Annotated in this window: 55 protein-coding genes (2 of these 55 running past the window's edge); 33 read left to right on the forward strand and 22 right to left on the reverse strand. The window is 70.3% G+C overall.

Annotated features, from left to right (window positions below):
• The 5 genes from FJM51_RS01800 to FJM51_RS01820 all read left to right on the forward strand — a co-directional run.
• On the forward strand, window positions 1–507 hold the 3' portion of the coding sequence (locus tag FJM51_RS01800) for a LysR family transcriptional regulator (RefSeq protein ID WP_140452383.1). The gene continues 396 nt to the left of window position 1, outside the view; 507 of the gene's 903 nt are visible here — the last part of the coding sequence; the start codon falls outside the window, past its left edge; the stop codon is at window positions 505–507.
• Between the two features lie 63 nt (window positions 508–570).
• Window positions 571–1,008 carry a CBS domain-containing protein gene (locus FJM51_RS01805; RefSeq protein WP_140452384.1) on the forward strand — a complete coding sequence of 146 codons (438 nt, stop codon included), beginning with the start codon at window positions 571–573 and terminating at the stop codon, window positions 1,006–1,008.
• 76 nt (window positions 1,009–1,084) lie between these two features.
• Window positions 1,085–1,615, forward strand: coding sequence for a pantetheine-phosphate adenylyltransferase (gene coaD / locus FJM51_RS01810; RefSeq protein WP_140452385.1), 531 nt, complete (start codon window positions 1,085–1,087; stop codon window positions 1,613–1,615).
• 120 nt (window positions 1,616–1,735) lie between these two features.
• On the forward strand, window positions 1,736–2,242 hold the full coding sequence (locus tag FJM51_RS01815) for a peptidylprolyl isomerase (protein ID WP_140452386.1): 507 nt from the start codon (window positions 1,736–1,738) through the stop codon (window positions 2,240–2,242).
• Entirely contained in the window at window positions 2,239–2,805 is a 567-nt protein-coding gene (locus FJM51_RS01820) for a peptidylprolyl isomerase (protein WP_140452387.1), read from the forward strand. The genes FJM51_RS01815 and FJM51_RS01820 overlap by 4 nt, the downstream gene beginning before the upstream one ends.
• 105 nt (window positions 2,806–2,910) lie before the next feature.
• Here FJM51_RS01820 and tyrS read toward each other — a convergent pair whose 3' ends face one another.
• Window positions 2,911–4,167, reverse strand: a complete 1,257-nt coding sequence (tyrS, locus tag FJM51_RS01825) for a tyrosine--tRNA ligase (RefSeq protein WP_140452388.1) — start codon at window positions 4,165–4,167, stop codon at window positions 2,911–2,913.
• Between the two features lie 74 nt (window positions 4,168–4,241).
• Between tyrS and FJM51_RS01830 the strand changes: the two genes are divergently transcribed.
• Window positions 4,242–5,318 carry an anhydro-N-acetylmuramic acid kinase gene (locus tag FJM51_RS01830; RefSeq protein WP_140452389.1) on the forward strand — a complete coding sequence of 359 codons (1,077 nt, stop codon included), beginning with the start codon at window positions 4,242–4,244 and terminating at the stop codon, window positions 5,316–5,318.
• Window positions 5,319–5,381: 63 nt separating this feature from the next.
• Here FJM51_RS01830 and FJM51_RS01835 read toward each other — a convergent pair whose 3' ends face one another.
• The gene (locus FJM51_RS01835; RefSeq protein WP_140452390.1) at window positions 5,382–6,014 is read right to left on the reverse strand and encodes a LysE family translocator; all 633 of its coding nucleotides are present in this window, start codon (window positions 6,012–6,014) and stop codon (window positions 5,382–5,384) included.
• Window positions 6,015–6,064: 50 nt separating this feature from the next.
• On the reverse strand, window positions 6,065–6,715 hold the full coding sequence (locus tag FJM51_RS01840; RefSeq protein ID WP_140452391.1) for an alpha/beta hydrolase: 651 nt from the start codon (window positions 6,713–6,715) through the stop codon (window positions 6,065–6,067).
• A 183-nt stretch (window positions 6,716–6,898) separates the two neighbouring features.
• Between FJM51_RS01840 and FJM51_RS01845 the strand changes: the two genes are divergently transcribed.
• The 10 genes from FJM51_RS01845 to FJM51_RS01890 are packed head-to-tail and all read left to right on the forward strand — an operon-like array spanning window position 6,899 to window position 15,079.
• Window positions 6,899–7,429 (forward strand): Rrf2 family transcriptional regulator, encoded by a 531-nt coding sequence (locus FJM51_RS01845; RefSeq protein ID WP_140452392.1) that lies wholly within the window; start codon window positions 6,899–6,901, stop codon window positions 7,427–7,429.
• Window positions 7,426–8,508, forward strand: coding sequence for a cysteine desulfurase family protein (locus FJM51_RS01850; RefSeq protein ID WP_140452393.1), 1,083 nt, complete (start codon window positions 7,426–7,428; stop codon window positions 8,506–8,508). Before FJM51_RS01845 ends, FJM51_RS01850 begins: the two co-directional genes overlap by 4 nt.
• Before the next feature lie 3 nt (window positions 8,509–8,511).
• Window positions 8,512–10,035 (forward strand): Fe-S cluster assembly protein SufB, encoded by a 1,524-nt coding sequence (gene sufB / locus FJM51_RS01855; protein WP_140452394.1) that lies wholly within the window; start codon window positions 8,512–8,514, stop codon window positions 10,033–10,035.
• A 22-nt stretch (window positions 10,036–10,057) separates the two neighbouring features.
• On the forward strand, window positions 10,058–10,279 hold the full coding sequence (locus FJM51_RS01860; protein ID WP_140452395.1) for a hypothetical protein: 222 nt from the start codon (window positions 10,058–10,060) through the stop codon (window positions 10,277–10,279).
• Window positions 10,280–10,281: 2 nt separating this feature from the next.
• Window positions 10,282–10,521: a hypothetical protein gene (locus FJM51_RS01865; RefSeq protein WP_140452396.1), complete on the forward strand. Its 240-nt coding sequence runs from the start codon at window positions 10,282–10,284 to the stop codon at window positions 10,519–10,521.
• A gap of 48 nt (window positions 10,522–10,569) precedes the next feature.
• Window positions 10,570–11,325: a Fe-S cluster assembly ATPase SufC gene (gene sufC / locus FJM51_RS01870; protein WP_140452397.1), complete on the forward strand. Its 756-nt coding sequence runs from the start codon at window positions 10,570–10,572 to the stop codon at window positions 11,323–11,325.
• A complete protein-coding gene (locus tag FJM51_RS01875; RefSeq protein ID WP_140452398.1) occupies window positions 11,326–12,618 on the forward strand; it encodes a SufB/SufD family protein in 1,293 nt (430 codons plus the stop codon).
• A 4-nt stretch (window positions 12,619–12,622) separates the two neighbouring features.
• The gene (locus tag FJM51_RS01880) at window positions 12,623–13,237 is read left to right on the forward strand and encodes a YIP1 family protein (protein WP_140452399.1); all 615 of its coding nucleotides are present in this window, start codon (window positions 12,623–12,625) and stop codon (window positions 13,235–13,237) included.
• 16 nt (window positions 13,238–13,253) lie between these two features.
• Entirely contained in the window at window positions 13,254–13,859 is a 606-nt protein-coding gene (locus FJM51_RS01885) for a Yip1 family protein (protein ID WP_140452400.1), read from the forward strand.
• Window positions 13,859–15,079 (forward strand): cysteine desulfurase, encoded by a 1,221-nt coding sequence (locus tag FJM51_RS01890; protein ID WP_140452401.1) that lies wholly within the window; start codon window positions 13,859–13,861, stop codon window positions 15,077–15,079. The genes FJM51_RS01885 and FJM51_RS01890 overlap by 1 nt, the downstream gene beginning before the upstream one ends.
• Before the next feature lie 299 nt (window positions 15,080–15,378).
• On the opposite strand, the gene rpe is transcribed toward FJM51_RS01890, so the two are convergent.
• Window positions 15,379–16,059, reverse strand: a complete 681-nt coding sequence (gene rpe, locus FJM51_RS01895; RefSeq protein ID WP_140452530.1) for a ribulose-phosphate 3-epimerase — start codon at window positions 16,057–16,059, stop codon at window positions 15,379–15,381.
• Window positions 16,060–16,061: 2 nt separating this feature from the next.
• Window positions 16,062–16,928 carry an NAD(P)-dependent oxidoreductase gene (locus tag FJM51_RS01900; protein WP_140452402.1) on the reverse strand — a complete coding sequence of 289 codons (867 nt, stop codon included), beginning with the start codon at window positions 16,926–16,928 and terminating at the stop codon, window positions 16,062–16,064.
• Between the two features lie 85 nt (window positions 16,929–17,013).
• Between FJM51_RS01900 and FJM51_RS01905 the strand changes: the two genes are divergently transcribed.
• A complete protein-coding gene (locus tag FJM51_RS01905; RefSeq protein ID WP_140452403.1) occupies window positions 17,014–19,470 on the forward strand; it encodes a penicillin acylase family protein in 2,457 nt (818 codons plus the stop codon).
• Here the strand turns inward: FJM51_RS01905 and mfd are convergent.
• The 7 genes from mfd to FJM51_RS01940 form a co-directional block, all read right to left on the reverse strand.
• Window positions 19,467–22,970, reverse strand: coding sequence for a transcription-repair coupling factor (mfd, locus tag FJM51_RS01910; protein WP_140452404.1), 3,504 nt, complete (start codon window positions 22,968–22,970; stop codon window positions 19,467–19,469). The two genes, FJM51_RS01905 and mfd, sit on opposite strands and share 4 nt — an antisense overlap.
• 49 nt (window positions 22,971–23,019) lie before the next feature.
• A complete protein-coding gene (locus FJM51_RS01915; protein ID WP_140452405.1) occupies window positions 23,020–23,520 on the reverse strand; it encodes a hypothetical protein in 501 nt (166 codons plus the stop codon).
• Between the two features lie 67 nt (window positions 23,521–23,587).
• On the reverse strand, window positions 23,588–25,729 hold the full coding sequence (locus FJM51_RS01920; protein WP_140452406.1) for an amino acid adenylation domain-containing protein: 2,142 nt from the start codon (window positions 25,727–25,729) through the stop codon (window positions 23,588–23,590).
• Window positions 25,729–26,592: a flagellar motor stator protein MotA gene (gene motA, locus FJM51_RS01925; RefSeq protein WP_140452407.1), complete on the reverse strand. Its 864-nt coding sequence runs from the start codon at window positions 26,590–26,592 to the stop codon at window positions 25,729–25,731. Before motA ends, FJM51_RS01920 begins: the two co-directional genes overlap by 1 nt.
• 89 nt (window positions 26,593–26,681) lie before the next feature.
• Complete coding sequence (locus tag FJM51_RS01930) at window positions 26,682–27,233, reverse strand: MotE family protein (protein WP_140452408.1); 552 nt, start codon at window positions 27,231–27,233, stop codon at window positions 26,682–26,684.
• A gap of 3 nt (window positions 27,234–27,236) precedes the next feature.
• Window positions 27,237–27,752 carry a hypothetical protein gene (locus FJM51_RS01935; RefSeq protein ID WP_140452409.1) on the reverse strand — a complete coding sequence of 172 codons (516 nt, stop codon included), beginning with the start codon at window positions 27,750–27,752 and terminating at the stop codon, window positions 27,237–27,239.
• Between the two features lie 10 nt (window positions 27,753–27,762).
• Window positions 27,763–28,275, reverse strand: a complete 513-nt coding sequence (locus tag FJM51_RS01940) for a flagellar basal body-associated FliL family protein (protein WP_140452410.1) — start codon at window positions 28,273–28,275, stop codon at window positions 27,763–27,765.
• Window positions 28,276–28,423: 148 nt separating this feature from the next.
• On the opposite strand from FJM51_RS01940, the gene fliF reads away from it, so the two are divergent.
• The 8 genes from fliF to FJM51_RS01980 all read left to right on the forward strand — a co-directional run bounded on the left by fliF (window position 28,424) and on the right by FJM51_RS01980 (window position 35,766).
• The gene (fliF, locus tag FJM51_RS01945) at window positions 28,424–29,977 is read left to right on the forward strand and encodes a flagellar basal-body MS-ring/collar protein FliF (RefSeq protein ID WP_233712929.1); all 1,554 of its coding nucleotides are present in this window, start codon (window positions 28,424–28,426) and stop codon (window positions 29,975–29,977) included.
• Window positions 29,974–30,573 carry a hypothetical protein gene (locus tag FJM51_RS01950; RefSeq protein ID WP_140452412.1) on the forward strand — a complete coding sequence of 200 codons (600 nt, stop codon included), beginning with the start codon at window positions 29,974–29,976 and terminating at the stop codon, window positions 30,571–30,573. The genes fliF and FJM51_RS01950 overlap by 4 nt, the downstream gene beginning before the upstream one ends.
• Window positions 30,566–30,877, forward strand: a complete 312-nt coding sequence (locus tag FJM51_RS01955) for a FliM/FliN family flagellar motor switch protein (protein WP_140452413.1) — start codon at window positions 30,566–30,568, stop codon at window positions 30,875–30,877. Before FJM51_RS01950 ends, FJM51_RS01955 begins: the two co-directional genes overlap by 8 nt.
• A complete protein-coding gene (gene fliP / locus FJM51_RS01960; RefSeq protein ID WP_140452414.1) occupies window positions 30,877–31,641 on the forward strand; it encodes a flagellar type III secretion system pore protein FliP in 765 nt (254 codons plus the stop codon). The genes FJM51_RS01955 and fliP overlap by 1 nt, the downstream gene beginning before the upstream one ends.
• Window positions 31,638–32,711, forward strand: coding sequence for a FliG C-terminal domain-containing protein (locus FJM51_RS01965; protein WP_140452415.1), 1,074 nt, complete (start codon window positions 31,638–31,640; stop codon window positions 32,709–32,711). The genes fliP and FJM51_RS01965 overlap by 4 nt, the downstream gene beginning before the upstream one ends.
• Before the next feature lie 83 nt (window positions 32,712–32,794).
• Window positions 32,795–33,844 carry an AI-2E family transporter gene (locus tag FJM51_RS01970; RefSeq protein ID WP_140452416.1) on the forward strand — a complete coding sequence of 350 codons (1,050 nt, stop codon included), beginning with the start codon at window positions 32,795–32,797 and terminating at the stop codon, window positions 33,842–33,844.
• A gap of 68 nt (window positions 33,845–33,912) precedes the next feature.
• The gene (gene ftsY, locus FJM51_RS01975) at window positions 33,913–35,037 is read left to right on the forward strand and encodes a signal recognition particle-docking protein FtsY (protein WP_140452417.1); all 1,125 of its coding nucleotides are present in this window, start codon (window positions 33,913–33,915) and stop codon (window positions 35,035–35,037) included.
• 57 nt (window positions 35,038–35,094) lie between these two features.
• Entirely contained in the window at window positions 35,095–35,766 is a 672-nt protein-coding gene (locus FJM51_RS01980; protein WP_233712931.1) for a septation protein A, read from the forward strand.
• A 13-nt stretch (window positions 35,767–35,779) separates the two neighbouring features.
• On the opposite strand, the gene FJM51_RS01985 is transcribed toward FJM51_RS01980, so the two are convergent.
• From FJM51_RS01985 to ccmA, 6 genes are all read right to left on the reverse strand, one after another.
• Window positions 35,780–36,313 carry a DsbE family thiol:disulfide interchange protein gene (locus FJM51_RS01985; RefSeq protein ID WP_233712933.1) on the reverse strand — a complete coding sequence of 178 codons (534 nt, stop codon included), beginning with the start codon at window positions 36,311–36,313 and terminating at the stop codon, window positions 35,780–35,782.
• Window positions 36,303–36,476, reverse strand: a complete 174-nt coding sequence (gene ccmD / locus FJM51_RS01990; RefSeq protein ID WP_140452419.1) for a heme exporter protein CcmD — start codon at window positions 36,474–36,476, stop codon at window positions 36,303–36,305. Before ccmD ends, FJM51_RS01985 begins: the two co-directional genes overlap by 11 nt.
• Window positions 36,473–37,201: a heme ABC transporter permease gene (locus FJM51_RS01995; protein WP_140452420.1), complete on the reverse strand. Its 729-nt coding sequence runs from the start codon at window positions 37,199–37,201 to the stop codon at window positions 36,473–36,475. The genes ccmD and FJM51_RS01995 overlap by 4 nt, the downstream gene beginning before the upstream one ends.
• A 42-nt stretch (window positions 37,202–37,243) precedes the next feature.
• Window positions 37,244–38,623, reverse strand: a complete 1,380-nt coding sequence (locus tag FJM51_RS02000) for an Nramp family divalent metal transporter (RefSeq protein WP_140452421.1) — start codon at window positions 38,621–38,623, stop codon at window positions 37,244–37,246.
• Window positions 38,624–38,719: 96 nt separating this feature from the next.
• Entirely contained in the window at window positions 38,720–39,385 is a 666-nt protein-coding gene (gene ccmB, locus FJM51_RS02005; RefSeq protein WP_140452422.1) for a heme exporter protein CcmB, read from the reverse strand.
• The gene (gene ccmA / locus FJM51_RS02010; RefSeq protein WP_140452423.1) at window positions 39,382–40,065 is read right to left on the reverse strand and encodes a heme ABC exporter ATP-binding protein CcmA; all 684 of its coding nucleotides are present in this window, start codon (window positions 40,063–40,065) and stop codon (window positions 39,382–39,384) included. Before ccmA ends, ccmB begins: the two co-directional genes overlap by 4 nt.
• Before the next feature lie 184 nt (window positions 40,066–40,249).
• On the opposite strand from ccmA, the gene acnA reads away from it, so the two are divergent.
• On the forward strand, window positions 40,250–43,006 hold the full coding sequence (acnA, locus tag FJM51_RS02015; protein WP_140452424.1) for an aconitate hydratase AcnA: 2,757 nt from the start codon (window positions 40,250–40,252) through the stop codon (window positions 43,004–43,006).
• 84 nt (window positions 43,007–43,090) lie between these two features.
• Window positions 43,091–43,531, forward strand: a complete 441-nt coding sequence (gene dtd, locus FJM51_RS02020) for a D-aminoacyl-tRNA deacylase (protein WP_140452425.1) — start codon at window positions 43,091–43,093, stop codon at window positions 43,529–43,531.
• A 27-nt stretch (window positions 43,532–43,558) separates the two neighbouring features.
• On the opposite strand, the gene FJM51_RS02025 is transcribed toward dtd, so the two are convergent.
• Window positions 43,559–44,260 (reverse strand): molecular chaperone DjiA, encoded by a 702-nt coding sequence (locus FJM51_RS02025; RefSeq protein ID WP_140452426.1) that lies wholly within the window; start codon window positions 44,258–44,260, stop codon window positions 43,559–43,561.
• A 66-nt stretch (window positions 44,261–44,326) separates the two neighbouring features.
• Window positions 44,327–44,809, reverse strand: coding sequence for a GNAT family N-acetyltransferase (locus FJM51_RS02030; protein WP_140452427.1), 483 nt, complete (start codon window positions 44,807–44,809; stop codon window positions 44,327–44,329).
• A 67-nt stretch (window positions 44,810–44,876) separates the two neighbouring features.
• Between FJM51_RS02030 and FJM51_RS02035 the strand changes: the two genes are divergently transcribed.
• The 3 genes from FJM51_RS02035 (at window position 44,877) to FJM51_RS02045 (ending at window position 49,526) form a co-directional block, all read left to right on the forward strand.
• The gene (locus FJM51_RS02035) at window positions 44,877–48,494 is read left to right on the forward strand and encodes a hydantoinase B/oxoprolinase family protein (protein ID WP_181164409.1); all 3,618 of its coding nucleotides are present in this window, start codon (window positions 44,877–44,879) and stop codon (window positions 48,492–48,494) included.
• A gap of 14 nt (window positions 48,495–48,508) precedes the next feature.
• The gene (locus FJM51_RS23630; RefSeq protein ID WP_181164416.1) at window positions 48,509–48,802 is read left to right on the forward strand and encodes an Rdx family protein; all 294 of its coding nucleotides are present in this window, start codon (window positions 48,509–48,511) and stop codon (window positions 48,800–48,802) included.
• A gap of 121 nt (window positions 48,803–48,923) precedes the next feature.
• The gene (locus FJM51_RS02045; protein WP_140452430.1) at window positions 48,924–49,526 is read left to right on the forward strand and encodes a nitroreductase family protein; all 603 of its coding nucleotides are present in this window, start codon (window positions 48,924–48,926) and stop codon (window positions 49,524–49,526) included.
• Between the two features lie 150 nt (window positions 49,527–49,676).
• On the opposite strand, the gene ilvN is transcribed toward FJM51_RS02045, so the two are convergent.
• Both ilvN and FJM51_RS02055 read right to left on the reverse strand, forming a co-directional pair.
• A complete protein-coding gene (gene ilvN / locus FJM51_RS02050) occupies window positions 49,677–50,249 on the reverse strand; it encodes an acetolactate synthase small subunit (protein ID WP_140452431.1) in 573 nt (190 codons plus the stop codon).
• 16 nt (window positions 50,250–50,265) lie between these two features.
• Window positions 50,266–52,020 carry an acetolactate synthase 3 large subunit gene (locus FJM51_RS02055; RefSeq protein ID WP_140452432.1) on the reverse strand — a complete coding sequence of 585 codons (1,755 nt, stop codon included), beginning with the start codon at window positions 52,018–52,020 and terminating at the stop codon, window positions 50,266–50,268.
• A 512-nt stretch (window positions 52,021–52,532) separates the two neighbouring features.
• Here FJM51_RS02055 and FJM51_RS02060 point away from each other — a divergent pair.
• The 3 genes in view from FJM51_RS02060 to FJM51_RS02070 are tightly spaced (at most 37 nt apart) and all read left to right on the forward strand, a layout consistent with a single transcriptional unit that may run on beyond the window.
• Window positions 52,533–53,072 (forward strand): TRAP transporter small permease subunit, encoded by a 540-nt coding sequence (locus FJM51_RS02060; RefSeq protein ID WP_140452433.1) that lies wholly within the window; start codon window positions 52,533–52,535, stop codon window positions 53,070–53,072.
• Between the two features lie 31 nt (window positions 53,073–53,103).
• Window positions 53,104–54,570 (forward strand): TRAP transporter large permease, encoded by a 1,467-nt coding sequence (locus tag FJM51_RS02065; protein WP_140452434.1) that lies wholly within the window; start codon window positions 53,104–53,106, stop codon window positions 54,568–54,570.
• A 37-nt stretch (window positions 54,571–54,607) separates the two neighbouring features.
• On the forward strand, window positions 54,608–55,346 hold the 5' portion of the coding sequence (locus FJM51_RS02070; RefSeq protein ID WP_140452435.1) for a TRAP transporter substrate-binding protein. Its footprint extends 362 nt past the window's final position; 739 of the gene's 1,101 nt are visible here — the first part of the coding sequence; it begins with the start codon at window positions 54,608–54,610; its stop codon lies off the right edge, out of view.

Below are 55,346 nucleotides of genomic sequence, written 5' to 3' on the forward strand. Positions count from 1 at the left end.
CCGCGCAGCTCGGTCCTGTCCCGGCGCGAGGCCGATCTCGCGATCAGCGTGTCGCCGCCGACGGCCGGACGGCTGACGGTGCGCAAGATCGCGGATTTCGACCTGCGCCTCTATGTCCGGGGCGAGATCCTCGCCGCGCGCCCGCCGGTGGAACGGCTCGAGGATCTCTCGGACCTGCGCGGCATCGGCTATATCTCGGACATGGTGTTCGAGCGCGAGCTCGACTACTACGCGCTGCTCGGCCGCAACGCGGAGCCGGCGCTGACCTCCAACAGCCTGATCACGCAGCGGCGCTGGTGCCAGGCCGGCGCGGGGCTCTGCATCCTGCCCGATTTCATCGCGCGCGAGCATCCGGAACTGACCGCCGTGCTGCCCGGCGAGATCCACCTGAGGCGCTCCTTCTACATGATCCTCCACCAGGACGACGCGCGCGTCGCGCGGATCAATCGCGTCGCGGATGTGATCGCGCGGCGGATGCGGCTGGCACTCTCCGATGGTCTGCCTTGACAGAAAGTTGCGCGCGCGAGACACTTGACTTCGAGAACAGAATTAAAAACGCGGGAGAAACATATGATCGTTCGGAACATTGTCGGCGGCAAACCGAGCCATGACATCGTGACCGTGAAGCGCGACGACACTGTCAGGACGGCGGTCGAGATCCTGGCGAGGCACCGGATCGGCGCCGTGATCGTGAGCGACGACGGCGCGATCGTCGATGGCATCCTGTCGGAACGCGACATCGTGCGCGCGCTCGGCACCGTCGGCGCCGCCTGTCTCGAGGCGAAGGTGAAGGATCTGATGACCTCCTCCGTCGTGGGCTGCCATTACGACGACACCGCGCACGCGGTGCTCGGCAAGATGACCGAGGGCCGGTTCCGCCACATGCCGGTGATCGAGGACAACCGGATGGTGGGCGTGATCTCGATCGGCGACGTGGTCAAGGCGCGGCTCGAGGAGATCGAGATGGAGAACAGCGCGCTGACGGGCATGATCGCCAACAGCTGGTAAGGCGCGCGCGGGAGCATCTTGACCGGCCCGGGCGGATGCTGTTGCTTGCGCCGACAAACCGCAGGGGGGGCTCGCTATGCGGATCGGACTCTATCCCGGGACCTTCGACCCGATCACGCTCGGCCATCTCGACATCATCCGCCGGGCCTGCAGCCTCGTGGACCGGCTGGTGATCGGCATCGCGATCAACCGCGACAAGGGTCCGCTCTTTCCGCTCGAGGACCGGGTGGCGATGGTCGAGGCGGAATGCGCCGGGATCGCCGAGGCGACGGGGACGGAGATCGTCGCCTATCCGTTCGAGAACCTGCTGATCCATTGCGCCGAGGACGTGGGCGCGACGATGATCGTGCGCGGGCTGCGCGCGGTCTCCGATTTCGAATACGAATACCAGATGGTCGGCATGAACCGGGCGATGAACGACGAGGTCGAGACCGTGTTCCTGATGGCCGACGCGCATTATCAGGCGATCGCCTCGCGGCTGGTGAAGGAGATCGCCCGCCTCGGCGGCGATGTCGCGGGTTTCGTGCCGGCGCGCGTGGGCGAGGCGCTGTCCCGTCGGCTCGCGCCTCCCGAGGGCCAGCGGGTGGCGCGGCTGACGCGGTCCTGACCGCGCCGGCCCCGATCCGTCCCCGGGCCCGAAAATCGCCCGCGAGACCTGGCTTCGCCCCTTTCCCCCGGCCCGGAGACCCCCTAGGGTCCGCCCCCGAAGACGAGCCAGGAGGAGACGATGGCTGAAATCAAGGATCCGGAAAACACGCTCATCATCACGCTGAAGGGTGGAGACGTGGTGGTCGAGATGCTGCCCGACGTGGCGCCGAAACACGTCGAGCAGATCAAGGCGCTGGCCCGCGGCGGCGAATACGACAACGTCGCCTTTCACCGCGTGATCGAGGGCTTCATGGCCCAGACCGGCGATGTCGAGAACGGCGACATGGAGCAGGATTTCAACATCCGCCGCGCCGGCACCGGCGGGTCGAGCCGGCCGAACCTGCCGGCGGAATTCTCGAAACTGCCCTTCGACCGCGGCGTGGTCGGCATGGCGCGCAGCCAGAACCCGAACAGCGGCAATTCGCAGTTCTTCATCATGTTCAAGGACGGCCATTTCCTGAACGGCCAGTACACGGTCTGGGGGCGGGTGATCTCGGGCATGGAGCATGTCGACGCGATCACGCGCGGCGAGCCGCCGGCGGAGCCCGACCGGATGATCGCGGTCAAGGTCGCGGCCGACGCATGATCCGGCGGAGCTTCCTGGCGCTGGTGGCGGCGCTGGGGCTCGGGGGGGCGGCGCTCGCCGCCGACCCGGGCGACACGCTGGTGATCGAGGTGGCGGGGCAGGCGAACGGCACGATCGAGATCGCGCTTCGCCCGGATCTGGCGCCGAAGCACGTGGCGCAGATCAAGCAGCTCGCCGAGAGCGGCGCCTATGACAACGTGGCCTTCCACCGCGTCATCGACGGGTTCATGGCCCAGACCGGCGACGTGCAGTTCGGCAAGAAGGACGTCTATGGCGGGGGCCAGGCCGGGATGGGCGGGTCGAACCTGCCGGACCTGCCGGCGGAGTTTTCCCAGACGCCCTTCGTGCGCGGCACGGTCGGCATGGCCCGCGCGCAGGATCCGGACAGCGCCAATTCGCAGTTCTTCATCATGTTCGCGCCCGGACCCTTCCTCGACGGCCAGTACACGGTCGTCGGAGAGGTGACCTCGGGCATGGAGGTGGTCGACAAGATCGCGCGCGGCGAAGGCCATGCCGGGATGGTGCCGAGCCCCGATTACATGACGAAGGTCACGGTGAAATGAGAAAAGGCGCGGCGCCCCCGGGCCCGCGCCTTCGCCGATGGCGGACAAATGTCCGCCCTACGGCCCCGCAGGGCGGACTTCAGTCCGCCGCCCCCCGCGCGCCGCTCATCCCTCGACCCTGACCAGCGCGTGCCGCTTCTTTCCCGCCGAGAGCTTCAGCCCCGTGCCGAGCGCCGCCGCGTCGAGATGCAGCCCCGCGTCGGTCAGTGCCACGTCGTCCATCCGCGCGCCACCCTCGGCGATCAGCCGCTTCGCATCCTTGCCCGATCCGGCGAGCCCGGCGCGGACAAGGAGCTGCACGACCGAGATCCCGCCCTCCGGAATGTCGGAGGCCGGGAGCGCCACGGTCGGAAGTTCCGCCCCGACGCCGCCTTTCTCGAACACTTCCCGCGCGGTCGCCTCGGCGGCGGCGGCCGCCTCCGGCCCGTGGCAGAGCGCGGTGACCGCGTTGGCGAGGACCACCTTCGCGGCGTTGATCTCCGCGCCGCCGAGCGCGCCGAGCCGGTCGCATTCCTCGACCGGAAGCTCGGTATAGAGCTTCAGGAACCGGCCCACGTCCGCGTCGGTCGTGTTGCGCCAGAACTGCCAGAATTCGTAGGGCGAGAGCATGTCGCCGTTGAGCCAGACCGCGCCCCCCGCCGACTTGCCCATCTTGCGGCCGTCGGACGTGGTGAGAAGCGGCGAGGTCAGGCCGAAGATCTCCGTCCCGGCGACACGGCGCGTCAGGTCGATGCCGTTGACGATGTTGCCCCACTGGTCCGAGCCGCCCATCTGCAGCAGGCAGCCGTAGCGGCGGTTCAACTCCAGGAAGTCGTAGGCCTGGAGGATCATGTAGTTGAATTCGAGGAAGCTCAGCGACTGGTCGCGGTCGAGGCGGCTCTTCACGCTCTCGAAGGAGAGCATCCGGTTCACCGAGAAGTGCCGCCCGATGTCGCGCAGGAAGGCGAGGTAGTTCAGCTCGTCGAGCCATTCGGCGTTGTTGAGCATGATCGCGTCCGACGCGCCCTCGCCATAGGCGAGGTATTTCGCGAAGACGGATTTCATCCCGTCGATGTTGGACTGGATCGCCGCGTCGTCGAGCAGCGGCCGCTCCTCGGAGCGGAAGGACGGATCGCCCACCTTGGTCGTGCCGCCGCCCATCAGCGTGATCGGCTTGCCACCGGTCTTCTGCAGCCAGCGCAGCATCATGATGTTCAGCAGATGCCCGACATGCAGCGACTTCGCCGTCGCGTCGTAGCCGATGTAGGTCGGCACGACGCCCGCGAGCAGCGCGTCGTCGAGCCCCTGGAGGTCGGTGCAGTCGGCGAGATAGCCGCGCGCGACCATGACGTTCAGAAAGTCGCTCCTCGGCCGGTAGGTCATCGCACGGGTCCTTTCGTTCGGAAGATCGCGCTTCTATAGCCAATGGACGCGCGTTGAAAAGAGCGGAGACAGGCATGCGGGTTCTGGGGCTGATGTCGGGCACCTCGATGGACGGGGTCGACGCCGCCGTGCTCGAGACCGATGGCGAGGCGATCCTCGGATTCGGCCCCTCCGCCTTCCTGCCCTTCACCGAGGCCGAGCGGGACATCCTGCGCGCAGGCCTCGGCCTCTGGCCCGAGGCGCCGGAGGTCGCGGCGATCGAGGCGCTGAGCCGCGCCGCCCATGCGCGCGCGGTCGCGGGTTTCGCGGATGTCGATCTCGTGGGCTATCACGGCCAGACGCTCGCGCATGATCCGAAGGGGCGCGGCACGCATCAGGCCGGGCGCGGCGATCTGCTGGCGCGGGAGACGGGCCTGCCGGTGGTCTGGGATTTCCGCGCCGCCGACGTGGCGAGCGGCGGCGAGGGCGCGCCGCTGGTGCCCTTCTTCCATTTCGCCTGTGCCCGGTTCATCGGCGCCGAGACGCCGCTCGCCTTCCTCAATCTCGGCGGCGTCGGCAACGTCACCTGGGTCGATCCGAGGCAGCCGGCACCGGAGGCCGAGGGGGCGCTCCTAGCCTTCGACACCGGGCCGGGCAACGCGCTGATCGACGATTTCCTGAAGGCGCGGACCGGCGCGAGCTTCGACGCGGACGGGGCGACGGCGGGCCGGGGCCGGGTGGCGGCGGAGGTGCTCGCGGACCTCGGAACCCATCCGTATATCCTCCGGACGCCGCCCAAATCGCTGGACCGGCAGGATTTCCACGGCTATCTCGACCGCGTCTCCCACCTCTCCGCGGAGGACGGCGCCGCGACGCTCGCCGCGCTCACCGCCGCCTGCGTGGCCGAGGCGGCGCGGCATTTCCCCGAGCCGCCGTCGCGCTGGCTCGTCCATGGCGGCGGGCGGCGGAACCTGACGCTTACGCGGATGATCGCGGCGCGCACCAACGCGCCGGTCGATCCGGTCGAGGTGGTCGGGCTCGATGGCGACATGCTCGAGGCGCAGGCCTTCGCCTTTCTCGCCGCGCGGGTTGTGCGGGGCCTGCCCACCTCTTCGCCCGCGACGACCGGCGCGCGGCTTCCGGTGAGCGGCGGGCGGATCAGCCGGCCGTGAGGGTAAGGCGGACAGATGTCCGCCCTACGGATCGCGCGTAGGGCGGACATCTGTCCGCCTCCCTCAATGCGCCCGGGCGAAGAGCAGCCGCGCGGCGAAGGCGGCGAAGATCGAGGCGAAGAGCCAGTCGAGCGCGCGGGCCACGCGGGGATTGGCGCGCATCCCCGTCGCGAACCGGTCGGCCGCGAGGACGATCGCGAGATTGATCGCGCTCCCGAGCAGGATGAAGATCGAGCCGAGCAGGAAGAGCTTCGCCGCCGCGTGGGGGTCGGTGGCGGAGACGAACTGCGGCAGGAAGGTCAGGAAGAAGAGCGCGACCTTGGGGTTCAGCACATTGATCGCGACGCCCGAGGCCCAGGTGCCGAGGAGTCCCGATCGCGGCGCGGCGTGCGACGGCAGACGCAGGGCGGAGCCGTGGCGGATGGCCTGGAAGGCGAGCCAGAGCAGGTAGAGCGCCCCGGCGATCTTGAGCGCCGCGAAGGCCGCCGGCGCCGCGACGATCAGCGCCGAGACGCCGAGCGCGACGAGGAGCGTGTGCACGAGCAGCCCGGTTCCCGCCCCTGCGACCGCCGCCAGCCCCGCGGCCCGGCCCGAGGAAAGCGCGCGGCCAAGGAAGAAGGTCATGTCCGGGCCGGGCGTCAGCGCGATGACGACCACGGCGGCGACGAAGGGCAGCAGGACCGAGGCGTCGAGCATGGCGTGTCTCGCGGGGCGCGGGCGCTACGGGCGGCGGACAGATGTCCGCCCTACCGGGTGGTTTCGGTCAGGCGGCGGCGGACATAGGTCTCCACCGTCCGGATCATCTCGTCCATGCCGGGATCGAAGAAATGGCTCGCGCCCTCGATCGTCTCATGGGTGATGGTGATGCCCTTCTGCTGCTTGAGCTTGTCGGCGAGATTGGCGACGTCGCCCGGCGGCACCACCCGGTCGGCCGAGCCGCCGATGATGAGGCCGGAGGAGGGGCAGGGAGCGAGGAAGGAGAAGTCGTACTGGTTCGCCGGCGGCGCCACCGAGACGAAGCCCGCGATCTCCGGCCGCCGCATCAGGAGCTGCATCCCGATCCAGGCGCCGAAGGAGAAGCCCGCGACCCAGCAGGAGCGCGCGTTCGGATTGAGCGCCTGCAGGTAGTCGAGCGCGGCCGCGGCGTCGGAGAGCTCGCCGATGCCCTGATCGTATTCGCCCTGGCTGCGGCCCACGCCCCGGAAGTTGAAGCGCAGGCAGGTGAAGCCGATCCGGTGGAACGTGTAGTGGAGGTTGTAGACGACCTTGTTGTTCATCGTGCCCCCGTAAAGCGGATGGGGATGCAGGATGATCGCGATCGGCGCGTCCTTGGATTTCTGCGGGTGATACCGCCCCTCGAGTCGCCCGTCGGGGCCGGGGAAAATCACCTCGGGCATCTGGTCGCTCTCCCGTCGTAACAAACGCGAACTTGACGGAATCACTCGACCAATCTAGAAACGTTCTAAGATTGGATGCGCGGGCGATCCAAAGTCAGGACGCTAGTTAGGGTTTCGCCGGCTGGGCGTCAACACCGGGCGGCGCCTTCTGTTTGGCGCGCGGCGGCGGGGAGAGGATCGGCGATGAAACTGAGCACCAAGGGCCGCTACGCGATGATCGCGCTGACCGATCTGGCCGCCCGGGCGGGCGGGCAGGCGCGGCTGGTCTCGCTGAGCGAGATCGCGGAGCGGCAGGACATCAGCCTCGCCTATCTCGAACAGCTCTTCGTGAAGCTGCGGCGGGCGGAGATCGTGGAATCGGTCCGCGGCCCGGGCGGCGGCTACCGGCTCGCGCGGCCCGCGGAGCAGGTCCGCGTCTCCGAGATCCTCGCCGCGGTCGACGAGACGATGGACGCGCTGACGCGCGGCGCCGGCGCCTCCGGCGCGACGCAGGGCACGGCGGAGCAGCGGCTGACCGACAAGCTTTGGGAGCAGCTCTCGGCCAACGTCTATGTGCTGCTGCACCAGACCCGGCTCTCGGACATCGTCGCGAACCAGCTGGCCCCCTGTCCGGCGGTGCCGAGCTTCGTGGCCGTGGTCGACGAGGCGGACGCGCCGATGGTCGCGCCGGTTGCCTCCGGAGCGGAGGGCGTCGCCGCCGCGGGGGGCGCATGAGCGGCCGCGTCTATCTCGACTGGAACGCCACGACGCCGCTCCGGCCCGAGGCGCGGGCGGCGATGATCGAGGCGATGGATCTCGTCGGCAATCCCTCCTCGGTCCATGCCGAGGGACGTGCGGCGAAGGGGCTGCTCGAACGCGCGCGGGCCGGTATCGCCGAGGCCTTCGGCGCGGAGCCCGACGAGGTGGTCCTGACCTCAGGCGCGACCGAGGCCGCCGCGCTGGCGCTGCGCGGCCGGAACCGCGTCGGCGCGCCGGTCGAGCATGACTGCGTGCTCGGCTGGATCGATGCCTGCCTGCCCGTTACCGCGGAGGGCCGGGTCGAGGTCGCGGAACCGGGGCGGACCGCGCTTCAGGCCGCGAATTCGGAGACCGGCATCGTCCAGGAGCTTCCGCCGGGCCTCGCGCTCGTCGACGCGGCGCAGGTGGCGGGGAAGCTGCCTTTCGCCTTCGGCTGGACCGGGGCGCGCGCGGCGCTGATCGCGCCGCACAAGTTCGGCGGGCCGAAGGGGATCGGCGCGCTGCTGCTGCGCCGGGGCGAGGAGGTGGAGCCGCTCCAGCGGGGCGGCGGGCAGGAGCTCGGCCGCCGCGCGGGCACCGAGAACCTGATCGGCGCCGCCGGATTCGCCGCCGCCGCGAGGGCGGCGGTCGCCGATCTCGCCCGCGGGATCTGGGAGGAAGTGGCCGAGACCCGGAATATTCTGGAGCGGGCTCTGGAAGACGGGAATTCGGAGACTATTTTTGTCGGGAAAGGGTCGGCGCGGCTGCCGAACACCCTGGCCCTGGTCACGCCCGGCTGGAAGGGCGAGACCCAGGTGATGGCGATGGACCTCGCCGGTTTCGCGGTCTCGGCGGGTTCCGCCTGTTCGAGCGGCAAGGTGAAGGCGAGCCGTACCCTGACCGCGATGGGATACGAGCCGGAGGTCGCGGCTGCGATGCTCCGGGTCTCGATCGGGCCGGGCGTCGAGCGGGAGGCGGTGCTCGCCTTCGCCGATGCCTGGAAGAAGAGTCACAGCCGCGCGCGGCGCCGGAGGATGTCGGAGACGTCGCCGGAAAGAGTTGTTGGAGAGGTTTGACCCATGACGGCACTGGACGAAGCCGGGATCCGCGAGGGTGTCGATCAGGAGACGGTGGACACCGTCCGTTCGGTTGGCGAGCGGTACAAATACGGCTTTGCGACCGATATCGAGACGGAATACGCGCCGAAGGGGCTGAACGAGGATATCGTCCGGCTGATTTCGGAGAAGAACGGCGAGCCGGAATGGCTGACCGACTGGCGGCTCCGCGCCTTCGAGCGCTGGAAGACGCTGGAGGAGCCGACCTGGGCGATGGTCCACTATCCGAAGATCGACTTCCAGGACCAGTACTACTACGCCCGGCCGAAGAGCATGGCGGTGAAGCCGAAGTCGCTCGACGAGGTCGATCCGGAACTGCTCGCGACCTACGAGAAGCTGGGCATCCCGCTTCGCGAGCAGATGATCCTCGCGGGCGTCGAGGGCGCGGAGGCGGCGCCGGCGGAGGGCCGCAAGGTCGCGGTCGACGCGGTCTTCGACTCGGTCTCGGTCGGCACGACCTTCAAGGAGGAACTGGCCAGGGCGGGCGTCATCTTCTGCTCGATCTCCGAGGCGGTGCGTGAGCATCCCGAACTGGTGCGGAAATATCTCGGTTCCGTCGTGCCTTACAGCGACAACTTCTATGCGACGCTGAATTCGGCGGTCTTCTCCGACGGCTCCTTCGTCTACGTGCCGCCCGGCGTGCGCTGCCCGATGGAGCTCTCGACCTATTTCCGGATCAACGCCGAGAACACCGGCCAGTTCGAGCGCACGCTGATCATCGCGGACAAGGGCTCCTATGTGAGTTACCTCGAGGGCTGCACCGCGCCGAAGCGCGACATCGCGCAGCTTCACGCCGCGGTCGTGGAGATCGTCGTGCTCGAGGACGCGGAGGTGAAGTACTCGACCGTCCAGAACTGGTATCCGGGCGACGAGGAAGGCCGGGGCGGCGTCTACAACTTCGTCACCAAGCGCGCGGACTGCCGCGAGGCGCGGGCCAAGGTGATGTGGACGCAGGTCGAGACCGGTTCCGCGATCACCTGGAAGTACCCGTCGTGCCTCCTGAAGGGCGAGGGCGCGCAGGGCGAGTTCTACTCGATCGCGATCGCCAACAACGCGCAGCAGGCCGATACCGGAACCAAGATGGTCCACCTCGGCAAGAACACGAAGAGCCGGATCGTCTCCAAGGGCATCTCGGCGGGCCGCGCGCAGAACACCTACCGCGGCCTCGTCTCGATGCATCCGAAGGCGACGAAGAGCCGCAACTACACCCAGTGCGACAGCCTGCTGATCGGGGACAAGTGCGGCGCGCACACGGTCCCCTATATCGAGGTGAAGAACAACTCGAGCCGCGTGGAGCACGAGGCGACCACCTCGAAGGTGGACGAGGACCAGCTCTTCTACTGCCGCGCCCGCGGCATGGACGAGGAGGAGGCGGTGGCGCTCGTCGTCAACGGCTTCTGCCGCGAGGTGCTGCAGGCGCTCCCGATGGAATTCGCGATGGAGGCGCAGAAGCTCGTCGCGATCAGTCTGGAAGGCTCGGTGGGGTGACGGCTTCGAAGGGAAAATCAGGATGACCGAGGTCGAGAACCTGATGCTCGAACACCTCAAGCGGTTTCAGGGTCAGCTTTCCCGGGTGGAGGAGAAGATAGAAGAAACGGCGTCGGAAATGCGGAGCATGAAGCAGCATATGGGCGCCTTTCTCACATCCGAAGCAAACCGCGACATCGGTAGGGCGCAGTTCAGGCTCCGCCTGGAGCGCATCGAGCGACGGCTCGATCTCTACGAGGGGTAACCATGGACCTGAAGGACATCCGCGCCCACGCGAAAGAGGATCTGCGCCGGGGGCTCTCCGTCCCGCTGGAGGACCGGGTGATCGGCGCGCTCGTCGCCATGCCCTTCGCGGGCTTCCTCGGCATCTGGTGGAACGCCCTGACCTGGTGGCCCAACATGCTGACCTTCGCGCTCACCGTGCTGGTCTGGCTGCCGATGGCGGCCTGGGTCGCCGGCCATCTCGACCGCGCCAACGCGGCCTGAACGAAACACGAGGCGGCCGCGACGCGCTGGCCGAAACCGAGAGAAATCATGCTGAAAATCGAAAATCTTCACGTAAAGCTCGAGGAAGAGGGCAAGCAGATCCTGAAGGGCGTGAGCCTTGAGGTGCCCGCCGGTCAGGTCCATGCGATCATGGGGCCGAACGGTTCGGGCAAGTCGACGCTCTCCTACGTGCTCGCCGGCCGCGACGGCTACGAGGTGACCGAGGGCGCCGCGAGCCTCGGGGATTTCGACCTGCTCGACCATGAGCCGGAGGAACGCGCGGCGGCGGGGCTGTTCCTCGCTTTCCAGTATCCGGTCGAGATCCCGGGCGTCGGCAACATGACCTTCCTGAGGACGGCCGTGAACGCGCAGCGCAAGTCGCGCGGCGAGCCGGAGATGAACGCCGCCGAATTCCTGAAGCTGGTGCGCGAGACCGCGAAGACGCTCAACATCGACGCCGAGATGCTGAAGCGCCCGGTCAATGTCGGCTTCTCGGGCGGCGAGAAGAAGCGCAACGAGATCCTGCAGATGGCGATGCTGCAGCCCCGGATGTGCATCCTCGACGAGACCGACTCGGGCCTCGACGTCGATGCGATGAAGCTCGTCGCCGATGGCGTGAACGGGCTGCGCGCGCCGGACCGGTCCTTCCTCGTGATCACGCACTACCAGCGGCTGCTCGATCACATCAGACCGGACGTGGTGCATATCATGGCCGATGGCCGGATCGTGCAGAGCGGCGGGCCGGAACTCGCGCTCGAGGTCGAGCACAACGGCTATGCCGACATTCTGAAGTCGGTGGCGTAAATGGCAGTAACGGCACGCAAACTCGAAGGCGCCGAGGCGCTGCTCGCCGTCTGGCCCGCGCCGGTCGGCGAGGCGTCCTGGGCGCGGAGCGCGCGCGAGAAGGCCGCCGCCCGGCTCATGGCCATGGGCGCGCCGGTCCGGCGCGACGAATACTGGCGCTTCACCGATCCGACGAGCCTGCTCGTCCAGCCGCCGAAGCCCGCGCCGGTCTACGACGCGATCGAGAAGCCGCCCTTCGGCGATGTCGACCGGCTCCGGATCGTCTTCGTCGATGGCGTCTACGATCCGGACCAGTCCGATCCGCTGGAACTCGCCGGGGTCGAGATCCAGACGCTCGCGCAGGTAGTCGGGACGGATATCCACTGGGCGCGCGATCTCTTCGGCGTGCTCGAGACCCGCGGGCAGGATCCGGTGGACCGGCCCCTCGCCGCGCTCAACACCGCGCGCGCGACGGAAGGGATCGTGATCAACGTGACCGGACAGGCGGCGCGGCCGGTGAGCTTCATCTACCGCCACGCCTCGGAGACCGGGGAGGCGATGGTGCGCCACCTGATCCGGATGGCGCCCGGCTCCGATCTGACGCTGCTCGAGAACGGCGCGGCGGCGGCGCGGTTCAACAGCGTGCTGGAGATCGAGGTGGCGGACAACGCTTCCTTCCATCACGTGCGCACGCAAGGCCGCGCGCATGACCGGCGCGCCGCGACGGCGATCTTCGCGCGGCTCGGGAAGGAATCAAGCTTCAAGTCCTTCACGATGACGGCGAACGGGCGGCTGACGCGCAACGAATGCGTGATCGAGTTCACCGGCGACGACGCGCATGCGCGGGTCGCGGGGGCCTCGATCGGCGAGGCGGATTTCCTGCACGACGACACGGTCTTCATTACGCATGACGCGGTGAACTGCGAGAGCCGGCAGGTGTTCAAGAAGGTGCTCCGGAGCGGGGCGACCGGCGTCTTCCAGGGCAAGATCCTCGTGAAGCCCGGCGCGCAGAAGACCGACGGCTACCAGATCAGCCAGGGGCTGCTGCTCGACGACGATTCGAACTTCCTCGCGAAGCCCGAGCTCGAGATCTACGCCGACGACGTCGCCTGTTCGCACGGCTCGACCTGCGGCGCGGTGGACGAGACCTCGCTCTTCTATCTCACCTCGCGCGGCCTGCCGCGGGCGGAGGCGGAGGGCCTGCTGGTGCTGGCCTTCCTCGACGAGGCGATCCAGGAGATCGAGGATCCCGTCCTCGCCGACGACATGCGGGAGCGTCTCGGGGCCTGGCTCGCCCGCCGGGGCCGTCTCTGATCCGATGACGGCGCCGGCGTCCCGCGGGCTCGTCGCGGCCATGGCCGAGGCTTATCGGCGCCCCCGGGCGGCGATGGCGGGGCTGATCGCGCGGGGGATCACCGAGGGCGGCGCGCTCGCGCTGCTCTTCATCGCCTGCGCGCTCGGCTTCGTCGCGAGCGTGCCGGAGGCGGCGCGGCGCGCGCGGGCGCTCGATATCGAGGATCCGGTGGCGGGCGCGGTGGCGGCGCATCTCTTCGCCTATCTCTTCCTCGCGCCGCTGCTCGCCTACGCGCTCGCCGCGCTCGCGCATCTCGTCGCGCGCGGCTTCGGCGCGCGGGGCGGGTTCTTCCGGGCGCGGGTGGCGGTGTTCTGGTCCGTGCTGCTCGGCGCGCCGCTGGCGCTCGCGATGGCGGCGCTGCGCTCGGTCGCGGAGATGGCGGGGGGGCTGTCGCCCGCGCTGCTGCCGCTCGCGGGGCTCGCGGCGTTCCTCTTCTGGCTCCGGCTCCTCGCGGCGAGTTTCGCGGAGGCGGAGGGTTTCTCGGCGACCTGGCGGGTGGGCGCGGTGCTCGGCCTTGCCTTCGGTCTGGTCGCTGTCTCACTGTCGATGCTGACGCGCGGCATGACACCGCCGGGCTGAGCAAGGGAAGCGCCGGATGGCCAAGGACAATCTCTCCGAGCCGGGTTTCTGGGGCGGGATCGCCCGGGACAGCCTGAACCGCCCGCGGGAGGCGGCGCGGCGGCTGATCGCGCTCGACCCGCCGACCCGCGACCTGCTGGCCGCGGCGCTGGCCATCTCCTGTCTCGGCGTCATGCTCGCCTACGCGGCGATGCGGATCGGCGGCGAGACGATCGACCCGGTCTCGACCGAGCTTCTGTCGATGCCGCTTCTCGCGGCGGGGGTGGAACTCGTCGTGATGCTGGCGATGGGCTGGCTGACGTGGAAAGTCGGCGCGCTCTTCGGCGGCCGCGGCCGGCCGAAAGCCGCGATGACGCTGGTCGTCTGGCTCAATGCGATGCTGCTCGGCATCCAGGCGCTGCAGTTCCTCGCGCTCGCGATCCTGCCCGCGCTGGCCGCGGCGATCGCGCTCGTCGGCATGGTCTGGGCGCTCTGGGTCTTCGCCAATTACGTGACCGAGCTACATGGTTTCGAAAATCCCCTGATGGTCATGGGCGGCGTGGTCCTGACCGGGATCGTCCTGATGATCGGACTGGGTCTCCTGGTCGCGATCCTCGGGCTCACGCCGCATGAGGTGGGCTGATGTATGATATCGACGCGGTACGCCGCGATTTCCCGATCCTGTCGCGCGAGGTCTACGGGCGTCCGCTCGTCTATCTCGACAACGGCGCCTCGGCGCAGAAGCCGAAGGTCGTGATCGACGCGATCGCGGATCTCTACGGCCAGGGCTACGCGAACGTGCATCGCGGGCTGCACTATCTCTCGAACCAGGCGACGGACCGCTACGAGGCGGTGCGCGGCACGATCCAGCGCTTCCTCGGCGCGGCGCACGAGGACGAGATCCTGTTCACCACCGGCTCGACCATGGGGATCAACATGGTCTCCTACGGCTGGGCCGAGCCCCGGATCGAGCCGGGCGACGAGATCGTGCTCTCGGTGATGGAGCATCACGCCAACATCATCCCGTGGCACTTCCTGCGCGAGCGGCATGGCGCTGTGCTGAAATGGGTCGAGACCGCGCCCGACGGCTCGCTCGATCCGAACGCCGTGATCGAGGCGATCGGTCCGCGCACGAAGCTCGTCGCGGTCACGCACATGTCGAACGTGCTCGGCACGGTGGTGGACGTGAAGGCGATCTGCGCCGGCGCGCGCGAGCGGGGCGTGCCGGTCCTCGTCGACGGCAGCCAGGCGGCGGTGCACATGCCGGTCGATGTCCGGGAGATCGGCTGCGACTTCTACGCGATCACCGGGCACAAGCTCTACGGCCCGACGGGCTCGGGCGCGATCTACATCCGGCGCGAGCGGACGGAGGAGATGCGGCCCTTCCTCGGGGGCGGCGACATGATCCGCGAAGTGACGCGGGAGGTGGTGAGCTACAACGATCCGCCGCACAAGTTCGAGGCCGGCACCCCCGGGATCGCCGCGATGGTCGGGCTCGGGGTCGCGATCGACTACATGACCGGGCTCGGGCTCGACAACATCGCGGCGCATGAGCACAGCCTGCGCGACTACGCGGCGGAGCGGCTGACCGGGCTGAACTGGCTCTCGGTGCAGGGGAACGCGCCGGAGAAGGGCGCGATCTTTTCCTTCACCATGTCGGGCGGCGCGCATCCGCACGACATCTCGACCGTGGTGGACCGCAAGGGCGTGGCCGTGCGCGCCGGGCATCACTGCGCCCAGCCGCTGATGAAGCATCTCGGCGTCACGGCGACCTGCCGGGCCTCGTTCGGCCTCTACAACACGAAGGCCGAGGTCGACGTGCTGGTGGACGCGCTGGAGACCTGCCACGAGCTCTTCGCCTGAATCGTTGACTGATAAGTCAATCAATCGCTTCGGTTCGCGGGAGTTCGCAAATGTTGAACCATGCGCGTCGCCTTTGACGCGCATGTGCGAATCAGCTAAAATCCGCTCATAGAGAGCAAGAAAGTTTCACGGCTTCTTTTAATGGCCCCGGAAGGGGCGGACTGCCGGAATTGCCCGGTCCGCGACCTGAAGCGACGACGGAAATTTCTCCGTCATGCCAGATTACCCGGAGCCCCGGGTTTGGCGCGTCCCACGAGGATATCACCTCGCGGGGCGCGCTTCCGTTTCCGGGGGCGCGTTCAGACTCCCGCCGCGCAGGCATCCCGAATTGCCCGCATGTCGCGGCCGTACGAGTCGGGCGTGCCGCCCCTGAACACCGCCGAGCCGGCGACAAGCGCGTCGGCGCCGGCCGCGTGGCAGAGCGGCGCGGTCTCGGGCGTCACGCCGCCGTCCACCTCGATCCAGATCGGCCGGTCCGCGACCATCTCGCGGATGCGCCGGATCTTGGGAAGCTGGGAATGGAGGAAGGACTGGCCGCCGAATCCGGGATTGACCGTCATCACCAGGACGAGGTCGCATTTGTCGAGCACGTATTCGATCGCCGCCGGCGGGGTCGAGGGCGTGAGCGAGACGCCCGCCTTCTTGCCGAGCCCGCGGATCGTCGCGAGCGAGCGGTCGAGATGCGGCCCCGCCTCGGCATGGATGGTGATGATGTCCGCGCCCGCCTTCGCGAAGGCCTCGAGATAGGGATCGGCCGGCTGGATCATCAGATGCACGTCCATCACCGTGCGGACATGCGGCCGGATCGCGGCGACGACGTTCGGGCCGATGGTGATGTTCGGGACGAAATGCCCGTCCATCACGTCGACATGGACCCAGTCGCAGCCCTGGTCCTCGATCGCGCGCACCTCCTCGCCGAGGCGCGCGAAATCGGCCGAGAGGATCGAGGGGGCGATCTTCAGATCGCGGGAGAAATCCAGGCTCATTTCGTCAGCCTCCGGATCAGGGAGGACGTGTCCCAGCGGCCGCCGCCCATGCCCTGCACCTCCTTGTAGAACTGGTCGACGAGCGCGGTCACCGGCAGCGCCGCGCCGTTGCGGTCCGCCTCGCCGAGGCAGATGGCGAGATCCTTGCGCATCCAGTCGACCGCGAAGCCGAAGTCGAACGCGTCGGCGAGCATCGTCTTGCCGCGGTTCTCCATCTGCCAGGAACCGGCCGCGCCCTTGGAGATGACCTCGAGCACCGCCTCGCCGTCGAGCCCGGCCTTCCGCGCGAAGGAAAGCGCCTCGGAAAGGCCCTGCAGCAGGCCCGCGATCGTGATCTGGTTCACCATCTTGGTAAGCTGGCCGCTGCCCGCGGGGCCCATCAGCCGGCAGGCGCGGGCGAAGGCGAGGATGACCGGCTCGGCCCGCGCATAGGCCTCCTCCTCGCCGCCGCACATCACGGTAAGCACGCCGTTCTCCGCCCCCGCCTGGCCGCCGGAGACCGGCGCGTCGATGAAACGGGCGCCGCGGGCGCGGGCGGCCTCGCTCAACTCCCGCGCGACCGCGGCCGAGGCGGTGGTGTTGTCGACGAGGATGGCCCCGGGCGCGAGCGTCTCGAAGACGCCGCCGGCGCCGGTCGTCACCCCGCGCAGGTCGTCGTCGTTGCCGACGCAGCTGAAGACGATTTCGGCCCCCCGCGCGGCCTCGGCCGGCGTCGGGGCGGAGGCGCCGCCATGCTCCGCCACCCAGGCCTCGGCCTTGGCGGCGGTGCGGTTGTAAACCGTGACGGAATGGCCCTTTGCCGCGAGATGCCCGGCCATCGGATAGCCCATGACCCCCAGTCCGACGAATGCCACCTTGGCCATGCGTGAGCCCCTTCCTCCGTTGCGCGGCCCCCTGATGGACTGCTATTCCATTCGGGGTCAAGTCCGCGCGAGGGCCGGTTTCCGCATGGCGTTTCTGTTCCGTTGGTTGACGCGGGCCTTCCTCGCGCTCGCGCTGCTCGCCTGCGCCGCCGCCGCGCTGGTCTATTATCTCGCCACCCAATCGCTCCCCGATTATGACCGGACCTACCGGCTGGACGGGCCGAGGGCGGAGATCCGGATTCCGCGCGACAGCCACGCGGTGCCCCATATCCTCGCGACGAACGACGCGGACGCCTTCTTCGGGCTCGGCTTCGTCCACGCGCAGGACCGGCTCTGGCAGATGACGCTGCTGCGCCGGACAGCGCAGGGGCGGCTGTCGGAGCTCTTCGGGGCCGAGACGCTGCCGATCGACCGGCTGATGCGCGCGCTCGACCTCTACGGGCTCGCGCGCCAGGCGGCCGACCGGCAGGACCCGGCGACGCGGGCGGCGCTGGAGGCCTATTCCGTGGGGGTGAACGCCTGGCTCCGCGTCGTGCGCGACGAGGCGCTGGGGCGGGGGGCGCCGGAGTTCTTCCTCTTCGACGCCCGGCTCGCGCCCTGGACGCCCGCGGATTCGGTCGCGATCCTGAAGCTGATGGCGCTCAGGCTAACCGACAAGGCCGAGCGTGAGACGCTGCGCGCCAGCCTGTCGCTCAGCCTGCCGCCGGAGCGGCTGCGCGACATCCTGCCGGAATCGCCGAACGCGGCGGTGATGGCGCTGCCGAAATATTCGGAGCTTCTCCCGGGCGCGCCGGGGAACTGGTCGCTCGCCTCGGCCGGCCCGCTCGATCCCGCGCCGCCGCTCGACCTCGCGGGCGCCTCGAACGCCTTCGCGGCGACGGGCGCGCGGGCGGCGCGGGGCGCGCCGCTCATCGCGAGCGATCCGCATCTCGCGCTCTCGGCGCCCTCGATCTGGATGCTGGCGCGGATGAACCTCGAGGCCGGGCCGGTGATCGGCGGGACGATCCCGGGGATTCCCGCCGTGCTGATCGGGCGCAATCCCGATCTCGCCTGGGGGCTGACCTCGAGCTATCTCGACGATCAGGACGTCTATGTCGAGAAGCTCGATCCCGCCGATCCCGGCCGCTATCTGACGCCGGAGGGCTACAGGCCCTTCGTCGCGCGGAAGGTGAAGATCGCCGTGAAGGGCGCGGAGCCGGTCGAGGAGGAGCTGCGCTGGACCCGGCACGGGCCGGTGGTCCCGCCCGACCGGTTCGGCGTCGCCGCGGTGACGCCGCCCGGCCATGTCGCGAGCCTCGCCTGGACCGCGCTCACGCCCGAGGACGGCTCGATCGCGGCGGCGATCGAACTCATGCGCGCGCATTCGATCCGCGAGGCGCGCGAGGCGGCGCGCGACGTCATCGCCCCCTCGATGAACCTGACGCTGGCGGACAGGAGTTCGGTCGGGCTGCAGATGACCGGGGCGGCCCCGGCGCGGCGGCCCGAGAGCACGAGCCAGGGGCGGATCCCGAGCCCCGGCTGGCTCGCGGTCAACGACTGGCAGGGGCGGCGCCCGTTCGAGGAGAACCCCTGGGTGGTCGATCCGCCGAGCGGGATCGTCGTCAACACCAACAACCGGATCACCGAGGCGGCCTTCCCGGACCACCTGAGTTTCGACTGGGGCGACGACTACCGGATCCGGCGCGCGGCGAAGCTGCTCGGGGAACGGGAATATCATTCGCTCGACAGTTTCATCGAGATCCAGACCGACACGGTCTCGCAGGCCGCGCGCGACCTCCTGCCGCTGATCGCGCGCGACCTCTGGTATTCCGGCGAGCCGACCGCCGCCGATCCGGTCGCGCGACAGCGGCAGCTCGCGCTCGAACGGCTCGCGAACTGGACCGGCGAGATGAACGAGAACGATCCGGAGCCGCTGATCTACGCCGCCTGGATCCGCGCGCTGAAGCGGCGGCTCGCGGTGGACGAGCTCGGGCCGATGGTGGACGAGGTGCCGCTCGACGCGATGTTCATCGAGCGGGTCTACCGCGACGCGGAGGGCGCCTCGGCCTGGTGCGACGTGAGGCAGACGACGGCGAAGGAGGATTGCGTCGAGATGGCGCGGCGCGCGCTCGACGACGCGCTGGCGGAGCTTCAGGAGAGCTACGGGCCGCGGCTCGAGAGCTGGCGCTGGGGCGACGCGCATGTGGCGATCCACCGGCACACGCCGCTCGGCGACATTCCCGGGCTGCGCCAGCTCGTCAACATCCGGCAGGGCACGGCCGGGGGCGACGACACGCTGATGCGCGGGCTGACGCCCGGGGGCGGACCCTATCCCTATCGCAACGTCCACGCGGCGGGGCTGCGCGTCGTCCAGGATTTCGCCGATCCCGATTCGAGCGTCTTCATCGTCGCGACGGGCGAGAGCGGCCATCCGCTGTCGCGGCATTACGACGATCTGGCGGATCCCTGGCGGCGGGGCGAATACATCCCGATGGCCCTCGACCTCGACCGGGTGCGGGCGGGCTCGGCCGGGACGACGACGCTCCTTCCCGCGGCGCCCTAGCGGGCGTCCGCGGTCCTTCTCTCCGGCGCCTTCTTCTCCGGCGTCATGAGCCGGGCGAGTTCGCGGGCGATCTGGAAGGCGCCGACGAGGCGCGCCTTCTGCTCGGGCCAGGCCTTCGCGACGACGATCCTGTTGTCCTTGACCTTCGCCGCGCCGTTCTGGTCCTGGATGAACTGGACGAGCCCCTCCGGCCGCGCCACGCGGTCGTTGTGGAACTGCACCGTCGCGCCCTTCGGCCCGCCATCGAGCTTCGAGACGCCGGCGCGCTTGCAGAGCGCCTTGATCCGGACGATCAGCATCAGCGTCTCCACCTCGGGCGGGATCGGGCCGAAACGGTCGATGAGCTCCGCGGCGAAGCCCTCCATCTCGACCTTCCGCTCGAGGGAGGAGAGGCGGCGGTAGAGGCCGAGCCGCACGTCGAGGTCGGGCACATAGGCCTCGGGGATCAGCACCGGGACGCCGAGGTTGATCTGCGGCGACCATTCGCCCGCGTCGTCGGTCATGTCGATGTCGCCGGAGCGGAGCTTGGCGATCGCCTCCTGGAGCATCTCCTGGTAGAGTTCGAACCCGACCTCGCGCACCTGTCCCGACTGTTCCTCGCCGAGCAGGTTGCCCGCGCCCCTTATGTCGAGATCCTGGCTCGCCAGCGTGAAACCCGCTCCGAGGCTGTCGATGCTCCCGAGCACCCTGAGCCGCTTCTCCGCCTGCGGCGTCAGTTTCTTGCGCGGCTCGGTGGTCATGAAGGCGTAGGCGCGCAGCTTCGAGCGGCCGACGCGGCCCCGGATCTGGTAGAGCTGGGCGAGACCGAACATGTCGGCGCGGTCCACGATCAACGTGTTCGCGGTCGGGATGTCGAGGCCCGACTCGATGATCGTGGTCGCGAGCAGCACGTCGTACTGCCCGTCGTAGAAGGCGTTCATCCGGTCGTCGAGCTCGGTCGCGGCCATCTGGCCATGCGCGACCACGACCTTCACCTCCGGCACCTGTTCCTTCAGGAAATCCTCGATCCCGCCGATGTCGGAGATGCGGGGGACGACGTAGAACGACTGGCCGCCGCGATAATGCTCGCGCAGCAACGCCTCGCGGATCGTGACGGGATCGAATTCGGAGACATAGGTGCGGATCGCGAGCCGGTCGACCGGCGGCGTCGCGATCAGGCTCAGTTCGCGCACGCCCGAGAGCGCCATCTGCAGCGTGCGCGGGATCGGCGTCGCGGTCAGCGTCAGCACGTGGACGTCGGAGCGCAGTTCCTTCAGCCGCTCCTTGTGCTGCACGCCGAAATGCTGCTCCTCGTCGATGATCAGCAGGCCGAGGTTCCTGAAGCGCACCCCCTTCGCGAGCAGCGCGTGGGTGCCGACGACGATCTCGACCTTGCCATGGGCGAGGTCGTCGCGGGTCTGGGCCGCTTCCTTCGCGGAGACGAAACGGGAGAGCGGGCGCACGTGGATCGGCAGGCCCCGGAAGCGTTCGGCGAAATTCTTGTAGTGCTGGCGGGCGAGCAGCGTCGTGGGCGCCACCACCGCGACCTGCGTGCCGGACATCGCCGCGACGAAGGCGGCGCGGAGCGCGACCTCGGTCTTGCCGAAGCCGACGTCGCCGCAGACCAGCCGGTCCATCGGCTGGCCCGATTCCATGTCGCCGAGCACGTCCTGGATCGCGTTCAGCTGGTCCTCGGTCTCGGTATAGGGGAAGCGGGCGCAGAACTCCTCCCAGAGATGATGCTCGGGTGGGGCCAGCACCTGCCCCTTGCGGAGCGCGCGTTCGGCGGCGAGGCGGATGAGCCGGTCCGCCATCTCGCGGATCCGCTCCTTGAGCCGCGCCTTCTTCGCCTGCCAGGCGCCGCCGCCGAGCCGGTCGAGCAGCCCTTCCTCGTGGCCGTAGCGGCTCAGGAGCTCGATGTTCTCGACGGGGAGGTAGAGTTTGTCGCCGCCCGCGTATTCGAGGAAGATGCACTCATGCGGCGCCCCGGCCGCGGTGATCGTCTCGAGCCCCTTGTAGCGGCCGATGCCGTGATCGACATGGACGACGAGATCGCCCGGCGTGAGGCCCGCGGCCTCGGTCAGGAAGTTGTCCGCCCGCTTGCGCCGGCGCGCGCCCCGGATCAGCCGGTCGCCGAGCACGTCCTGTTCGGAGATGACGGTCAGGCCCGGCGCCTCGAACCCGTGTTCCAGCGGCCAGACGGCGAGGAAGAGCCCGCCCTTGCCCTCGGGGATGTCCCGGGCGGAGGCGATCTCCCTCGCATCCGTCACCTCGCTGTCGGCGAGCAGCCCGCCGAGGCGTTCGCGCGCGCCCTTCGAATAGCTCGCGACGACGACCTGCCCCTCGCGGCGGCGGGCGCGGATGTGATCGGCGAGCGCGCCGAAGAGCGAGATCTGCTCGCGCTGGCGCTCGGGGGCGAAGTCGCGGCCGATCCGCCCGCCCGCGTCGATCACGCCCGGGCCCGAGGGGCGCGGCAGCGGCGAGAGGTGGAGCGCCGGACGCGCGCCGAGCGCGGCCGTCCAGGCCGCCTCGTCGAGATAGAGCTCCTCGGGCGGGATCGGCTTGTAGACCGTGCCGAGCTTCGATTTCGCGCGGAGCGCCTCGGCGCGGGTCTGGTAGGCGTCGGCGAGCGCGTCCCAGCGCGCGGTCCGCGTCGCGTCCATCTGGTCGTCGAGCAGCACCGGCGCCCCGGGCAGGTAGTCGAAGAGCGTCTCCAGCCGGTCGTGGAAGAGCGGCAGCCAGTGCTCGTAGCCCTGATGCTTGCGCCCCGCGCTCACCGCCTCGTAGAGCGGATCGTCGTTTCCCGCCGCGCCGAAGAGCGCGCGGTAGCGGGTGCGGAAGCGCTGGATCGACTCGTCGTCGAGGATCACCTCGGAAACCGGCGCCAGCTCGACGCGGGCGACCTTCTCCGTGGTGCGCTGGGTCTCGGGATCGAAGCGGCGCGCGGAATCGAGCACGTCGCCGAAGAGGTCGAGCCGGATCGGGCCGCCGCCCTTCGCCCGGCCGGGCGGGAAGATGTCGATGATCCCGCCCCTGACCGCGTAATCGCCCGGCTCGGTCACGGTCGCGGACTGGCTGAAGCCCATCCGCGCGAGATAGCCCCGGAGCGCGGTCAGATCGAGCCGGTGGCCGACCTCCGCCGTGAAGCTCGCGCTCCGGAGCCGCTCGCGGGGCGGCACCTTCTGCGTCGCGGCGTTGACGGTGGTCAGGATCACCACCTCGCGCGAGAGCCCGTCCGCGAGCGCGGCGAGCGTCGCCATGCGCTGGGCGGCGATCTCGGAATTGGGCGAGATCCGGTCGTAGGGCAGGCAGTCCCAGGCCGGGAAGGTCAGGACCGGCGTCCGGGGCGCGAAGAAGGCGAGCGCGGCGCGCAGCGCCGCGAGCCGCGCGTCGTCGCGCGCGACATGGATCACCGGCCCCTTCGCGCGGGCCAGCGTCTCGGCGAGATAGCGTGCGTCGAATCCCTCGGGGCAGCCGCCGACGATCAGGCGGCCGGGAGGGAGCGGATCTTTCCGGGCCATGCGCGCGGAGGTAGCGCAAGCCCGCGGCCGGGGCAAGCGCGGCGGGAGGTCAGCGCGGGAAGTGGACCGGCTGCTGGAGCGCGGCGAGCAGCGCCGCCGCGAACATCGCCAGCACCGCCACGGTCTGGTTCCAGGCCCGGTGGCGCGAGAGCAGCCGGCGCAGCGGCTCGCCCCGGAGGTCCGCCGCCCGGACACGGATCGCGAGCCGCGCGGTCGTCGCGCCGATCAGGCAGAGCGGGAGGGCGAGCGGCGTGAGCGCGCGGGCAAGCTCGACCTGGAACAGGAAACCCAGCACGGCGAGCACCGCGAGGCAGAAGCCCGCGAGCGTCGCGAGCGCGATGCCGGCCGCCCCGGCGACGCCCTCGATCCGTTCCGCCGCGATATGGGCGAGCGTGTCGACGCGGGCGGAAACCTCGGGCAGGCGCGCGGCGCGCAGCAGCATGTCATGCGGCACGCCGAGCACGCGCCAGGTGACGAGGGTCCAGACCAGCACCGTCAGCGCCCAGTACCAGACGCTGAGAAAGCTCGCCGTGTCGAAGGGGTGAGGCACTCTCGGATCTCCCGCCAGGTCTGGCCGCCCCGTTCTTCGCCGCTCCGGCGGGCGGGTGCAAGGCGGGTCACGGCGCCGCGGGTGTTTCGCTCCGGGCGATCAGCGCGCGGATGAAGCCGGTCACGTCGGCGCCCTTGTCGAGCAGGTCGCGCGGGGCCGCGAGGCTCGGCCGGGCGGGCGCGGGCGGGCGGGCGGCGAAGGCGGCCTCGGCCGGCGTCGCCTCCGGGGCGGGCGCCGCCCGGCCCATGTAGGCGGCCATCGCGCGCTCGGCGGGGTCGGCGGAGGCGCGCGCGCGGCTCCAGTCGCCGCCGGTGAAGGCATAGGGCGCGGCCTCGGCTTCGAGCCCGGCGGCGGCGAGCGTCCGGACCGCCTCGGACCAGGCGCCGGAGCCGGCCTCGGCGCGGGCGCGGATCGTGGCGGCGTCGGAGCCTGCGAGCCCCCGGGTCAGCGCCCGGGCGGATTCGGGATGGCCGAGGCGGAGCTCGGCCTCGGCCGCGATCAGCCGCGCTTCCCTTTCGCCCATCTCTCCGGGACCGCCGGTCAGGAGGGGCGCGGCGAGGTCGCGCGCGGCCGCGGGCAGGCCGATCTCGAGCAGGCGCCGGGCGATGGCTTCGCGCGCCGGAACCTCGGCGCGGGTCCGGGCGATCAGGCCGGGATGGGCGAGCACCAGCGCCGCCCAGTCGGCCGGGGCGGGGCGGTCGGGCGGCGCCTTGGCGAGAAGCGACGTGGCGGCGGCGGCGAAGCGCGGCGCGGCGGCGGGAAATTCGGCCCGCGCCGCCTCGAGCGCGGCGAGCGCGCCCGCGAGCGCGCCGCTCTGGCCGAGCGCCTCGGCCGAGAGCGCGAGCAGCTCCGGGCGGATCGCGCGGCCGCGGGAGAGATGCGCGGCGATGGCAAGGTCGGTGGCGAGGTCGCGCGTCGGCGCGCCGATCAGCAGCGTCAGCCGCGCGTGGCGCATGAGCGCCTCCGCCGGATCGGGCACCGGCGCGCCGGCGAGTTCGCGGAAGAGGGCCGCCGCCTCGCTCGGCCGTCCGTCGGCGGCGAGAAGCTCGGCCTCGGCCCGACGGAGCGCGAGGCTTTCCGGCAGGCCCGCGCGCAGGATCAGGTCGCGGATCCCGCGCGCCTCGGCGACCCGCCCCGCGCCGAGCAGCCGCGAGACGAGGTCCGGGCCGAAGAGAAGCCGCGCGTCGGGGGGGAGGGCCGCGAAGGCGTCGTCCAGATCCGTCTCCGCGCCGGGCGCGGGCAGGCGGCCGGCGAGGGCCTGCCAGAGGCCGTGCGCGCCGGGGCAGGGGCCGGGCCTGAGCAGCGGCCCGTCCGGATCGGGCGCGGACCCGGAGGCGAGGCGCGCGAGGTCCCCGAGCAGCGCGCGATCCGCGAGCGGCGTGGGGAAAGCCCCGAGAAGGCCCAGCGCCTCCGGTCCGAGGCCGAGGCGGATGTCGAGCCGGACCAGCGCCGAGAGCGCGTCCGGATCGGGCGCGTCGAATTCGGAGAGCAGCCCGCCCAGCGCCGCGGCGCGCGCCGACGGATAATCGGCGGGAGGCGTCGACGGGCCGAGATCGAACCGGCCGGCGGGCAGGCATCCGGGCGGGGGCGGCTTCGGCGCCTGGTCGGGGCGGTCGCGGTCGAGCACGCTCACCGCCTCGACCTGGCGGTGCCGGGGCGCCGCCTCCGGTCCGGCGGCCTCGGGCAGGGCCGTGTCGAGATCGACGACGCCCTGTTCCGCCGCGCGTTCGAGCTGGCGCAGCAGCGCGGCCTCGGCGCCCGCGACCGCGCCGCTCTCGCGCGCGTTTCGCGCGGCGCGGGCGGCGGCGCGGGATTTGGGGGGCGGAACGACGGGGGCCTCCGCCGGGGCGATGTCGAGCGCGAGCAGCCGGGGACCGGCCCAGGCCGCGCCGGCGGCGCAGTCGCAGCCGAGCGTCAGCCGCACCCGGGTTCCGGCGGGCGTCGTCCCGGCCTCGATCGCGGCGACGCGGCCGCGCGCGAGCCGGGAGAGCGCCTCCGACGCGTCGAAGTCGAGCGCGCGGCCCGGAAAGAGCAGGATCGCCTCCCGCCCCTCGACACGGAGCGAGAAGGGCACGCCGGGCGGCACCGGCAGGATCAGGCGGGAGAAATCGGCATGCTCGCCGCCCCGGATCGCGGCGGCCCCGGCCGCGGCCGCGCCGGGCGGGAGCAGGGCGGCGGCCAGGAGGAGGGCGCGGAGGCGTCGCGGCATCAGGCGGCCTGTTTCGTCGCGCGGAGCGCGCCTTCGAGCGCGTTGTAGCTCGGGCGGACCGGCGCGGGGGTGTTCTGCCGGCCGACCTCGACGCAGACATTGGCGGCGTGGTTGTGCAGCGCGGCGACCATCACCTCCCGGATCAGGTTGTAGAAGGTCTGGTCCGCGTCGATCACCGCCTTCACGCGGGCGGCGAACGGACCGACGATGCCATAGGCGAGGAACACGCCCATGAAGGTGCCGACCAGCGCGCCGCCGATCATCCTGCCGAGCACCTCGGGCGGCTGGTCGATCGAGGCCATGGTCTTGATCACGCCGAGCACCGCGGCGACGATGCCGAGCGCGGGCAGGCCGTCGGCCATGTTGCGCAGCGCGTGCGAGGAATGCTGCGCGTTCTCGTAGGTCTTCTCGATCCGCTTCGTGAGCACTTCCTCGACCTGGTGCGGATCGTCGTAGTTCATCGAGGCCGAGCGCAGCGTGTCGCAGATGAGCGAGACCGCCTCCGCGTCGGCCAGGATGCGCGGATAGGCGCCGAAGATCGGCGAGGCGCCGGGATCCTCGATATGTCCGTCGAGTTCGACCGGGTTGGCGCGCGCCCGGATGAGCTGGAACATCAGGCAGAGCAGGTCCTGGTAGTCCCGCGTCTTCCAGCGCGGCCCCCTGAAGACCTTGGCGATGTCCGAGAGCGTGTGCCGGATCGTGGCCATGTCGCTCGAGATCACGAAGGCGCCCAGCGCGGCGCCGAGGATGATGATCATCTCGTGCGGGAGCGCATGCAGGATGATCCCGAGCTGGCCGCCGGCGAAGAGATAGCCGCCGAAGACCATGGCGAAGACGATGCAGATCCCGGCGATTCCGACCATGTTCCCCGATCCTCGCGATATGGCGCGCCCGCGTCTTTCGGCGCGCCCAATCCATGGCGGCGGCGGGTTAAGAAAGGCTCAATTCCCCGTCACTCGGTCGGGACGCGGGCATTGCGGCTCGCCACGGTGACGGTCACGGCATAGGCCGCCTCGGGGCTCATCCCGGCCATCACCTGAGCCGCGAGCTCGGGGCGCATCCGCGACAGCAGCCCGGCGGCGAAGGACACGTCCATCCTGTCGAGGATGCGCGCGGCGTCGGCCGGCTTCATCTTCTCGTAGACCGTCGTCATCCGGCCGATGTCCTTCTCCGCCGCCTTGTCGGCGGTGGCGAGCGTCTCGCGGAGCCCTTCCTGCGCCGTCTCGAAGGCGGCGAGCTGTTCGGCGAGCTTGGCCTCGGCGACATGGAGCGCCTGGGCGCGGTCGGCCAGCGTCTTCTCGCGCGCGTCGAGCTGTCCCTCCCGGGCGCGGAGCGCCGCCAGCAGCGCGTCGTCGCCGCCCGCCGCCGGCTCCGCCTCCCGCGCGGCCCGCTCCCCGGCGAGGGCGAAGCCGCCTTCGCCGAGGCGGAGCGCGGCGGAGCCGAGGAAGCAGAGCACGATCAGCGACGCGCCGCCGAAGGCGGCCCGGTCGCGGCCCCGCGCCACCGCTCAGCCCTCGCCGCCGGCGAGCGCGCCGAGCGCGGCGAGGATTTCCGCCTCGCCCTTCTCCTCGGCCGGCGTCCTCGGGCGGAGCGTGGCGGGCAGGCCGCGCGGCTTCGGCACCGGGGCGGTGGAAAGATCGGCGGCGGGCGGGCAGTCCCGCGTCGCGCGAAGCGGGGCTGGTCGGGGCGGGGCCGGGGGCGCGGAGTCCGGAGGCGGCGTGGCCCCGGCGGAGTCCGGCGCGTCGGGCTCGTTCACCGCCGCGAGCAGGAGGCGGAGCTTGCCCGCGGCCGCCTCGGCGCGGGCGGAGAGCTGGGCGAGGTCCTGGCGGCTGGCGCGCGTGCCGGCGCGCGCCTCGTCGAGCGTCGCGCGCGCCAGTTCGATCTGGCGCGTCAGGCGCGTGATCGCGCCCCCGAGTCCCCTGTCGAGATCCCTGAGCGCGTCGACCCGGCGGGCCAGTACCCAGCAATAGGTTCCCGCGAACAGCGTCGCGGCGAGAAGCAGCCCATCGGTCAGCACGCCCAAGTCGAGCCTCCTAGTTCAGGATGAATTCGGTGATCAGGATGTCGCGCACCGCCTCGCCGCCGCCGACGAGCCGGACCCGGCGCAGCATCTGGGCGCGGAGCCGGGGCATCGCCGCCGGATCCTCGAGTTCGGCCGCGTCGACCGCGCGCAGATAGCCGTTCAGCGCGTCGAGGATGCGCGGCCTGAGGCTCGCGACGGTGTCGAGCGCGCCCGGCGCGGTCTCGATCGTCGCGGTGAGGCGCAGGTGGATCGAGCGCCGGCCGGGGGCGAGCGAGACGGTGATCGGGTCGAGGGGGAGGAAGAGACCGGCGCCGCCTTCGGTGGCCGACCCCTCGCCCGCGGTTTCCGGCCCCGCCGCCCCGTGCCCGCCCTCACCGCCGAGAAGGGCGGCGGGATCGAAACGGCCGGTATAGACGGCGCCGAATCCCGCCCCGCCGAGCAGGAGCGCGAGGCCCGCGCCGATCAGCAGACCCTTCCCGCCGCCTTTCGCGGGGGCCGTTTCGGGGGCGGCGGTTTCGGTCATCGCGGATACCCGGGTGTCGCTTCGGTTCACGGGGCCGGAATAGCCGGGGGACCACTAACCGAATGTTAAGCCTGAGCGACTGGAAATGCGGCGGACCGGCGGCGCGACCCGCGCGCCCCGGCATGGTGTGAGAACGGGGGAGGCGGCGTTGCAACGGATCCGATCGCTCTGGCAGGGGCTCGACGCGCGCGGGCGGATCATCGCCGCGCTCAGCCTCCTCGCCATCGCCGCGGCCATCTTCGGCATCACGCGCGTGGCGGGCCGGACCGAGACGGCGCTGCTCTATTCCGGGCTCGATCCGGCCGCGGCCGGCGAGGTGGTCGCCGCGCTCGAGGCCGGGAACGTCCCCTACGAGGTGCGCGGCACCGCGATCTACGTGGCGGCGGAGACGCGCGACCGGCTGCGTCTCGATCTCGCCGCGCGCGGCCTGCCGGCCAATGGCGAGAAGGGCTACGAGATCCTCGACACGCTCTCCGGCTTCGGCACGACGAGCCAGATGTTCGACGCCGCCTACTGGCGCGCGAAGGAGGGCGAACTCGCGCGGACGATCACGGCGGGCGCCGATGTGCGCGCGGCGCGGGTGCATCTCGCCAATCCGGTCAATCAGCCCTTCGCCCGCGCGGCGAGGGGCGGCGCCTCCGTCACCGTGACCATGGCGCGCGGCGCGCTCGATCCCGGGCGCGCGCGGGCGATCCGCTATCTCGTCTCCTCGGCCGTCACCGGATTGTCGCCCGACGAGGTGGCCGTGCTCGATTCCGACCGGGGCGTCGTGCTCGCGGGCAAGGAGGAGGGGGCGGATCCCGGCGCCGGTCCGAAGCCCGCCGACCGCGCGGAGGCGCTGCGGAAGAGCGTCCAGCGGCTGCTGGAGGCGCGGGTGGGGCCGGGCCGGGCGATCGTCGAGGTCAATGTCGAGGCCGAGATGGAGCGCCAGACCATCACCGAGCGCGTGATCGACCCCGAGAGCCGCGCGGCGGTGAGTTCGGAGACCGAACAGAATTCCGAAAGCTCGAAGGGTTCCAATCCCGGCGTGACGGTGGCGAGCAACCTGCCCGACGGCGACGCGAAGGGCGGGAACGAGAGCACGCGCTCCACGAGCCAGAGCCGCGAGCGGCATAATTTCGACATGTCCGAGACCCGGCGCGAACGGGTGATCGAGCCGGGCCGGACGCGGCGGATCTCGGTCGCGGTGATGGTCGACGGGATCACCGAGCCGGGGCCGGAGGGCGCGCCGGTCTGGTCGCCACGCCCGCCGGAGGAGCTCGAGACGCTGCGCCTGCTGGTGCGCTCGGCGATCGGTTTCGACGCCGCGCGCGGCGACACGGTGACGCTCGAGACGCTGCGCTTCCCGGCCGTCGCGGAGGAGGGCAGCCTCGCGGAGCGCGCGCCCGGGCTTCTCGACGGCCAGGCGGCGCTTCTCGCGCAGATCGGCGCGCTCGCGGTGATCGTGCTCGCGCTCATCCTCTTCGTGCTGCGCCCGATGCTGAGCCGACGGCCGGAACCGGCCTTCCCGGCGCTCAGCGGGCCGGAGGGCGCGCTTTCCGCGGCCGAGGGGGCGAGCGACCTGCTCGACCTGCCGGCCCGGAGCCAGACCAGGATCGAACGGTTGCGCGAGGTGATCGCGAGCCGGGGCGAGGACAGCGCCGCGGTGTTGCGGAGCTGGATCGAATCCCCCGAGAAAGACACGGAGCCCGCCCAGTCATGACGCCCTACCGCCTGCAGACCTTCGCCCCCGGCGCGGACGAGGCCCGCGCCCGCGCGCTCGAGACCGAGCGCCGCGTCGCCGCGGCCCGGGAGGAGGCGCGCGCCGAGGGCTATCGCGACGGCCGGGCGGCCGCGGCCGAGGCGCGGCGCGCCGACGAGGCCCGGCTCGGCGCCGGGCTGATCGAGGCGCTGTCGGATGCGCGCCTGACGAACGAGGCGGCGCGGCGGCATGTGCTGGCCTCGCTCGCGCCGGTGATCGAGCAATTCTGCGCCGCGATCGCGCCCGCGCTGGCCGACACGGCGCTTTTCGCCGAGATCGCCCGGCTCGTGACCCGCGCGGCGGAGGCGGCGCCGGCCGCGCGGCCCCGGCTCCATTGCGCGCCCGGGCTCGCGCCGGTGGTCGAGAAGATCCTCGGCGCGCGCGGCCTCGACGCCGAGGTGCGCGCCGACGGCGCGCTCGGCCCCCGCGAGGCGCGGCTGGCCTGGGAGCAGGGTTACGATCATCTCGACCTGGACGCCTGCGTCGCGCGCGTCCGGTCGATCCTCGCGGCGCTGCCGCGGTCGGCGGAGGAAGAGGAGCACCGGCGCCATGCATGACGAGAACGAGGCGGAGGCTCGGAAGCCGGGCGGAGAGCCCGCGCCGAAGCCGCGCGGCGGAGCCTTTCTGGGCGTGCCGATCGAGGTGACGATCTCGGTTGGCAAGGCGCGGCCGCTGGTGAGCGAGCTCGTCGAGCTGCGCCGCGATTCGGTTCTGACGCTCGACAGTTCGATCGACGACCCGGTGGAGCTCTACATCGGCGACCGGCTGATCGCGCGGGGCGAGTTGCAGGAGATCGGCGAGGGAGGCGGCAGGCTCGGCGTGCGGCTGACCGAGGTCGCGGATCTGTCGAACGAATTCTGATGCGCCGGATCGGGCCGGAACGGCCGGCGAAGGCGCTGCTCCTCCTCGCGCTCGCGGGCGGGCTCGCGCTCCTCGCGACGGCGGCGGCGGCGCAAGAGGTGCGGATCGACCTCGGCGCCGGGCAGTCGCTGACGCTGCGCACCGTCGAGATCTTCCTGCTCCTGACGGTGCTGAGCCTCGCGCCGGGGCTCGCGATCATGGTGACCTGCTTTCCCTTCATGGTCACCGTGCTCTCGATCCTGCGCTCCGCGCTCGGCACGCAGCAGGCGCCGCCGAACATGATGATCGTGGCGCTGGCGATCTTTCTCACCTGGTTCGTGATGGAGCCGGTGTTCACCAGGGCCTGGGATGACGGGGTCGAACCGATGATCGCGGGAACGCTCACGCCGGAGGAGGCCTTCGCGCCGGCGATCGCGCCGTTCCGCGCCTTCATGGAGACCCGCGCCGATCCCGACACGATCGCGACGCTGCGCGACGCGATGCCTTCGCGCGACGCCGAGGCGGCGCCCGGGGCCGAACCGCCGCTCTCGCTGCTGATCCCGGCCTTCCTGCTCGGCGAGATCAAGCGCGGCTTCGAGGTCGGCTTCCTGGTCTTCCTGCCTTTCCTGGTGATCGATCTGGTGATCGCCGCGATCCTGATGTCGATGGGGATGATGATGGTGCCGCCCGCGATGGTCTCGCTGCCCTTCAAGCTCGCCTTCTTCGTGATCGCCGACGGCTGGACGCTGCTCGGCGGCGCGCTGGTCCGGAGCTACGGCCAGTGAGCGGGGAGGGCGTTCCCGCGGCGGCGCGGCGCGCCCCGGTCCCGGCGAGGGCCGGGCGCGTCCTCGCGCCGATCGAGAAGGCGGCGGTCATCCTCGCCGCGATCGGGCCGGAGCAGGCGGCGGACTTCCTGCGCCAGCTGGCCCCGTCGGACATGGAGCGTTTCGCGCGCGGGCTCTCGGGTCTCGGCGCGATCGCGCAGGAGGTGCTCGACGCGGTGATCGTCGAATTCCTCGAGGCGCTGACCGAGGGCCCGGAGGTCGCGGGCGGCGAGCGGGCGGCGCGCAGGCTGCTCGCGGGCGTCGTCGGCGAGGGCGAGGCCGCGCGCCTGCTCGGCGCCCGCCCGCCGGAGGAGCCGCGCGCGGATCCGCGCTCGACCTGGGACCGGCTGAACGAATCGCCGGTCGCGGCGATCGCGGGCTTTCTCGCCGCCGAGCATCCGCAGACCGCCGCCGTGCTCCTGAGCGAACTCCGGCCGGAGGTGGCGGCGAGCGTGCTCGAAAAGCTCGACCGCGGCTTCGCCCAGACCGTCGTGCTGCGCCTCTCGCGCGTGCCGACGCTCGACGCGCCGGTGTCGCGCTGCCTGGAGGAGGCGATCGAGCGCGACTTCCTCTCGGCGCTCAGGCTGAACCTCTCGAAGCGCCGGCCCGCGGACCTGATCGCGGGGCTGATGAACAACATCTCGGCCGAGGCGCGGTCGGGCTTCCTCGGCCATCTCGAGCAGCGGGAGCCCGCGCTCGCGCAGGACGTGCAGCGCACGATGTTCACCTTCGACGACATCCCCGCCCGCGTCGGCGGCCGCGACGTCGCCGGCGCGCTGCGCGAGGTGCCCGAGGAGACGCTGCTGCGCGCGCTCCGCCACGGGCGCGCGGCCGGCAGCCCGGCGGTCGAATTCGTGCTCGGGAACCTGCCACGCAGGCTCGCGGAACGCTACGCCGAGGAGATGGACGCGATGGGCGAGGTGAGCCGCAAGCAGGGCGAGGCGGCGCAGATCGAGCTCGCGAAGGCCATCCTCGCCCAGACCGGATCCGGCGCGCTGCGCTTCATAGAGAAGGAGGCCGCGGCCGGCTGACGCGGCGCGCTTGCCCGGCATTGCCCGCCGCCTGTAGCGTGCCATCTTCACCCGCTCCGGAGAGCGGCGATCAAGGGCGAGCGATGCGCGACACGACCGAGCAAAAGGGCTTCACGCTTCTCCTCATCCTCGTGACGGTCGCCTTCTGCTGGCTGCTGCTCCCGTTCTACGGCGCGATCATGTGGGCGGCGATTCTCGCGATCATCTTCTCGCCGATGCAGAACTGGCTGCTGCTCCGGCTCGGCCCGCGGCGCAATCTCGCGGCGGTGCTGAGCGTGCTCATCTGCATCGTCATCGCGATCATCCCGATGACGCTCATCGCGATGGCGCTCGTCGATCAGGGCAAGCAGGTGTTCGAACGCGCGCAGAGCCACAATTTCGACGTCTCGCGGATCCTCGACGATGTCCGCGCCGCGCTGCCGCCCATGGCGCGGCAATGGCTGGACCAGGTGGGGGGCGAGGAGATCGCGCAGCTGCGCCAGAAGCTGACCGACGGGCTGATGCAGGGCAGCCAGCTCGTCGCCGGCAAGGCCTTCACGATCGGCCAGGACACGCTGAGCTTCCTGATCAGCTCGGGCATCATGCTCTACCTGCTGTTCTTCTTCTTCCGCGACGGGCGGTTCATCGCGCGCAACATCCGCGCCTCGATGCCGCTTTCGGAGGAATACAGCCGCCAGCTCATCGGCAAGACGGCGGCGGTGGTGCGCGCGACGGTGAAGGGCAACGTGATCATCGCGCTGATCCAGGGCACGATCGGCGGCGTCGCCTTCTGGTTCATCGGCATCGAGGGCGCGCTGCTCTGGGGGGCGGTGATGTCCTTCCTGTCGCTCCTGCCCGCGATCGGCGCCGCGCTGGTCTGGGCGCCGGTCGCCGCCTATCTCATGCTCGTCCAGGGCGACTACTTCTCGGGCCTGCTGCTGGTGGGCGTCGGGGTCGGGGTGATCGGGCTCGTGGACAACCTGCTCCGCCCGCCGCTCGTCGGCAAGGACACGCGGCTGCCCGATTACGTGGTGCTGACCTCCACCGTCGGCGGCATGTCGATCCTCGGCATCAACGGTTTCGTCATCGGCCCGCTGGTCGCCGCGCTCTTCATGGCGGCCTGGGGCCTCTTCCGCGAGGAACGCGAGCGGTAGCGGCGCATTGCATCGCGGCGCCGGGCGGCTTAGGTCAGGGCCCTGAGGCACCGCGCCGCGGGGGACGCATGGCATTTTTCCAGAAGCTGAAGGACCGGCTCTTCAAATCCTCCTCGAAGATCGAGGAGGGGCTCGACGCGATTCTCGACGAGGCGCCGGCCCCGGCCGAGCCCGAGCCGGCCGCCGCGCAACCCGCGCCGCCGTCCGAGCCCGCCCCGGCGGAGGCGCCGGCACCCACGACGGCCGTGCCCGAACCCGCGCGGCCCGAGCCGCCCCGGCCCGATCCGGCGCGGCCCGAGCCCGCGGCGGAGCGTCCGGCGGAGCCGCGCGGGGGGCTCGTCGGGCGGTTCTTCGGCCAGGAGAAGGGCCGGGTGCTCGACGACGACATGCTCGAGAGCCTCGAGGAGCTGCTGATTTCCGCCGACATGGGCGTCGAGACCGCGCTCAAGGTCACCGCGAACATGGCCGAGGGCCGGTTCGGCCGCCGCCTCGGCGCGCGCGAGATCAAGGAGCTGCTGGCGCGCGAGATCGCCGCGATCCTCGAGCCGGTCGCCCGCCCGATGCCGGTCTACCGCAAGCGGCCGCAGGTCGTGCTCGTCGTGGGCGTCAACGGCTCGGGCAAGACGACGACCATCGGCAAGCTCGCGAGCCAGTTCCGCGCGGCGGGCAAGTCGGTCGTGATCGCCGCCGGCGACACCTTCCGCGCGGCCGCGGTCGAGCAGCTCCAGGTCTGGGGCCAGCGCGCGGGCGTGCCGGTGATGACGGCGGCCCAGGGCTCCGATCCCGCGAGCCTCGCCTTCGACGCGATGGCGAAGGCCGAGGCCGAGGGCGCGGACCTGCTGCTGATCGACACCGCCGGCCGGCTGCAGAACCGCGAGGACCTGATGCAGGAGCTCGCGAAGATCGTCCGCGTGATCCGCAAGCGCGACCCGGAGGCGCCGCACAACACGCTGCTCGTGCTCGACGCCACGACCGGGCAGAACGCGCTCAACCAGGTCGACATCTTCCGCAAGATCGCCGATGTCTCGGGCCTCGTGATGACGAAGCTCGACGGCACGGCCAAGGGCGGCGTCCTCGTCGCGCTCGCCGACCGTTTCGGCCTGCCGATCCACGCGATCGGCCTCGGCGAGAGCATCGACGACCTCGCCCCCTTCGACCCGGAGGAATTCGCCCGCGCGCTGACCGGGCTCTGACGGCGCGGACGGCGGTTTCCCGATCGCGTGAGAGGCGCCGGGGCGCGGCGTTCCGGCGTGGCATTTTCCGCCGCGCCGGGCTATGGCTCGCGCATGGCAAAGCGTCACATCCACCCGCTCCTGAAGATCGCGCTCGAAATCGGGCCGATCGGCGTCTTCTTCCTCGCCTATCGCTGGGCGCCGGTCGAGGCCGGGCTGAGCGTGGAGGCGCGCCAGCTCCAGCAGATCCTGTTCTCGACCGAGATCTTCATTCCGACGATCCTCGCGGCGCTCGGGCTGAGCTGGGTCCTGACCCGGCACCTGCCGCGCATGGCGGTGATCACCGCGGTGGTGGTGACCGTGTTCGGCGGGCTCACGCTGATCCTGCGCGACGACACCTTCGTCAAGATGAAGCCGACGATCCTCTATGGCATCTTCGCCGGGATCCTCGGCTTCGGCCTGCTGCGCGGGCAGAGCTACCTGCGCTACCTGATGGACGAGATCCTGCCGATGCGCCGCGAGGGCTGGATGAAGTTCACCCGCCGCTTCGTGGTCTTCTACATCCTGCTCGGCGTGCTGAACGAGGTGGTCTGGCGCGTCTACGGCACGGATACCTGGGTCGACTTCCGCACCTTCGCGCTGCCGGTCGCCAACATCCTCTTCGTGATGGCGCAGATCCCGCTCTTCCAGCGCTATTCGCTCACGGGTTCCGAGGAGGACGGGACGGGCGACGAGGCGCAGCCGGAATAGGCCGGAGGCGCCCTCACTTTTCGAGCAGCGGCCTGATCTCCGACCGGAAGCTCTCCTCGGTGAGCGGCCCGGGATAGCGCAGCAGGATCCTGCCCGACCCGTCCACGACGAAGGTCTCCGGCACGCCGTAGATGCCCCAGTCGAGCGCCACGCGCCCCGAGGGATCGGCGCCGATATGGGCGAAGGGATCGCCGAGTTCGGCGAGAAAGCCCCGCGCGTTGGCCGGCTGGTCCTTGTAGTTGACGCCGATCACCGGCGTGCCGGAGGCGCCGATCTCCTTCAGGATCGGGTGCTCGGCGCGGCAGGGGGCGCACCAGCTCGCCCAGAAGTTCACGAGCTTCACGCCCGGCGCGCGGAGTTCGGCGTCCGTCGGCGCCGGATCGTCGCGCAGGGCCACCGTCCCGGCGAGCGAGGGCGCCTCCTTGCCGATGAGCGCGCTCGGCAGTTCCGAGGCGTTCTCGCGCTTCAGCCCCATGTAGGCGACCCCGGCGAAGGCGAGGAAGATCACCGGCGGCAGCAGCATCAGCGGACGGAACCTAGACGCCATTCGCGGCCCTCCCGGCCTTCGCGCGTTCCTCCTGCCGCGTGAGCGCGCGCGCGACCCGCCGGGCGCGCCAGAGGCTGAGCCCCACCAGCGCGGCGAGGAGCGCGAGCGTCACGCCATAGGCGGCGAGCACGGTGAATTCGTAGCGGCCGAGATCGGGGATCATGCGCGCGCTTCCAGATCCTGCAGCGCGCGCAGGCGCCGGAGCCGCACCTCCGTCCGGGTGCGCAGCAGGACGAGGCTCACGAAGAGCAGGATGAAGCCGGCGATCGAGAAGAGCAGCGGCAGGTAGAAGGCGTTGTCCACATGGCTCTCCCGGTCCATCGAGAGCGACGCGCCCTGATGCAGCCCCTGGCTCCAGAAATAGACCGCGTAGCGCGAGAGGAGCGCGAAGACCGAGCCGACGAGGCAGAGGACCGAGGTGAGGTCCGCGGCCTTGTCCGGCTCGTCCATCGCGGCCCAGAGCGCGATATAGCCGAGGTAGAACAGGAACAGGATGAAGAAGGAGGTGAGCCGCGGATCCCAGGCCCACCAGGTGCCCCACATCGGCTGACCCCAGATCGCCCCGGTCAGGAGCGCGATCACCGTCATCACCGCGCCGACCGGCGCCGCCGCCCGCGCCGCCAGGGCCGAGACATGATGGCGGCGGATGAACCAGATCAGGCTCGCGACCAGCATCATGAGCCAGGCGTTGATCGCGATCAGCGCCGCGGGGACATGGATGAACAGGATCTTGACCGTCGCGCCCTGCTGGTAGTCGTCGGGCGTCAGGAAGAAGCCCCAGATGAGTCCGATGCCGAGCGCGATCACCGCCAGCGCCCAGCACCACGGCTGGATCGCGCCGGAGAGACGCATGAATTCGGACGGGTTGGCGTATCTCCAGAGCGACATGGGGGCCTTTTACGGCCCCCGCGGGGCGCTGGCAATGCGACCCTAGAACGGGTGCGCCCCGGTCACGAAGTCGTAAATGAGCTTGAGGTTCAGGAGCGCGATCAGGACCGCGATCGCCCAGGCCGTGGCCCCGAGCCAGAGCGGCGCGACGAGCGCGCCCATCTTGGCCCGGTCGCGGGTGAACATCACGAGCGGGAAGACCGCGAAGGAGAGCTGGAGGCTCAGCACCACCTGGGTCAGGATCAGGAGCTGGCCCGTCCCGTGTTCCCCGTACCAGACGGTGACGCCCGCCGCCGGAATGATCGCGATCGCGCGGGTGAAGACGCGCCGGATCCAGGGGGCGACGCGCAGGTTCAAGAAGCCCTCCATCACGATCTGCCCGGCGAGCGTCGCCGTCACCGTCGAGTTCAGCCCGCAGCAGAGCAGCGCCACGCCGAAGAGCGCCGGCGCCACCGTCGAGCCAAGGATCGGCGAGAGCAGCGAATGGGCGTCGCCGAGCTCGGCGACGTCGTGCCGTCCGGTGGCGTGGAAGGTCGCCGCCGCGAGGATCAGGATCGAGGCGTTGACGGTCAGCGCGAACATGAGCGCGACGGTCGAGTCGATCGTGGCGAAGCGCAGCGCCTCGCGCTTCTCGGGCAGCGTGTCCCCGAAGTCGCGTGTCTGCACGATGCCCGAATGCAGGTAGAGGTTGTGCGGCATCACCGTCGCGCCGAGGATGCCGAGCGCGAGATAGAGCATCTCGGGGTTGGTCACGATCTCGGTCGTCGGCGCGAAGCCCCGGATCACCGCGCCCCAGTCGGGATCCGCGAGCGCGATCTGGATGCCGAAGCAGACCGTGATGACGCCGAGCAGCACGATGATGAAGGCCTCGATCCAGCGGAAGCCCACGCGCTGCAGCCAGAGGATCAGGAAGGTGTCGAGCGCGGTGATCAGCACGCCGATCTCGAGCGGGATGCCGAAGAGCAGGTTGAGGCCGATCGCGGTGCCGATCACCTCGGCGATGTCGGTGGCGATGATGGCGATCTCGGCGAGCGCCCAGAGCATGACGCCGACCGGTCGCGGATAGGCGTCGCGGCAGGCCTGCGCGAGGTCGCGGCCCGAGGCGATGGCGAGCCGCGCGCAGAGCGATTGCAGCACGATCGCCATGATGTTCGAGAGAAGCGCGATGGTCAGCAGCGCGTAGCCGAATTTCGAACCGCCCGCGAGCGCGGTGGCCCAGTTGCCCGGATCCATGTAGCCGACCGCGACCAGATAGCCCGGGCCGATGAAGGCGAGCAGGCGCCGCCAGAATCCGGCGTTCCGGACCGGGATCGAGCGGTAGACGTCCGAGAGCGATCCTTCGCCCCGCGGCTCGATCCAGCCCTCGGCCCGAGGTGTCGGAGTGGAATTCGCCGCGAGAGAAGGGGCGCCTGTACCGTCCATGCCTGTCCCAATTCTGCTTTTGCAAATCATTCGCAATAGTGCGAGAGATAGTGCGCGCCGGCCCTCTTGGCAAGGGGCGTCGTCGCCGCCCGCGGGTCAGCGCAGCTGGACGCGCAGCGCCTGGGCGGCGGCGAAGGGGGCGAGGGCGAGGATGAAGAGGCTGAGGCCGGAGAGGAGCAGGAAGGCGGGCAGCGGATCCTGCCCCCCGGCCGCGGCGACCACGGCGCGCGCGCCGAAGATCAGCGTCGGCACGTAGAGCGGCAGCACCAGAAGCGAGAGCAGCAGCCCGCCCCGGCGGATCCCGACGGTGAGCGCGGCGCCGATCGCGCCGAGGAAGCTCAGCGCCGGCGTGCCGGCGGCGAGACTCGCGACGAGCCAGGGGTAGGCGGGACCGGGAAGGCTCAGCGTCAGCCCGAGCGCGGGGGCCACGGCGACGAGCGGCAGGCCCGTCGTCATCCAGTGCGCCAGCGCCTTCAGCGCCACCAGCCCTTCGAGTGGCAGCGGCGACAGCGCGAGGATGTCGAGCGTGCCGTCCTCGCTGTCGGCCTGGAAGAGCCGGTCGAGCGAAAGCAGGCTCGCGAGCAGCGCGCCGATCCAGAGCGTGCCGGGCGCGACGGGCGCGAGCCGGTCCGGATCGGGGCCGATGCCGAAGGGGACGAGCGGCACCAGCATCACGAAGAAGGCGATCCCGAGCCCCGCGCCGCCGCCGGAGCGGAGCGCGAGGCGGAATTCGCGCGCGAGGACGGCGAGCGCGGCCTTCACGCCCAGGATCCGGTCAGGAAGGGGTCGCCGTCGGCGCCGGTCGCCAGTTCCGCCGCCTCGACCGGCGCGAGTTCGACCGGCCCGGCCCCGGGACCCTCGCCGGCGGGGCCGAGATCGAGCGGCAGATGCGTCGCGACGAGCGCCATGCCGCCCCCGGCGCAATGCGCGCGGATCGCCGCCGCGAGCCGGGCGACCGCCGCGGTGTCGAGCGAGACCGTGGGCTCGTCGAGCAGCCAGAGCCGGCGCGGCGCGAGGAGCAGCCGCGCGAGCCCCGCGCGCCGCTTCTGCCCGGCGGAGCAGGCATGGACCGGCCGGTCGAGCAGCGGTTCGAGATCGAAGGCCGCGACCGCCGGGCCGAGCGGCCCGCCGCCGAAGAGCGCGGCCCAGAAGCGCAGGTTCTCGCCCACGGTCAGCTGCGGCTTCAGCGAGTCGAGATGGCCGCAATAGGCGAGGTTCTCGCCATAGCGCTCCGGCTCGGCCGCGAGCCGCGCGCCGTCGAGTTCCGCCTCGCCGGCGGAGGGCGCGAGCAGGCCTGCGAGCACGCGCAGCAGCGTCGTCTTGCCCGCGCCGTTCGGCCCGCGCAGGAGCCGCGCCCGGCCTTCGGGAATCGCGAAGCCGACGCCGCGCAGGACCGCGCGGCCGGACCGCGCGCAGGAGAGATCGGTGACCCTGAAACCCATGCCGCCCCTCCTAGCCCATCCTCCGCCGCCGGGGAAGCGCCGAGGGGGAGGCCGCGCGGCGCGGCGGCGCCGCGATTTATTGTATACCGATGCATACTTTTCGCGTCCGCGGCACTTGCTAGGTTCGGGGAATTGGGCCATACCAAGGCATTCTTCCGTCCCAGCACCACGCCCGGAGGCCCCGATGACTGTTTACGTAGGAACCGACACCGCCAAGACGCGCCGCGGACTGAAGGTCGGGGACAAGACCTACGCCTATTACTCGATCGCGGCCGCCGAAGCGGCGGGGCTGGGCGATTTCAGCAAGTTGCCGGCCTCGCTTAAGGTTGTTCTCGAGAACATGCTCCGGTTCGAGGACGGCAAGACCGTCACGACCGAGGATATCCGGGCCTTCGCCGAATGGGCGACGCTGGGCGGCCGGAACCCCCGCGAGATCGCCTATCGGCCCGCCCGCGTGCTGATGCAGGATTTCACCGGCGTTCCGGCGGTCGTCGACCTCGCTGCGATGCGGGACGGGATCAAGGCGCTCGGCGGCGACGCGCAGAAGATCAACCCGCTGAACCCGGTCGATCTCGTCATCGACCATTCGGTCATGATCGACGAATTCGGCAATCCGCGCGCCTTCCAGATGAACGTGGATCTGGAATATCAGCGCAACATCGAGCGTTACCAGTTCCTGAAATGGGGCCAGAGCGCCTTCGACAATTTCCGCGTGGTGCCGCCGGGGACCGGCATCTGCCACCAGGTGAACCTCGAATATCTCGCCCAGGCGGTCTGGACGGATACCGATCCGGCGGGCGAGGTCGTGGCCTATCCCGACACGCTGGTCGGCACCGACAGCCACACGACCATGGTGAACGGCCTCGCCGTGCTCGGCTGGGGTGTCGGCGGGATCGAGGCGGAGGCCGCGATGCTCGGCCAGCCGGTCTCGATGCTGATCCCCGAGGTCGTCGGCTTCAAGCTGACCGGCAGGATGGTCGAGGGCACCACCGCGACCGATCTGGTGCTCAAGGTCGTGCAGATGCTGCGCAAGAAGGGCGTGGTCGGCAAGTTCGTCGAATTCTACGGCGAGGGCCTCGATCACCTGCCGCTCGCCGACCGCGCGACGATCGCGAACATGGCGCCTGAATACGGCGCGACCTGCGGCTTCTTCCCGATCGACGCCGAGACGCTGCGCTACCTGCGCAACACCGGCCGCGCCGAGGACCGCGTGGCGCTCGTCGAAGCCTATGCCAAGGAGAACGGCATGTGGCGCGGCGCGGATTACGAGCCGGTCTATACCGACAGGCTGCGTCTCGACATGGGCGAGATCGTGCCGGCCATCTCCGGCCCGAAGCGCCCGCAGGACTACACGCCCCTCAACATGGCGGCGCATGCCTTCTACAACACCGTCGCGGACTATCGCGGCATCGACGTGTCGAACGGCGCCGAGAAGATGGCGGGCGAGGGCGGAGAGGTCGCGATCGCCGAGCCGCTGGAAGTGCGCAAGTCCGCCCCGGTGGAGGGCAAGGATTACGAGATCCGCGACGGTTCGGTGGTGATCGCGGCGATCACCTCCTGCACCAATACCTCGAACCCCTATGTGATGATCGGCGCCGGTCTCGTCGCGCGGAAGGCGCGGGAGAAGGGCCTGACGCGCAAGCCCTGGGTCAAGACCTCGCTCGCGCCGGGCAGCCAGGTGGTGGCCGAGTATCTCGAGGCGGCGAACCTGCAGGAAGATCTCGACGCGATCGGCTTCAACCTCGTGGGCTTCGGCTGCACGACGTGCATCGGCAATTCGGGACCGCTCGGCGATCCGGCGATCTCGAAGGCGATCGGCGACAACGATCTCGTCGCGACCGCCGTGCTCTCGGGCAACCGCAACTTCGAGGGCCGCATCAGCCCGGACGTGCGGGCGAACTACCTCGCCTCGCCGCCGCTCGTCGTCGCCTACGCGCTCGCGGGGGATGTGAACATCGACCTGTCGAGCGAACCGCTCGGCAAGGGCAAGGACGGCGAGGACGTCTATCTGAAGGACATCTGGCCGACCACGAAGGAAGTGGCGGAACTCGTCGAGCAGACGGTGACGCGCGAGGCCTTCCAGTCGAAATACGCCGACGTCTTCAAGGGCGACGAGCGCTGGCAGGCGGTCGAGACCACCGACTCCGAGACCTATGACTGGCCGCCGACCTCGACCTACATCCAGAACCCGCCGTATTTCCAGGGCATGGCCAAGGAGCCGGGGGTCATCTCGGACATCTCCGGCGCGCGCGTCCTGGCGCTGCTCGGCGACATGGTGACGACCGACCACATCAGCCCCGCGGGTTCGTTCAAGCCGACAACTCCGGCCGGCAAGTACCTGACCGAGCGTCAGATCGCGCCGAAGGACTTCAACTCCTACGGCTCGCGCCGCGGCAATCACGAGATCATGATGCGCGGCACCTTCGCCAATATCCGCATCCGGAACGAGATGCTGGACGGCGTCGAGGGCGGCTATACCAAGGGGCCGGACGGGGAGCAGACCTCGATCTTCGACGCCTCGATGGCCTATCAGGAGGCTGGCGTCCCGCTGGTCGTGATCGGCGGCGTCGAATACGGCGCCGGCTCCTCGCGCGACTGGGCGGCGAAGGGTACCGCGCTGCTCGGCGTCAAGGCGGTGATCGCCGAGAGCTTCGAGCGCATCCACCGCTCCAACCTCGTCGGCATGGGCGTGATCCCGTTCGAGTTCACCGGCGGTGACAACCGCAAGTCGCTGGGCCTGAAGGGCGACGAGGAAATCTCGATCTCGGGCCTCGCGGGCGACCTGAAGCCGCTCAGCCTCGTCCCCTGCGTGATCAGATACGCCGACGGGACCGAGAAGACGATCGAGCTCAAGTGCCGGATCGATACGGCGATCGAGATCGAATATGTCGAGCATGGCGGCGTGCTGCACTACGTGCTGCGCAACCTCGCCAAGGGCTGACAAGGAAGGCCGGCCGGCTCACCCGGGCCGGCCTGCTGAGCCGCCGCTTCCCGCGGCGGCTTTTCCCATGGAAGGAAGACAGCCATGCGCGCCCTCGTCCAGCGCACCACCGGCGCCGAGGTGCGCGTCGGCGAGCGGGTAACCGGCCGGATCGGCCCGGGCCTCGTGATCCTCGTCTGCGCGATGCGCGGCGACGGCGAGGCGCAGTCGGCCTGGCTCGCGCGGAAGATCGTCGCGCTCCGGATCTTCCGCGACGCCGAGGGACGGATGAACCGCTCGCTCCTCGACACGGGCGGCGCGGCGCTCGTCGTGAGCCAGTTCACCCTCGCCGCCGAGACCAAGGGCAACCGCCCGGGTTTCTCCACCGCCGCGGCGCCGGAGGAGGGACGGCGGCTCTACGAGCATTTCGCCGGGCAGTTGCGCGAGCAGGGCGTCGAGGTCGGCATGGGCGAGTTCGGCGCCGACATGGCGGTGTCGCTCGTCAACGACGGGCCGGTGACCATCTGGCTCGACACCGAACGCTAGCGGGGCCGCGGCGCCCCGCCGCGCCGCTCACTCCGCCGGCTGCAACTCGCGCGCGCGGCGCGAGATTTCCTCCCAGGCCCGGTTGATCGTGGCGAGCCGGGCATTGGCGAGGTTCACCGTCTCGACCGGCAGGCCGCGGGCGATCATCTTGTCCGGGTGATGCGCGCGCACCAGTTCGCGCCAGCGCGAGCGGACCTCGGGCAGCGAGGCCTCGCGCGGGACGCCCAGCACCTTCCAGGGGTCGCGGGCCTCGCTCGAGGTCATCCGCGCCTCGACGCAGGCGAAGACCGCCTCCGGAACGCCGAAGATCTCCGCGACGCGCGACAGGAAACCGGCCTCCTGCTCGTGATAGCTCCCGTCCGCGAGCGCGATGTGGAAGAGCCCCTCCAGCAGATCCTCGAGAATGCGCGGCTGATCGGCGAACATGCGGGCGATCTGGCTGGCATAGGCCTCGAACCCGGCGATGTCCTGCCGCGCGAGGTTGAAGACGCGCGCGGCCGCCGGCTCGTCGCGCGGGTCGATGTGGAAGACCTGGCGGAAGGCCGTGACCTCGGAGGCATTCACCCGCCCGTCCGCCTTCGCCATCTTCGCGGCGAGGCAGATGATCGCGATGGTGAAGGCGACGCTGCGTTCCGGCGGCGCGGCGCGCCGCTCGAACATCGAGAGCAGCGCCTCGCCCCTGGCGACGATGGCGGAGATGACTTCCGTGATGCGGGTCCAGATCGACATCCCGCCACCTTAGCAAATGCGACGCCAAGGCGCATAGGGCATTCGGGACCGCGCGCGAAGACGTTCCTACGCGTCGAGCGTCTTCTGCATCAGCACGAGATCGTGCCAGCGGCCGAATTTCCAGCCGACCTCCGGCATGCGGCCGGTCACGACGAAGCCCCGCGCGAGGTGAAAGGCGAGGCCGGCCGCGTTCTCGCCCGAGACGCCGGCGACGAGCGTATGCGCGCCCGCGTCGCGCGCCGCCGCGCAGATCGCCGAGAGGAGCGCGCGCCCGACGCCCCGGCCGCGGGCCTCGGGCGCGAGCAGGATCGTGTGCTCCATCGTCCGCGCATAACCGGGGCCGCCCCGGAACTGGGCGAAGGTGGCGAAGCCGAGAAAGCCCCGCTCCTCCGCCACGAGAAAGGCGGGGCGGGTCGCGATCGCCTCCGCCACCTCGGCCAGGCTTTTCTCCGCCGGGTTGAAGGTAACGATCGTGTCGCGGATGATGTGGTTCCAGAGCGCGGCGATGGCGCTTGCATCCCCCTCGGTGGCGTGCCTGATTGTGACCATCGTGAAGCTCCGTCGAATAGTCCCGCATAGGCGCCCCGCGCGGGGCTGTCGAGGGTCGGGAGAGAGCATGGATACCTGGGATTTCTGGATCGACCGCGGCGGCACCTTCACCGACATCGTCGCCCGCGATCCCGAAGGGCGGCTGCGCCGCGCGAAGCTTCTCTCCGAGAATCCCGAACAGTACGAGGACGCGGCGCTCCATGGCATCCGGGGCTTCCTCGGGCTCGACGCCGGGGCGCGGATCCCGGCGGAGCGCGTCGCGAGCGTCAAGATGGGGACCACGGTCGCCACCAACGCGCTGCTGGAGCGCAAGGGGGAGCCGGTCGTTCTCGTGACCACGCGGGGGCTCGGGCAGCAGCTTCGGCTCGGCTACCAGAACCGGCCGCGGCTCTTCGACCGCGAGATCACGCTGCCCGAGATGCTCTACGCGCGGGTGATCGAGGCGCGGGAGCGGGTACGCGCCGATGGCGCCGTCGAACTGCCGCTCGATGATGCGCATCTGGCCGCGGAGCTCGCGGAGGCGCGGGCGAGTGGGATCACCGCCTGCGCGGTGGTCTTCATCCACGGCTACCGTCACCCGGCGCACGAGGCGCGGGCGGCGGAACTCGCCCGCGCCGCGGGGTTCGCCCAGGTCTCGGTCAGCCACGAGGTGAGCCCGCTGATGCGGATGGTCAGCCGGGGCGACACGACGGTGGTCGACGCCTATCTCTCCCCGATCCTGCGCCGCTACATCGACCGCGTGGCGGGCGCCTTCGAGGGGGAGATGCAAGGCAAGCTCATGTTCATGCAGTCCTCCGGCGGGCTGACGGATGCGACGCTCTTCCAGGGCAAGGACGCGATCCTGTCGGGGCCGGCGGGCGGCGTGGTCGGCGCGGTCCGCACCAGCGGGATCGCGGGACAGGAGCGGATCATCGGCTTCGACATGGGCGGCACCTCCACCGATGTCTGCCATTTCGCCGGCGGATTCGAGCGGGTGCTGCATTCGGAGATCGCCGGCGTCCGCGTCACCGCGCCGATGATGCATATCCACACCGTCGCCGCCGGGGGTGGCTCGCTCCTGACCTTCGACGGCGCGCGGATGCGGGTCGGACCGGAAAGCGCGGGCGCCAATCCGGGGCCGACCTGCTATGGCCGGGGCGGGCCGCTGGCGGTGACGGATGCGAACGTGCTGACCGGGCGGCTCCGGCCCGAGTTCTTCCCGGCGATCTTCGGCCCCCATGCCGACCAGCCGCTCGCAACCGAGGCGACGCGGGAGAAATTCGCGGCGCTTGGCCGCGAGATCGGCAAGCCGGCGGAGGAGGCCGCCGAGGGGTTCCTCAGGATCGCCGTCGAGAACATGGCGAACGCGATCAAGAAGATCAGCGTCCAGCGCGGCTACGACGTCACCGAATACTGCCTGACGGTCTTCGGCGGCGCGGGGGCGCAGCATGCCTGCGCGATCGCGGATACGCTCGGGATGGAGGTCTGCCTGATCCACCCGATGGCCTCGCTGCTCTCCGCCTACGGCATGGGGCTCGCCGATATCCGCGCGACACGGGCGGAAGGGGTGGAAGCGGTGCTCGAGGCCGAGGGCGCGGCGACCGCGGAGGCGCGGCTCGACGCGCTCGGGGCCGACGTCCGGGCCGAGGTCGCGGGGCAGGGCGTGGACGCGGGACGGATCGCGCTGGAGCGCCGCGTCCGGCTGAAGGTCCAGGGCACCGACGCCGCGCTGCCGGTCGATTTCGCGGGCGTCGAGGCGATGCGGGAGGGTTTCGCGGCCGCGCATCGCGCCCGCTTCGGCTTCGATCCGGGCGCGCGTCCGCTGGTCATCGACTCGGTGGAGGCGGAGGCGATCGGCGACGCGGCCGATCTAAGCGAGACCGCGGCGGCGGAGGTCGAGCGCGGCGAGGACGCCTACGAGACCGCGACGGTGGCTCCGGTCTTTCTCGACGGCGAATGGCGCGATACGCGTTTCGTCAGGCGCGAGGCGCTTCGCCCCGGCGACCGGCTGACCGGGCCGGCGGTGCTGGTCGAGCCGCATACCTCGATCCTGATCGAGCCGGGCTGGCAGGCGCGGATCACCGCGCACGACCATGTGGAGCTTCGCCGGGTCGAGGCGCGCCCGGCGCGGGTCGCGCTGGGGACCAGGGCCGATCCGGTGCTGCTCGAGGTCTTCAACAACCTCTACATGTCGATCGCCGAGCAGATGGGCGCGGTGCTGGAGAACACCGCCGCCTCCGTCACGATCAAGGAGCGGCTCGACTTCTCCTGCGCCGTCTTCGACGCGGAGGGCGACCTGATCGCGAACGCGCCGCACATGCCGGTGCATCTCGGCTCGATGGGCGCGAGCGTCAAGGCGATCCTCGCGCAGAATCCGGGGATGCGGCCGGGTCAGGTCTTCGCGCTCAACGCGCCTTACAACGGCGGCACGCATCTGCCTGACATCACGGTGGTTTCTCCCGTCTGGGACGGGGCGGGGGAACGCGTGCTCTTCTTCGTCGCGGCGCGCGGGCACCATACCGATGTGGGCGGGCTCACGCCCGGATCGATGCCGCCCGACAGCCGCGACATCCATGACGAGGGCGCCTATATCGACAACTGGCTGCTGGTGGACGAGGGCCGGTTCCGCGAGGCGGAGACGCGTGACCTGCTGCTCTCAGCGCGCTATCCGGCGCGCGCGCCGGAGGTGAACCTCGCCGATCTGCGCGCCCAGGTCGCCGCCTGCGCCCGGGGCGCGGGCGAACTCGGCAGGATGGTCGCGCATTTCGGGCTCGCGACGGTCGAGGCCTACATGGGCCATGTGCAGGACAATGCCGAGGAGAGCGTGCGCCGCGTGATCGACGTGCTTTCCGACGGCGAATACACCTATGCGATGGATCCCGATTTCGACGGCGCGCCGCGCGAGATCCGGGTGCGGATCACGGTCGACAGGGCGGCGCGCTCGGCCCGGATCGACTTCACCGGGACCACGGCGCAGCTCGCGACCAACTACAACGCGCCGGAGCCGGTGACGCGGGCGGCGGTGCTCTATGTGTTCCGCTGTCTGGTCGACGACGCGATCCCGATGAACGAAGGCGTGATGAAGCCGCTCGAGGTGGTCCTTCCGCGCGGCACGATGCTGAGCCCGGACTATCCGGCCGCGGTGATCGCGGGCAACGTGGAGACGAGCCAGGCGGTGACCTCGGCGCTCTTCCTCGCGCTCGGCGTCCAGGCGGCGGCGCAGTCGACGATGAACAACACCACCTGGGGCAATGCGAAGTACCAGTACTACGAGACGATCTGCGGCGGCACCGGCGCGGGGCGGCGTTCGGACGGGAGCGGCTACGACGGGACGAGCGGCGTGCACAGCCACATGACCAATTCGCGGCTGACCGATCCGGAGGTCCTCGAATGGCGCTTCCCGGTCGTGCTCGACGAATTCTCGATCCGCGCGGGCTCGGGCGGGGCGGGGCGCTGGCGCGGCGGCGACGGCGTGACGCGGCGGGTGCGTTTCCTCGAACCGATGACGGTGGCGATCCTCTCCGGCCACCGCGTCGTGCCGCCGCCGGGCCTCGACGGAGGGAGCCCGGGCGGGCCGGGGCGCACCCGCGTCGCGCGGGCGGACGGCCGGGTGGACGAGCTTGCCTCGGCCGACCGGACCGAGGTGGCTGCGGGGGATGTCTACTGGCTGGAGACCCCGGGCGGCGGCGGGTACGGGGCGAATTGAGCGCGGAGGACAGGGTGGAAAACGGGAAGCCGGGCGTCTCGATCGCCTATTGCACGCAGTGCCACTGGCTGCTTCGCGCCGCCTGGATGGCGCAGGAACTGCTCTCGACCTTCTCGGAGGAACTGGGCTCGGTCACGCTGATTCCCGGCACGGGCGGGATCTTCGAGATCCGGGTCGGCGACGACCTGATCTGGGAACGCAAGCGCGACGGCGGCTTTCCCGATGTCCGGACGCTGAAGCGGTTGGTGCGCGACCGGATCGATCCGGAGCGCGATCTCGGCCATGTCGACCGTGCCAATCCGGCATGAGCCGGGCGACTGTTTCCATATCGGCATAGCTCTATTGCGCGCGAAACCACTTGGTTTCGGTCCGTGACGCGATAGATGTGTTCCGTGAGCGGCGGGAAGGCCGCGGAAAGGAACGAGTGCCATGAACCAGATCACCCCCATCACCCGCACCTCGGAACACGATGTCGATCCGCTGTTTCTCGACCGCTGGTCGCCGCGCGCCTATGACGGGCAGCCGCTGACCGAGGCGGAACTGCTGAGGATCCTCGAGGCCGCGCACTGGGCGCCCTCGGCCTACAACTTTCAGCCCTGGCGCTTCGTCTACGCGCTGAAGGGCACGCCGGAATTCGACAAGCTCCTCGGCCTTCTGGTCGAGTTCAACCAGAGCTGGGCGAAGGACGCCGGCGCGCTGGTCTTCATCGTCTCGAAGACGCACAGCCTCGCGCCGGGCGCCGAGAAGGAGACCGAGCTCTACAGCCATTCCTTCGACGCCGGCGCCGCCTGGGGCCTGCTGTCGCTGCAGGCGCGTCTGTCGGGCTTCTACGCCCACGGCATGACCGGGCTGAAATTCGACGCGCTGAACGAGGGACTTGGCGTGCCAGAAGGCTACCGCGTCGAGGCCGCGACCGCGATCGGCCGGATCGCCGATCCCTCGGTCCTGCCGGAGGGCCTGCGCGGCGGCGAGGTGCCGAGCAAGCGCAAGCCGCTCGCGGAAGTCGTCTTCAAGGGCGAACTCACCGCCTGAACTGGCTGAAGCACCAAGGCCGCGCCCCGGGCGCGGCCTTTTTCTTTGGCGTAGGGCGGACCTCGGTCCGCCATCCGGCGCGGCGGGGAAGGCGGACAGATGTCCGCCCTACTTCGCTCCGTGGGGCGGACCGCGGTCCGCCTCCGCCGCTCAATCCGGCGCGAAGCCGCCGCGCGCGATCGCGGCGACGCCGGTGCGCGCCACCTCGACCACGCCGAGCGGGCGCATCAGCTCGATGAAGGCGTCGACCTTGGTCGGCGCGCCGGTCAGCTCGAAGACGAAGCTCTCGAGCGTCGTGTCCACCACCTTCGCGCGGAACACCTCGGCGAGGCGCATCGCCTCGACGCGGCGCTCGCCCGTGCCCGCGACCTTGATGAGCGCGAGCTCGCGCGAGACCGCAGGCCCCTCCACGGTCAGGTCGTTGACCTGATGCACCGGCACCAGCCGCGAGAGCTGCGCCTTGATCTGCTCGATCACCGCCGGGGTGCCGGTCGTGACGATCGTGATCCGCGAGCGGTGGCCGAGGTGGTCGGTCTCCGCCACGGTGAGGCTCTCGATGTTGTAGCCCCGGCCGGAGAAGAGCCCGATCACGCGGGCGAGCACGCCCGCCTCGTTGTCGACAAGCACGCAGAGCGTATGCGTCTCCCGCTGGTCCCCGAGCGGGTTCCGGAGGTCATAGGCGCTGTGGCTCGAGGCGCCCTTCTTGATGTGCAGCGCGTTCATCTCGCTCTCCCTCGCCTCAGACCAGGACCGCGCCGGCGGCGCCGATCGCACCCTGGGTCGCGTCCTCGCCGAGGAGCATCTCGTTATGCGCCTTGCCCGAGGGGATCATCGGGAAGCAGTTCTCGTGCTTTTCCACGAGGCAGTCGAAGAGGACCGGGCCCGGATGCTCGATCATCTCCCTGATCGCCGCGTCGAGATCGGCCGGGCTGTCGCAGCGGATGCCCTTCCAGCCGAAGGATTCGGCGAGCTTCACGAAATCGGGCAGCGATTCCGACCACGACGCGGAGTAGCGCTCGCCATGCAGCAGCTCCTGCCACTGGCGGACCATGCCGAGGCGCTCGTTGTTGAGAATGAACTGCTTCACCGGCAGGCGGAACTGCGTCGCCGTGCCCATCTCCTGCATGTTCATGAGCCAGGACGCCTCGCCCGCGACGTTGATGACGAGGCTCTCGGGATGGGCGATCTGCACGCCGATCGAGGCGGGGAAGCCGTAGCCCATCGTGCCGAGCCCGCCGGAGGTCATCCAGCGGTTCGGCTCCTCGAAGCCGAGGTACTGCGCCGCCCACATCTGGTGCTGGCCGACCTCGGTGGTGATGTAGCGGTCGTGGCCCTTGGTCAGCGCCTCGAGCCGCTGGAGCGCGTATTGCGGCTTGATGACCTGATCCGAGCGGCGAAAGCCGAAGCAGTCCTTCTCGCGCCAGAGCGCGATCTGCTTCCACCATTTCTGCACCGGCCCGGCATTGGTCCTCGCGCCGCGCTCGCGCCAGAGCGCGAGGATGTCCTCGATCGCGGAGCCGACGTCGGCGACGATCGGGACATGGACGTGGATGTTCTTGTTGATCGAGGACGGGTCGATGTCGACGTGAATCCGGTAGGAATGCGGGCTGAACGCGTCGGTCCGCCCGGTGATCCGGTCGTCGAACCGCGCGCCGAGGCAGATCATGACGTCGCAGTCATGCATCGCCCAGTTCGCCTCGTAGGAGCCGTGCATCCCGAGCATGCCGATCCAGGCCTCGCCGCTCGCCGGATAGGCGCCGAGGCCCATCAGCGTCGAGGTGATCGGGAAACCCGTCGCCCCGACCAGGTCGCGCAGCGCCGCGCAGGCCGCGGTCCCCGAATTCACGATCCCGCCGCCGGTATAGAAGACCGGCCGCTCGGCCCGCTCGATCGCCTCGACCGCGGCGAGGATCGCCTCCGGATCGGCCTTGGTCTTCGGCTGGTAATGCGAGACCCGCGCCTTCTCCGGCGGCAGATAGGCGGCGGTGGCGAACTGGACGTCCTTCGGGATGTCGACGAGGACCGGGCCGGGCCGGCCATGGGTCGCGACATGGAAGGCCTGATGGATCGTCGTGGCGAGATCCGCCGTGTCCTTCACCAGCCAGTTGTGCTTGGTGCAGGGGCGGGTGATGCCGACGGTATCGGCCTCCTGGAAGGCGTCGTTGCCGATCATGAAGGTCGGAACCTGGCCGGAGAGCACGACCATCGGGATCGAGTCCATCAGCGCGTCCGTGAGGCCGGTGACGGCGTTGGTGGCTCCGGGGCCGGAGGTCACGATGACGCAGCCCGGCTTGCCGGTCGAGCGCGCGTAGCCCTCGGCGGCGTGGGTCGCCGCCTGCTCGTGCCGGACCAGGATGTGGCGGATGTCGTTCTGCTGGAACAGCTCGTCATAGATCGGAAGTACCGCGCCGCCGGGATAGCCAAAAATGGTGTCCACGCCCTGATCCTTCAGGGCCTGGATCACGATCTGCGCGCCTGTCATGTGGCGGGTCATCTTCCGTCTCCGTCTCGCTTGGCTCCCAGGCCATAAAAAAACCCCCTGCGAAGGGGGCGATGGCACGGTCTCGTCGGTCGAGGCTACCGCCCCGCCGAGTCCCCGCGCCTTCCTACGATTACTAGCCGTCCGGTCATAGGATCCTCCGTGGGGTAGCTCTTATGTGGACGAAGGGCGAAGGTCAACACTTCCGGCCGCCGAAAGTTGCGCTGTCCGGGGAACATGTGTTCTTTTCTGTCGCGTGATCGTCGCTGTCCGACCGATAGTGATCGGCGCTCCGGCGCCCGGCGGCGGCGGGCGAATCAGGACGCGGCTTTCCGGCCGGCGGGCGCCGGGGCGGGGCGAGCGGCGCCCGGCCCGGGGACCAGACGATGGTCGGGGTTCCGCCCCGTCCCGAAGGTGCGTGGGTGTAAAGCTTCGGAAAGAGGATTGCGGTGATGATGTTCCGTCGTTACCCAGACTGGGACGGATCACACGCGGCCTGAAGATCGCGGTGCAAGGGGAGGAAATCGATGAAGGGTCTGCTTCGGCTCTCGGGTGTCATCGACCGGATCAGCCTGTTCTTCGGCTGGATCTCGGCGGGGCTCGTGCTGCTCAGTTGCCTGACGAGCGCGCTGAACGCGCTGTCGCGCTATCTCTTCAACATCAGTTCCAATGCCTGGCTCGAGGTGCAGTGGCAGATGTTCGCCGGCATCTTCCTGCTCGGCGCGGCGCAGGTGCTGAAGATGAACGAGCATGTCCGGGTCGACCTGCTCTACGGTCCGCGGTCGCACCGGGGCAAGCTCTGGACCGACGTCTTCGGGATCATCGCCTTTCTCTTCCCCGCGATGCTCATCATGGGCTTCTACGCGTGGGAATTCTTCATGACCGCCTATCTCAGCAACGAGCATTCCTCCAACGCCGGCGGAACCGTGCTCTGGCCGGTGAAGCTCCTGCTGCCGGTCGGGCTGTTCCTCGTGCTGCTCCAGGGGATCTCGGAGCTCATCAAGCGCGTCGCGGGCCTGCGCGGCGACTCGGACGAGACGCTCGAATACGAGCGCCCGGTGCAATGACGGCGCGGCTTCCCTTCGGAAAGGCCCTCTGATGCTCGAATACGGCTACATGGCGCCGACGATGTTCGCCGGCCTCGTCTGCTTCCTGCTGTTCGGCTTCCCGGTCGCCTTCTCGCTCGCGGCGCTGGGGCTGTTCTTCGGCTTCCTCGCGATCCAGGTCGGCTATTTCGGGCCGGAGTTCCTGCAGGCGCTGCCCTACCGGACCTTCGGCATCATGTCGAACGACCTGCTGCTCGCGATCCCGTTCTTCACCTTCCTCGGCGCGGTGCTGGAGCGAAGCGGGTTGGCCGAGGATCTGCTCGAGGGGGCGGGGCAGCTCTTCGGGCCGTTTCCGGGCGGCCTCGCCTTCGCCGTCGTGCTCGTCGGCGCGATCCTCGGCGCGGTCACCGGGACGGTCGCGGCCTCGGTCATCGCGATGGGGATGATCTCGCTCCCGGTGATGCTCAAGTACGGCTACGACATGCGGGTGGGCACCGGCGTCATCGCGGCCTCGGGCACGATCGCCCAGGTGATCCCGCCCTCGCTCGTGCTCATCATCCTCGCCGACCAGCTCGGCGTCTCGGTCGGCGACATGTATCTCGGCGCGGTCGGACCCTCGATCCTGCAGATCTCGCTCTTCCTCGCCTTCATCCTCGTGCTCGCGCTCTTCCGGCCCGCGCTGGTGCCGCCGCTGCCGGCGGAGGCGCGCACGCTTCGCGGCTGGGCGCTGGCGCTCAAGGTCGCGAAGGGCATGGTCCCGTCGCTCGTGCTGATCTTCCTCGTGCTCGGCACCATCTTCCTTGGCCTGGCGACGCCGACGGAGGCCGGCGCGATGGGGGCCTGCGGCGCGATCCTGCTCTCGATCCTGCATCGCCGCTTCTCGGTGCCGACGCTGTGGCAGGCGATGGTGACGACGGCGCGGATCACCTCGATGGTGGTCTTCATCCTGATCGGCGCGACGGTGTTCAGCCTCGTCTTCCAGGGCGTGAACGGCGGCCGCTGGATCGAGCACATGCTCTCGAGCCTGCCGGGCGGGCGGACGGGGTTCCTGCTCTTCGTGATGGTCTTCGTCTTCTTCCTGGCCTTCTTCCTCGACTTCTTCGAGATCTGCTTCATCGTCGTGCCGCTCTTGCTGCCGGCCGCGCACGCGCTCGACATCAACATGATCTGGTTCGGGCTGCTGCTCTGCGCCAACATCCAGACCTCGTTCATGCACCCGCCCTTCGGCTTCGCGCTCTTCTACCTGCGCGGCATCGCGCCGCCCGAGGTGAAGAGCCGCGACATCTACTGGGGCTCGATCCCCTGGATCTGCCTGCAGCTCATCATGGTGGGGATCCTCGTGTTCTTCCCCGGCGTGGTGACGGGGTTCATCGGCGAGCACGAGGAACTCGACCCGGCGGCGGTGCAGCAGCAGCTCGACAATCTCGTGGTGCCGGGGATCGAGGCGCCCGACACCGAAGGCGGCCTGCCCGGGCTCGACATCGCGCCGGCGCCGGACTTTTCCGAACCGGCCAAGTGACGGCCGATCGCAAACCATCAAGGGAGGAATGAACCACATGGAAAGACGCAAGTTCCTGAAGACCGCCGCGACCGGCGGCGCCGCCGCCGCGCTCGCGGCGCCGCTCGCCGCCCCGGCGATCGCGCAGGAGGCGCCGACGATACGCTGGCGCCTCACCTCGGGCTTCCCGCGCTCGCTCGACACGATCTACGGCGCGGCGGAGACCTTCGCCGACCACGTGAAGGCGATGTCGGGCGGCAAGATCGAGATCCAGGTCTTCCCCGCGGGCGAGATCGTGCCGACCCCGCAGGCGGCCGAGGCCGTCGCCACCAACACCGTCGAGATGGCGCATACCTGCTCCTACTACTACTGGGGCAAGGATCCGACCTTCGCGCTAGGCACCGCCGTGCCGTTCGGGCTCAATGCGCGGCTGATGAACGGCTGGCTCTACCAGGGCGGCGGCAACGACATGCTGAACGCCTTCTACGCGAAGCAGAACCTCTACGGCATCGCCGGCGGCAATACCGGCGTGCAGATGGGCGGCTGGTGGCGCAAGGAGATCACCTCCGCCGAGGATCTCAAGGGCGTCAAGATGCGCATCGCCGGCATCGCCGGCAAGGTGATGGAGAAGCTCGGCGTCGTGCCGCAGCAGATCCCGGGCGGCGACATCTATCCCTCGCTGGAGCGCGGCACGATCGACGCGGCGGAATGGATCGGGCCCTATGACGACCAGAAGCTCGGCTTCAACAAGGTCGCGCCCTACTACTACTATCCCGGCTTCTGGGAAGGCGGCCCGA

Origin of the sequence: Amaricoccus solimangrovi (assembly GCF_006385685.1) — a bacterium.
Lineage (GTDB): Bacteria > Pseudomonadota > Alphaproteobacteria > Rhodobacterales > Rhodobacteraceae > Amaricoccus > Amaricoccus solimangrovi.

What these genes read in the sequence shown, in the direction of transcription:
- FJM51_RS01940 (WP_140452410.1), bottom strand. Translation starts at nt 28,275, where the DNA reads ATGACCGAAACCGCCGCCCCCGAAACGGCCCCCGCGAAAGGCGGCGGG.
- FJM51_RS02035 (WP_181164409.1), top strand. Translation starts at nt 44,877, where the DNA reads ATGGATACCTGGGATTTCTGGATCGACCGCGGCGGCACCTTCACCGAC.
- FJM51_RS01805 (WP_140452384.1), top strand. Translation starts at nt 571, where the DNA reads ATGATCGTTCGGAACATTGTCGGCGGCAAACCGAGCCATGACATCGTG.
- mfd (WP_140452404.1), bottom strand. Translation starts at nt 22,970, where the DNA reads ATGGCCCGGAAAGATCCGCTCCCTCCCGGCCGCCTGATCGTCGGCGGC.
- FJM51_RS01890 (WP_140452401.1), top strand. Translation starts at nt 13,859, where the DNA reads ATGTATGATATCGACGCGGTACGCCGCGATTTCCCGATCCTGTCGCGC.
- FJM51_RS01880 (WP_140452399.1), top strand. Translation starts at nt 12,623, where the DNA reads ATGACGGCGCCGGCGTCCCGCGGGCTCGTCGCGGCCATGGCCGAGGCT.
- motA (WP_140452407.1), bottom strand. Translation starts at nt 26,592, where the DNA reads ATGGTCGGAATCGCCGGGATCTGCATCGTCTTCGCCATGGTCTTCGGC.
- FJM51_RS01875 (WP_140452398.1), top strand. Translation starts at nt 11,326, where the DNA reads ATGGCAGTAACGGCACGCAAACTCGAAGGCGCCGAGGCGCTGCTCGCC.
- FJM51_RS01995 (WP_140452420.1), bottom strand. Translation starts at nt 37,201, where the DNA reads ATGTCGCTCTGGAGATACGCCAACCCGTCCGAATTCATGCGTCTCTCC.
- sufC (WP_140452397.1), top strand. Translation starts at nt 10,570, where the DNA reads ATGCTGAAAATCGAAAATCTTCACGTAAAGCTCGAGGAAGAGGGCAAG.
- FJM51_RS02060 (WP_140452433.1), top strand. Translation starts at nt 52,533, where the DNA reads ATGAAGGGTCTGCTTCGGCTCTCGGGTGTCATCGACCGGATCAGCCTG.
- FJM51_RS01835 (WP_140452390.1), bottom strand. Translation starts at nt 6,014, where the DNA reads ATGCTCGACGCCTCGGTCCTGCTGCCCTTCGTCGCCGCCGTGGTCGTC.
- coaD (WP_140452385.1), top strand. Translation starts at nt 1,085, where the DNA reads ATGCGGATCGGACTCTATCCCGGGACCTTCGACCCGATCACGCTCGGC.
- FJM51_RS01830 (WP_140452389.1), top strand. Translation starts at nt 4,242, where the DNA reads ATGCGGGTTCTGGGGCTGATGTCGGGCACCTCGATGGACGGGGTCGAC.
- tyrS (WP_140452388.1), bottom strand. Translation starts at nt 4,167, where the DNA reads ATGACCTACCGGCCGAGGAGCGACTTTCTGAACGTCATGGTCGCGCGC.
- FJM51_RS02045 (WP_140452430.1), top strand. Translation starts at nt 48,924, where the DNA reads ATGAACCAGATCACCCCCATCACCCGCACCTCGGAACACGATGTCGAT.
- FJM51_RS01860 (WP_140452395.1), top strand. Translation starts at nt 10,058, where the DNA reads ATGACCGAGGTCGAGAACCTGATGCTCGAACACCTCAAGCGGTTTCAG.
- ccmA (WP_140452423.1), bottom strand. Translation starts at nt 40,065, where the DNA reads ATGGGTTTCAGGGTCACCGATCTCTCCTGCGCGCGGTCCGGCCGCGCG.
- FJM51_RS01815 (WP_140452386.1), top strand. Translation starts at nt 1,736, where the DNA reads ATGGCTGAAATCAAGGATCCGGAAAACACGCTCATCATCACGCTGAAG.
- FJM51_RS01985 (WP_233712933.1), bottom strand. Translation starts at nt 36,313, where the DNA reads ATGGCGTCTAGGTTCCGTCCGCTGATGCTGCTGCCGCCGGTGATCTTC.
- FJM51_RS01840 (WP_140452391.1), bottom strand. Translation starts at nt 6,715, where the DNA reads ATGCCCGAGGTGATTTTCCCCGGCCCCGACGGGCGACTCGAGGGGCGG.
- FJM51_RS01865 (WP_140452396.1), top strand. Translation starts at nt 10,282, where the DNA reads ATGGACCTGAAGGACATCCGCGCCCACGCGAAAGAGGATCTGCGCCGG.
- dtd (WP_140452425.1), top strand. Translation starts at nt 43,091, where the DNA reads ATGCGCGCCCTCGTCCAGCGCACCACCGGCGCCGAGGTGCGCGTCGGC.
- FJM51_RS01905 (WP_140452403.1), top strand. Translation starts at nt 17,014, where the DNA reads ATGGCGTTTCTGTTCCGTTGGTTGACGCGGGCCTTCCTCGCGCTCGCG.
- FJM51_RS02000 (WP_140452421.1), bottom strand. Translation starts at nt 38,623, where the DNA reads ATGGACGGTACAGGCGCCCCTTCTCTCGCGGCGAATTCCACTCCGACA.
- FJM51_RS02055 (WP_140452432.1), bottom strand. Translation starts at nt 52,020, where the DNA reads ATGACCCGCCACATGACAGGCGCGCAGATCGTGATCCAGGCCCTGAAG.
- FJM51_RS01885 (WP_140452400.1), top strand. Translation starts at nt 13,254, where the DNA reads ATGGCCAAGGACAATCTCTCCGAGCCGGGTTTCTGGGGCGGGATCGCC.
- FJM51_RS02065 (WP_140452434.1), top strand. Translation starts at nt 53,104, where the DNA reads ATGCTCGAATACGGCTACATGGCGCCGACGATGTTCGCCGGCCTCGTC.
- FJM51_RS01845 (WP_140452392.1), top strand. Translation starts at nt 6,899, where the DNA reads ATGAAACTGAGCACCAAGGGCCGCTACGCGATGATCGCGCTGACCGAT.
- acnA (WP_140452424.1), top strand. Translation starts at nt 40,250, where the DNA reads ATGACTGTTTACGTAGGAACCGACACCGCCAAGACGCGCCGCGGACTG.
- FJM51_RS01900 (WP_140452402.1), bottom strand. Translation starts at nt 16,928, where the DNA reads ATGGCCAAGGTGGCATTCGTCGGACTGGGGGTCATGGGCTATCCGATG.
- FJM51_RS01950 (WP_140452412.1), top strand. Translation starts at nt 29,974, where the DNA reads ATGACGCCCTACCGCCTGCAGACCTTCGCCCCCGGCGCGGACGAGGCC.
- ftsY (WP_140452417.1), top strand. Translation starts at nt 33,913, where the DNA reads ATGGCATTTTTCCAGAAGCTGAAGGACCGGCTCTTCAAATCCTCCTCG.
- FJM51_RS01920 (WP_140452406.1), bottom strand. Translation starts at nt 25,729, where the DNA reads ATGCCGCGACGCCTCCGCGCCCTCCTCCTGGCCGCCGCCCTGCTCCCG.
- FJM51_RS01850 (WP_140452393.1), top strand. Translation starts at nt 7,426, where the DNA reads ATGAGCGGCCGCGTCTATCTCGACTGGAACGCCACGACGCCGCTCCGG.
- FJM51_RS02025 (WP_140452426.1), bottom strand. Translation starts at nt 44,260, where the DNA reads ATGTCGATCTGGACCCGCATCACGGAAGTCATCTCCGCCATCGTCGCC.
- sufB (WP_140452394.1), top strand. Translation starts at nt 8,512, where the DNA reads ATGACGGCACTGGACGAAGCCGGGATCCGCGAGGGTGTCGATCAGGAG.
- FJM51_RS02030 (WP_140452427.1), bottom strand. Translation starts at nt 44,809, where the DNA reads ATGGTCACAATCAGGCACGCCACCGAGGGGGATGCAAGCGCCATCGCC.
- FJM51_RS01970 (WP_140452416.1), top strand. Translation starts at nt 32,795, where the DNA reads ATGCGCGACACGACCGAGCAAAAGGGCTTCACGCTTCTCCTCATCCTC.
- ccmD (WP_140452419.1), bottom strand. Translation starts at nt 36,476, where the DNA reads ATGATCCCCGATCTCGGCCGCTACGAATTCACCGTGCTCGCCGCCTAT.
- ilvN (WP_140452431.1), bottom strand. Translation starts at nt 50,249, where the DNA reads ATGAACGCGCTGCACATCAAGAAGGGCGCCTCGAGCCACAGCGCCTAT.
- fliP (WP_140452414.1), top strand. Translation starts at nt 30,877, where the DNA reads ATGCGCCGGATCGGGCCGGAACGGCCGGCGAAGGCGCTGCTCCTCCTC.
- FJM51_RS01955 (WP_140452413.1), top strand. Translation starts at nt 30,566, where the DNA reads ATGCATGACGAGAACGAGGCGGAGGCTCGGAAGCCGGGCGGAGAGCCC.
- FJM51_RS01820 (WP_140452387.1), top strand. Translation starts at nt 2,239, where the DNA reads ATGATCCGGCGGAGCTTCCTGGCGCTGGTGGCGGCGCTGGGGCTCGGG.